Raw genomic sequence first — 56,558 nt, 5'->3', positions numbered from 1 at the left:
TCGAAGGAAAGCGGCATGTGCACGGTCGCCGTGGTGATCGGCTTCAGGAGATAGGTGCCGCTGCCCTTCCGGCTCTCGATGACGCCGAGCGCCTGGAAATGCCGGATCGCCTCTCGGATGGTCGAGCGGCCGACGGCGAGCGCCGCCATCAGCTCGCGCTCCGCAGGAAGCCGATCGCCGGCTTTCAGGTTCGCACGGTCGATATAGGAGGCGACGGCCTCCGTCACCTGCCGCGCCCGGTCGATGGGCGGCAACGGCTCGATCTGCGGCCTTTCGCTCGTCTGCGCCGGCATATCGCCAATTCCCCTGCTTATGTCAGTTTCTCAAATTGGTCTGACATCTTAGCATTGTGCGGAAGGACGCGCCTGTCAAGACCACGACAGCGATCCTTTGGCGCCGCGACTGCCTGTTGCGCCTTCAGCGCTCAACAGTATGAAGGGCCGATTCCAGCTGCGAACGGGTTTGCCCGAGACGGAAAGCCTCGCGGCCAGCGAGATTCCTTTCAGCGGTCACGCGGATTGCCGTTCAGCGGGCTTCCGCCGATCCGAGGGCAAACCGGTCCAACAAGAACGTCGGGCGGGCCTTATATTCGCGCGCGAGTGCGTCCAATTGCTCTTCCGAATGCCGGCTCAGGATGCCGGTTCTGACGAGGCAGGAGGCAAGGCCGGCATTCGCGGCGCCCGCTATGTCATGCTCGATGCTGTCTCCGATGCACAGGATGCGGCCGGCCGGAGTGCCCTTGAGCTGCGAGCGGGCGTACCGGTAGATTTCAGGATAAGGCTTTCCGAACCAGCGCACGCGTCCGCCGAGATCCTCATAGGCGAGCGCGATGCTGCCGGCCCCCGGTGCGGTGATACCGCCCTTCGTCAGCTTGTGGCGGTCGGGATTGGTGCAGTAGCAGGGAACGCCGCGCCGTGCCGCCGGCTCCAGCCGCGCGCGGTAGGCCGAGAGCGGAATCCTCTCGGCCTCGCTCCCCGAGATGATCACGATGTCCGCAAGCGCGGCGTCCTCGACGCTTTCGAAGCCGAGGGAATCGGCAAGGTTCCGGTCGCCGCCGCTCGAGATCGTCAGGCAGCGCGTTGCCCTTTTGCCGGCCGTTTCCCGGGCGAGGATATCGTGGGCGACGTCGCCGGAGGTCAGGAAACGATCGAAGCCCGCGCGATCGAAGCCGAGCTTCACCAGGCGTTCGGCATTGTAGTTACCGCTTCGTCCGGAGTTGGAGAGGAGGACGACGGTTTTGCCCAGCGCCTTCAGCCGGAGCAGGGCCTCGTTGGCGCCGGAATAGGCCCGCTCGTCGTCCCGCAGCACACCGAACTGGTCGACGAGAAAGGCGTCGTAGCGCTCGGCGAGGGCAGCAAGGGTCGTCCATGGGGCGAGGCTCATGACCAACGGGCCTTTCCGGCAAGAACCAGCGAGGCCGTGCCGACGGCCGCTTCGGCTGACCGGGCGGCAAGGAATGGAACACCGAGCGCGTTTTCCCGCATCCTCGTCCAGGCCGGATTGGCAGCGCCGCCGCCGACCGTGCGCACGGACGCCACCTTCGGCCCGCCCAGTTCCGCCAGCCGGTCGTAGCCCGATTTCTCGATGGCGGCGATGCCTTCGAGGATCGCCTGGAAGAACACGATGTCATCGGCCGGGCGCGGTTCCAGCCGCGGCGGATAGGCGGGATCGTTGACGGGGAAGCGCTCGCCGGGCTTTGCGAGCGGATAATAGGCAAGGCCGGTCGGCACGTCCGGGCGCAGATGCGGCGTCATGGCCCGCAGTTGCTCGCCATCGAAGAAGCTGCGGATGACCGCGCCGCCGGAATTGGAGGCACCGCCCGCCAGCCAGATGTCGAGGATGCGGTGCGAATAGATGCCGTACTCGGCGGCTTCGATCCGCCGGGCCGAGGCCAGCTTGACGACCAGCGTCGAGCCTAGGGCGGTAACGCCGTCGCCTATCGCCGAGGCGCCCGTCGCCAGGAAGGACGCGCAGCCGTCCGTCGTGCCCGCATGGTAGCGGCAGCCGGCCGGCAGGCCCAGCGCCCGGCCCGCCGGCCCCACATCCGATAAAGGCACGCCGGCGCGCTCAATCGCCGGCAGGAGGGCGATGTCCATGCCGCAGGCTTCCAGCCAGTCCGGCCAGCGCTCGGTGGAAAGGTCATAGCCGGTCTTGAGCGCGTTGTTCTCGTCGCTCGCCGGCGAGGCAAGGCCGAGTTTCATCAGGACCCAATCGGCCTGATGCACGATCCTGCGCACCCCGTGCCGGCGCGACAGGTGGATGGCGCGGGCGAGCGCGGACGTTGCCCCGCGCGCCGGGCTGTCGGCGGGTGCGTGCGCGGCGATGCGCTCGACGATCGCGGGATCGGGGCAAGGGTCGTTGTACATCAGCACGCCGCCGACGGGAGCGCCGTCTGCATCGACCGCGAGCACCGTACCGGACGTGCCGTCGACCGCCACGCCCTCGACGGCGTCAAAGGACAGGCGTGCGGCAAGTTCGGCAAGGCAGGACTGCACCCCGGCCCACCAGACGGCGGGCGACCGGCCGGCGGCCGCGTCGGAAAAGGAAAAGGCCGCCATGTCGATGGGCGTGCCGTCGGCGGCAAGGGCTGCGATACGCACTCCCGACGTGCCGAGATCGATGCCAAGGGCGGTTGCGGGCTTCACCGTCCCGCTCATGCCCGCCGACTCGCCTTGCGGTCGAGCGCCTGCCGATATTGCTCGGCCTCCCAATGGGTCAGCTCATATTCCTGGCCCGGGTCGAGATAGACGACCGAGGCGCCCGCCGGAATGCGGGAGACGACCTCCGCGAGACACCGCGCCATGACACGTCCGCCGTCCGTGAGTTCATTGGCGAGCAGCACACCGTGGCCCGGGGCAAGCAGCATTTTCGGAACCGCAAGGTTTCGCGACCGACGCTCGTCGGCATAGGCCCTTGCCGTCTCGCCGTCGGAGAGCACGCCGATTTCGGTTCCCAGGAAGATGACGTGATCGGGATAGAGCGAGCCGCCGGTAGCGGCGGCGAGGCTTGCCGGACTGAGCGCGGTCCTGTGGCTTTCGACGTCCTCGGCGACATGGAAGTCCGAGCCTTCCGCCAGGGCCGCGAGCACGGCCGGATCGGCCGGCGGCGCCGCGCGCTCCTCCACCGAAAGCGCCGCGGTGACCCGGGCGATACGCCCACGCACCTCCTCCGCCGTCTCGCCAGCGACGACGATGCCGTGATTGTAGAGGATCAGCACGTCCGGCCGCCTCTCGGCAACGCGGTCGATCTCGTGGGCGAGCGGCGTACCGGGGCGGCGGTAGGGAATGGCCGCCCAGGCGAGATCCGGCAGTTTCGCCATGCGCTCGGCGATGACCGCGTCCCGCTCCGTCAGCACCGAGAGCGCGATGGCGTTGACGCAGTGGTAGTGCGCCACGACCGCCTGGGGCAGAACGGCGTGGAAGCTCGTCTCGATCGATGGGCGCAGCCCGGACGCGTTCAACTCGGCGACGATGAAATCGGTCGCTTTTTCCGCGCTCGGCTCGCCTAGACGCAGCGCCTCCACCAGCGGCGCCACCCTCACCGGCACCATGATGTCGCGCGCGCCGGCATGGGCGAGCCATGTGCCGGACGCCTTCACCCACATCACGCCGTCATGCTTGAAGGAGGTGTTGCCGCCGGCACCCTGGGTTTTCAGGATGTCGTCGCCGATCTCCTTCGACAGCGCGAGAAATGCCTCGAAGGCCGCTGCGTCCTTCGCCCGAATGTCCGAAGCCATGAGGCCTCCTCCTCTAGACCGCCATGCCGCCGCCATGCCCGATCCGCATCGCGTGGTGAGCAAACTTTTTTGTGAATGGTATTTCTATGATCGCATATCGTCAACAGTGAAGATTTTTCGTCACATACCTTGATCGCTTCCCCTTGTTGTGATTATCTTCATTCATCGGCGAGGGAGACGCCGGGAGGAAGATCCGTGAACGACACCGAGCGCCACAAGGCCATCATCGATCTCTTGCGCGAGACGCCCTTTGCCTCGGTGCGGGATCTGCAGGAACGTCTCGGCGTATCTCCCGCCACCATCCGCAGGGACATCGACAAGCTTCACGAGCTCGGCCGGGCGCGGAAGGTCTACGGCGGCATTTCCGCCGGCGAGGCCGTCAACGGCGCGCGTCTGTCCGCCAGGCCGTATGACGAGAACCGGGACATTGCCGTCGAGGCGAAGCGCGCGATCGCCGCCACAGCGGCCGGTCTGGTGCGGGACGGGGATTGCGTCATCGTGCATGCCGGCTCGACCTGCTACCAGCTCGGCATCCTGCTCGCGCGGCGCAATCTGCGCATGTGGACGAATTCCATGCCTCTTGCCGCCTATCTAGGCGAGCACGGCACCTGCCAGCTGTCGATCGCCGGCGGCGAGCTCTACCGCGAGCCGGGCATCATCCACGACGCGGCGGCCGGTTCGCCCGGCTTCTTCGCCTCGCGCTTCTTCGTGGGGACGCAGGGCATCAGCAGCAAGGGCCTGCTCGAATCCCATCCGCTGCTCGTCAAGGTGATCGGCGAGCTTGCCGCCTGCGCGGACGAGATCGTGCTGCTTGCCGACAGCCGCAAATTCTCCATCCAGCCGCGCAACGTGGCGCTGCCGCTCTCGCGGGTCGGCACGATCATCACCGATGACGGCCTTACCGATACGGCCGCCAAGATAATGGAGGATGCCGGCGTCACCATCATGATCGCAACCGTGGGAGGGGAGAATTGAGTAAGGCTCCCGTCGCCGTCTTCGATCTCGGCAAGACCAACTCCAAGCTCTTCGTGGTCTCGGCGCAGGGCAAGGTGATCGACGAAGCGCGCACGCGCCCGCTCTGGCGGCAGGAGGCGGATATCCGCGTTCTCGACGACGCCGCGCTCTTTGCATGGATGAAGGGCGAACTTGCCCGCGTGGTCGCGGCACATGGTGTCGACCGCGTCATCTTTTCCGGCCACGGCTGCACCTTCGCGCTCGTGGCCGGCGACGATCTCGTCCATCCGATCCTCGACTATGAGCAGGAGCCACCCGTCGACACCGGCGCCCGCATCGATGCGATGGTCCCGGACTTCCGGGAGACCTTTTCGCCGCCGCTGCCGCTCGGCTTCAACTACGGCCGGCACCTCCTCTGGCTGAACGAGCGCGATCCGGACCTGATCGGCCGGGCCGACGCGATCCTTGCCTATCCCCAGTTCTGGAGCTGGAAATTCTTCGGGCGCAAGGTCTCCGAGGTGTCGTACCTCGGCTGCCATTCCCATCTCTGGGCGCCGCTCAAGGACGATTTCAGCAGCCTCGTCGACCGCATGGGCTGGCGCAGCAAGATGCCGGAATTCGCAAGGGCCGGCTCCGTGATCGGCACGCACGTAGTGACGCTTGAAGACGGGCGGAGCGTGGATGTCGCGGTCCACAACGGCGTGCACGACAGCAACTCGGCGCTCTATTTCTATCGCTCGCTCGGCTTTTCCGATTTCACGCTGGTCTCCACCGGCACCTGGGTGATCGTCTTCAACCCGGCAAGCCCGCTGGAGAGGCTCGATCCCGCCCGCGACATGCTGGCCAACGTGACGGTGGACCGCCAGCCGGTCGCGACCGCCCGCTTCATGGGCGGCCGGGAGTACGATGTCGCAAGCGGCAGCTGGACGAGGCCCGTCACCGCGGAGGCCATTGCCTCGGCCATCGCCAAGCAGGCCTTCGCGCTGCCCTCCTTTGCGGCGGGCGGCCCGATGCCGGGCCACGAAGGCCGCTTCGTCGGCCCCGCGGTCGAAGGCGAGGAACGTGCAGCCGCCGCCCTGCTCTATGTCGCGCTGATGACCGACCTATCGCTCGACCTCATCGGATCGGAAAACGAGATCGTCATCGACGGCGGCCTGGTGAAGACCGGGCATTATGCCGCCGTGCTGGCGGCGCTGCGTCCCGGCCAGACCGTGCATACCAGCGCCAATCCGGAAGGCAGCGCCTTCGGCGCAGCGGCGCTGGTCTTCGATGCGGACGGCCGCAACCCCTTCGTCAACGATTGCGCAGTCGCCGAACCGGCCCTCCTTCCCGGCCTTCGGGACTACCGGCGGGAATGGCGGCGGCAAGTGGCACGCGCCCACGGAGAGGCCGGCGGACGAAAGGAGAGACGCGCATGACCGCACAGCCCACTCCCCGCGCGCTTTTGGAGATGCGTTCCATCAGCAAGACGTTCGGCGCCTCGAAGGCGCTGTCGAACGTGAGCCTGACGGTCCATTCCGGCGAGGTGCACGCGCTGATGGGCGAGAACGGCGCGGGCAAGTCGACGTTGATGAAGATCCTGTCGGGCGCCTACACGGCCGATCCGGGCGGCGAAGTGCTGATCGACGGCGCTCCCGTCACGCTCGGCGACCCTCTGAAGGCCAAGGCCTACGGCATCGCCGTCATCTACCAGGAGCTGTCGCTCGCGCCGAACCTGACGGTCGCGCAGAACATGTTCCTCGGCAACGAGCCGTCGCGCTTCGGCCTTGCCGACCGTGCCGAGATGCGCCGGCGTGCGGATCCGATCCTCAAGCAGCTCGGCATCGGTTTTGCGTCCTCGCGCCGCGTTTCGGAGCTGTCGCTCGGCGAGCGGCAGATGGTGGAGATCGCCCGGGCGCTGACAACGAATGCGCGGATCATCGTCATGGACGAGCCGACGACCTCGCTGACGACCCGCGAGACCGACAGGCTTTTCGACGTCATTGCCCGCCTCAAGGCCGAGGGCATCGCGATCATCTATATCAGCCACCGCATGGAGGAGATCTACCAGCTCTCCGACCGGGTGAGCGTTCTGCGCGACGGCGCCTATGTGGGCACGCTGGAGCGCGCCGACCTGTCGGCGAACAAGCTCGTCTCGATGATGGTCGGCCGCGATCTCTCCTCCTTCTACAAGAAGGAGCACCGACAGGTGACGGGCGAGCGTGCCGCCGTGCTCTCGGTGAAGAATGTCGGCGATGGCGTCAGGGTGCACGATTGCTTCTTTGAGGTGCGGGCGGGCGAAGTGCTGGGCATTGCCGGCCTCGTCGGCTCGGGCCGCACGGAGCTTGCCCGCCTCGTCTATGGCGCCGACCGGAAAACCTCGGGCGAGATCGCGGTGAACGGCAAGCCCCTTCCCATAGCCTCCCCGCGCGATGCGCTCGATGCAGGCATCGCCTACCTTACGGAAGACCGCAAGACGCTCGGCCTCTTCCTCGACATGTCGATCAGCGACAACATCAATATCGGCGTCATCGCCAGCGATGCGAAAGTGGGCGGCGTGCTCAACTTCGCCAAGGCAAGGGAGCGGGCGGCGCGGGCGGTGAAGTCGCTGTCGATCCGCGCTCCCGGCACGCAGATCAATGTCGGCGCGCTTTCGGGCGGCAACCAGCAGAAGGCGCTGCTCGCGCGCCTCCTGGAGACGAAACCCAAGGCCCTCATCCTCGACGAGCCGACGCGCGGCGTCGATGTCGGCGCGAAGTCGGAAATCTACCGAATCATCGACGAGCTCGCCCAGAACGGCATCGCGATCGTCGTCATCTCCAGCGACCTGCCGGAAATCCTCGGCATCGCCGACCGCGTGCTGGTCATGCGCGAAGGGCGCATCGCCGGCGAGGTCACGGGCTCGGCCGAGGAACCGATCGGGCAGGAAGCGATCATGGTGCTGGCAACCGGCACCGCCGGCCACGCGGCCTGACAAACGGCAACGGAAGAAGACGGAACGGAACCATGAGCGCAAGTGAAACCGAACAGGCCCGGATGGAAAAGCTGAAGCTGCGCTCGACGCTGACGGCGCTCGGAATGCTGCCGATCCTCGTGCTGCTGGCGATCGGCTTCCATCTGCTGAGCGGCCGCTTCCTCTCGGTCAACAACCTGTCGATCGTCATGCAGCAAGCCTCGATCAACACAGTGTTGGCCGCCGGCATGACCTTCGTCATCCTGACGGGCGGCATCGACCTTTCGGTCGGCTCGATCCTGGCGGCCTCCGCCATGGTCGCCGTCATCGTCTCGCTGGTGCCGGATCTGGGCATGCTCGGCGTGCCGGCGGCGATCGCCGTCGGCCTTGCCTGCGGCTTCCTCAACGGCGCGGTCATCGCCTGGCTGAAACTGCCGCCCTTCATCGTCACGCTCGGCTCGCTGACCGCCATCCGCGGTGTCGCGCGCCTGCTCGGCAACGACACGACCGTCTTCAACCCCGACCTGCCGTTCGACTTCATCGGCAACGGAACGCTGTTCGGCGTGCCGTGGCTCGCCGTCATCGCGATCGCCACGATCCTCGCCTCCTGGTTCATCCTCAAGCGCACCGTGCTCGGCACCTGGATCTACGCGGTCGGCGGCAATTCCGAGGCCGCGCGGCTGACCGGCATCAAGGTGCCGCTGGTCCTGCTCTTCGTCTATTCGATGTCCGGCCTGCTCTCCGGCCTCGGCGGCGCGATGTCCGCCGCCCGCCTCTACGCGGCCAACGGCCTGCAGCTCGGCCAGGCCTACGAACTCGATGCCATCGCCGCCGTCATCCTCGGCGGCACCAGCTTCGTCGGCGGCGTCGGCTCGATCTGGGGCACGCTGATCGGCGCGCTCATCATCGCCGTGCTCTCCAACGGCCTCATCCTCGTCGGGGTATCGGACATCTGGCAGTACATCATCAAGGGCCTCGTCATCATCGTCGCCGTCGGTCTCGATCGGTACAGGCTCAAAAGGCTTGGCCGGACGTGAGGTCTGGCTGAACGAACCGGTCGGCGACCGGAAACAACGGCGCCAAACGCGCCACAATGGAGGAAAACATGCGTCTTATGCCCAAGTTGCTCGTCGGCACCGCCATGGCCGCCGCTCTCTGCATGCCTGCAGCCGCCAAGGACCTCAACAAGATCGGCATCTCCGTCGGCCTGCTCGGCAACCCGTTCTTCGTCGCCACCATCAAGGGCATCGAGGACCGCGCCAAGGAAATCAACCCGAACGTGGAGGTCATCTCCGTTTCGGCCGACTACGACCTCAACAAGCAGGTCTCGCAGGTCGACAGCTTCATCGCCGCCGGCGTCGACATCATCATGCTGAACGCCGTCGACGCGAAGGCGATCGCCCCGGCCGTGAAGAAGGCGCAGGCTGCCGGCGTCGTCGTCGCCGCCTTCGACGTCTCCGCGCCGGGCGCCGACGTCACCGTCATGACCAACAACGTCAAGGCCGGCGAGGAGGCCTGCAACTACATCGCCGAACAGCTCGGCGGCAAGGGCGACGTCGTCATCATCAACGGCCCGGCTTCCTCCTCCATCCTCGAGCGGGTGCAGGGCTGCAAGGAAACGCTCGCCAAGCATCCGGACATCAATATCCTTTCGGACGACCAGAACGGCCAGGGCTCGCGCGACGGTGGCCTCGCCGTGATGCAGGGCCTGCTCACCCGCTTCGACAAGATCGATGCCGTCTTCGCGATCAACGATCCGACCGCGATCGGCGCCGAGCTTGCCGCCAAGCAGTTGAACCGCAGCGAGTTCTTCCTGACCGCCGTCGACGGCGCGCCGGACATCGAGAAAGCGCTCGCCAGCGGCAACTCGATGATCAAGGCTTCCGCCTCGCAGGACCCCTACGTCATGGCCGGCCAGGCGCTCCAGCTCGGCGTCGAGGTGCTGAAGGGCAACAAGCCGGCCGAGCCGGTCGTGCTGCTCGACCCGCAGCTTATCACGGCCGAGAACGTCAAGGACTACAAGGGCTGGACCGCAGCCCGCTGAATGCTTCTCCTGGGGAGCCCGGGCACTTCGCTTCGGCGGGGTGCCCGGTCGGTCCCGTTCAACCCGATTTAGAAAGTGGCCGGGATATGTCGAAGATTGGTGTCCATTCCTTTGTCTGGAGCGCGGGCTCCTCGCGCGGCGAGCTTGAAAAGGCGCTCGAGAACACGCACAAGCTCGGCTACAAGCTCATCGAATTCTCGTATCTCGACCCCGGCCAAGTCGATGTCGCCTGGCTTGCCGGCCGCATCCGCGAGCTCGGCCTCGACGTGGCGATCAGCATGGGGCTGCCGCCGGAGGGCGACATCTCCAGCGATGATCCGTCCGTCGTCGCCAAGGGGGTGGACATTCTCGACAGGGCCGTGGCGCTGGTACGCGACCTCGGCGGCACGAAGCTTGCCGGCATTTTGAGCTCCGCCCATGGCAAGCAGGAGCGGGCCTTGACGAAAAAGGCCTGGGACACCAGCGTTTCCGCTCTTTCGAAAGTGGCCGACCGGGCCAAGTCAGCGGGCGTTACGCTCAATCTCGAAATCGTCAACCGCTTCGAGAGCAACATGCTGAACACGGCGGCGCAGGGCATGGCCTATATCCGCGATACCGGCGCCTCGAATGTCCTGCTGCATCTGGACACTTTCCACATGAACATCGAGGAGGCCGATGTCGGCCTCGCCATTCGCCATGCCGCCGACAAGATCGGCTATATCCATATCGGCGAGAGCCATCGCGGCTACCTCGGCACCGGCACGATCGACTTCCCGGCGATCTTCGACGCGCTGGTTGCCATCGGCTGGAACGACTACGTGACGTTCGAATCCTTCTCCACGACGATCGTCGACAAGGACCTCTCTCTGAAGACTGCGATCTGGCGCAATCTCTGGGACGACAACATCGCGCTCGCCCGCCACGCGCACCGCTTCATCGAACTCGGCCTCGAGACGGCGCAACTCAAGGAAGAACTCGTCCGGCAGGCCCATCTGCCGGTATAGCCTGACGTCTCCCAGGTCCGCGTGCCCGATGACGGAAAGCACCGCAGCGTATCAGAGGTGGCGATCGCCGACGAGGCGTTGAGCCGCACGAAGGAGTGGCCTGCGCTGAGCCAGCATTATCCCGCTATCGGCGGGTTAAGCCGCGCAAAGCCCTCCTGCCGGCGATAGGGGAAATGGGGATAGGGCGCGGTGACGGTGCTGGCTGCATCCAGCTTTTTGACCTGCCCTGCCGTCAGGCTCCAGCCGACCGCGCCGAGGTTCTGGCGAAGCTGTTCCTCGTTGCGCGCGCCGACGATGACCGAGGAAACGGTGGGGCGTTGCAGCAGCCAGTTCAGCGCGATCTGCGGGACCGTCTTGCCAGTTTCCTCTGCTATAGCGTCCAGCGCGTCGACAACGCGAAAGAGGTGTTCGTCGTCCACGGGTGGGCCGAAGCTGGCGGTCTCGTGCAGGCGGCTGCCCTCTGGCAGCGGCCTGCCACGCCGGATTTTCCCGGTCAGCCGACCCCAGCCGAGCGGGCTCCACACCATCGCGCCGAGGCCCTGGTCCTGCCCCAGCGGCATCAGGTCCCATTCGTAGTCGCGCCCCACCAGCGAGTAATAGACCTGATTGGCGACATAGCGCGGCCAGCCGTAGCGGTCGGCGACGGCCAGCGATTTCATGATCTGCCAGCCGGAGAAGTTGGAGACGCCGACATAGCGGACCTTGCCGGCGCGCACGAGGGTGTCGAGCGTCGAAAGCACTTCCTCGACCGGCGTGCCGGCGTCGAAGGCGTGCAGCTGCAGGAGGTCGATATAGTCGGTCCGGAGACGGCGCAGCGCATCCTCGACGGCCTGGATCAGCCGGATGCGCGAGGAACCTGCGTCATTGGGTCCGTCGCCCATCGGCAGGCCGGTCTTGGTCGAGATCAGCACCGCATCGCGCCGGCCCTTGATGGCCTCGCCAAGCACTTCCTCCGAAGCGCCGTTGGAATAGACGTCGGCCGTGTCGAACAGGTTGACGCCGGCTTCCAGGCAGATGTCCACGAGGCGACGGGCTTCCGTGGCGTCGGAATTGCCCCAATTGCCGAACAGCGGGCCGGAGCCGCCGAAGGTGCCGGCGCCGAAGCTGAGGACCGGCACCTTGAGGCCGGATTTGCCGAGGGGTCGATAGTCCATGAGAATGCTCCTTAGTGAACGGGGTTGCATGAAGGCGCGAGCGTCGCGTTCCTGCTCGCCTTGACGGCGACCAGCGCGGTGGCGATGGCAAGAAGCGGGAACAGCGCGGCCGCGAGCGGCACCGCCGCAAGGCCCGGTCCCTGGTCGATGACCATGCCGCCCGCCCATGCGCCGATGGCGTTGCCGAGGTTGAATGCGCCGATGTTGAAGCTGGAGGCGAGGCTCCGGCCTGCTCCTTCCGCCCTGGACAGCACCCACATCTGCAAGGGCGCGACGGTGGCGAAACCTGCCGCGCCGATGAGGCCGGTGAAGACGATGGCGGCAATCCGGCTGTCGAGGGCGAAGGTCATCGCCGCCAGAACGATGGCGAGCGCGGCCAAGGTGCCAAGGATGGCGCGGATCAGGTTGCGGTCGGCCAGCCTGCCGCCCATGAGGTTGCCCGCGACCAGGCCACCGCCGAAGACCAGCAGGATCGGCGAGACGGCGCCGTCGTCAAAGCCGCCGATCTCCGTCAACAGCGGCGCGATATAGGTGAAGACGGCGAAGACGCCGGCATAGCCGAGCACGGTCGTCAGCAGGCCGAGCAGCACGGGACGGCGGGCGATGGCACGCAGGTCGGCCCGCCAGTCGGAGGCTTCGGGCTTCGTCCGGTCCTGCGGCACCAGTGTGGCGAGGACGGCGAGCGCGGCCAGCCCCACCAGCGTCACCGCCCAGAAGGTCGCGCGCCACCCATACTGCTGGCCGAACCATGTGCCGAGGGGCACGCCGAGCACGGTCGCGACCGTCAGGCCGGTGAACATGATGGAAATGGCCGAGGCGCGCCTGTCCTCCGCGACAAGGCCGGTCGCCACCACTGCCCCGACGCCGAAGAAGGTGCCGTGGGTCAGCGCCGTCAGCACGCGCGCGGCCATGAGCCAGCCATAGGTCGGCGCAAGCGCGCAGGCGGCATTGCCGATGACGAAGATGCCCATCAATCCGACCAGCACATGCTTGCGCGGCCAGCGGGCGGTGAGTGCCGTCAGGATCGGCGCGCCGACGGTGACGCCGAGCGCGTAGCCGGAGATCAGCAATCCTGCGGCGGCGATGGTGACGTTGAGTTCCCGGCTGACCTCCAGGAGGAGGCCCATGATGACGAATTCGGTGACGCCGATGCCGAAGGCCCCGGCCGTCAGGGCGTAGAGCGCCAGCGGCATGATGCAGTCTCTCAATCTTCATTCGGAACAATTTCCTCAAAGATAGACGCCCGATCCTGGATGAAATAGACTGCGCCAAGTAATATCACCTGTGAGATGAAGTCATCATGGCGCGACTTGAGGTCAACCGCTCCGGCGAGATGGAGGTGTTCGTTCGCGTGGTCGAGCTCGGGGGCTTCTCGCCCGCCGCGCGCGCCGCGCGGATGACGCCCTCGGCGGTCAGCAAGCTGATCGCCCGGCTGGAAACGCGTCTCAGCGCAAGGCTGCTCAACCGCTCGACACGACAGCTCCAGCTCACGCCGGAAGGCTGCGCCTTCTACGAACGGGCGACGCGCATCCTCGCCGATCTGGAGGACGCCGAGCGGGCCGCCGGCGCCGGCGAGCAGGCGGCAGGCCGCGTTCGCCTCAACACCAGCGCATCCTACTTCAACCATATCCTCGCGCCGGCGCTGCCCGAGTTCCTGACGCTCCATCCGGGCGTCACGCTCGACATCGTGCAAACCGACGCGGTGGTCGATCTCCTGGCGGAACGGACCGATGTCGCGGTGCGGGCGGGCCCGCTGAAAAGCTCCAGCCTCGTCGCGCGCAAGCTGGGCGAAACGGCGCTGATGATCGTCGCCGCGCCGGCCTATCTGGAGCGCTGCGGCGCGCCGGGCAGCATCGCCGATCTGGAAGGGCACAATCGCCTCGGCTTCGGTTACGCGCGTGCGGTCGATGGCTGGCCGCTGCGAGAGAACGGGGAAACCATCGTCGTCCCCGCGACGGGCCGCGTGCAGGCAAGCGATGGGGAGGGCCTGCGGCATCTGGCTCTGGCTGGCGCCGGTCTCGCCCGGCTTGCCGCTTTCACCGTTCGCGACGACATTGCCGCCGGCCGACTCGTGCCGGTCCTCGACGATCTCGGCACGGGCGAGAAGGAAGCCTTCCATGCCGTCTATGTCGGCCAGGGCGGTCCGCTGCCCTCCCGCGTCCGGGCGCTGCTCGATTTCCTTGCCGAGAAAGGCAGGGTGTCATGAAGTTATGCTGCAGCGCGGGTAACGGCATCGTCGCGACCGCAATGAGCGTGATAGCTTCTGATGGTCACAGGATGGCTGAATAGAATTCCGTGAGCTCACGGCAGGGATTGGCCGGCCCGTTTCGCTTGCGCGTGCAGGCAGGTTTCGATTTAGAAGCGCACGGAAGCGGCCACGCCTGAGCGCAAATACTCACGAGGCGCCATGCCGAGCAGGCGGACGAACATTGCCGTGAACGATGCCGGGTTTTCGTATCCGAGGTCGAGCGCGACGCTCGTTACGGCTTCGCCCTGCGCCAAACGCGGCAACGCCGACATGAGGCAGGCCTGCTGGCGCCAAGCCACGAAGCTCAGGCCGGTCTGGTTCTTGAAGCGGCGCGTGAATGTGCGCCTGCTCATGGCAGCCTTCTCGACCCAGTCTTCGATCGTGTCGCGGGACGTCGGATGCAGAAGGAAGCCGCGGCACAGCTCCGAAAGCCGTTTGTCGGTCGGAAGCGGCAATGTCAGCGGGATGGGCGTCAGGCGCTGAAGCTCGTGCAGGATAAGGCTCATGACCGCGCCGTCGCGGCCGCTTTCGTCATAAAGCCGGGGCAGCGTCGCGGCCTCCATCAGGAGCTGGTTCATCAGCCCTGAAATGCTGACGACCTGGCAACGGTCGAAAAGCGCGGTCGATGCGCTTGGTTCGATGTAGATGCTTCGCATCGCCACCGCACCCAGCATCTTCACTTCGTGCTCGACACCGGGCGGAATCCACATGCCGCGATGGGGCGGCATCATCCATGCACCGCGCTCCGTCGTCAGCATCAGCACGCCGGACGTGCCGTAGAGCAACTGCCCCCGCCGATGGCGGTGCCTTTCCTCGATATATCCGTCAGGATACGTAATGCCCAAGGCCACAATATCCCGAGGAATCGCATCGTCAAATGTCGAGAAGTCGAAACCGTCCATAGTGGCCCACTAGCATAAATACATGCCCGTTCTCCGGTGGCAGGTCTATGGCGTACGGCTAATCTGGATGGATCGCAACTCTTTTCGGGGCGATCCGATGTGCTCAGCGGACATCCTCAAACACCCTGGCGCCATGCCGACCAACGGTTCCGCCGGAGGGCGAGAGCCGGAATCAGAGAGGCCTTCCTCAAGAAGCCCGGACAGGAGCGCCGGCATTGGCCGCTGGCTGGCATTGCCCGGACAGATCGCCCGCACCGCGGCGGCAATCGACCGCTGGCTGCAAAAACGCAAACAGATCCGCGACCTGCGTGAACTCACGGACGAGCAGTTGAACGATATAGGGTTGAGCAGAAAGGACGTGCACCAGGCTAGCGCAGGAAGCTTCTGGGATTGATGGAATGAGCAAGGCGATCGCGCGGCGAAAACTTCAGGAAGGAAGGCCTATCCCTTCAGGTAGTTGATCACCGCATCGGCGATCATGCCCTTGTGCCGGGTCATCGTTCCGGGCTCGGAAAGGTCGCGGCGGAAAATGGTGCCGAAGGTATAGCGGTTGGACACGCGGAAGAAGCAGAAGGCGCTGATCAGCATGTGGACGTCGATCGGGTCGGCCTGACGCTTGAACACGCCCTCGGCAAGCCCGCGCTCCAGGATGCCGGCGATCGTCTCGATGACCGAGACGTTGAGGTCGCGGATGGCCTCCGAACGCAGCATGTGCGCCGCATGATGGATGTTCTCGATGCTGACGAGGCGCACGAAATCGGGATTGGCCTCGTCGTGGTCGAAGGTGCTGGAGATCAGCGTGCGCAGCGCTTCTTCCGGAGCAAGGCTCGCCAGCTTGAGATCCTCCTCCAGCGTGCGGATCTTGCGGTAGGCGCGCTCCAGAACGGAAAGATAGAGCCCCTCCTTGCCGCCGAAATAATAGTAGATCATCCGTTTGGAGGTGCGTGTGCGCTCCGCGATGGCATCGACGCGCGCGCCGGCAAGCCCATGAGTCGAGAACTCCTCGGTGGCGACGACGAGGATATCCTCTTTCGTCCTCTCCGGATCGTTTTTCCGACTCTTTTCGCCCCGTCCCACCATTCCTCCGTCGCGCCTTGCGCAATCATATTGATTTTCATCAGAAAATCGAACGCCGGCAGATGTGCGGGCGGCACCCGCTCGCCGCTCCCCAGGCAAGTCATATTGGGGTTGCCGGGGTCTTTCAAGAGAGAACGCTTGACATACGTACTAGTTCGTACATTTTTGATGGACCGTGACGGCCGGGAGGAAGACCGTCATGGTACCGCGCTCCTGACGCTCCGACCGGACCTCGCCAGGAACGAACGGGCCGCATGGCGCGGCAATCGCTTTGGGAGGAGCGCAATGGTTCGCATCATCGATTTCTGTTTCCTGGTGCTGAAGGCCGCGATCGCCGCGCTGCTTGCCGGCATGGTCGTGCTGGTCTTCGGCAACGTCGTCCTGCGCTACGCCTTCAACACCGGCATCACCTATTCGGAAGAGCTCTCGCGCATCTTCTTCCTCTGGCTGACCTTTCTCGGCGCGGTCGTGGCGATGCGCGAGCACGGGCATCTCGGCGTCGACACGCTGCTGCGCCGCCTGCCGCCGGCCGGCGCGAGGATCGCGGTGCTTGTCGGCCAGGCGCTGATGCTGTGGGCCACCTGGCTGATGATCAGCGGAAGCTGGACGCAGACGCTGATCAATCTCCATGTCTCCGCGCCGGCCACGGGCATTTCGATGGGCTTCTTCTATGGCGCGGGCCTCGCCTTCGGCGTGCCGGCCCTGCTGCTGATCCTGTCCGACATGGTCGGTGTCGTCACGGGACGCATCGACGTCGCCACGACCGAGTTCGTCAAGGACAGCGAGGACGAGCTGGCGCTGGAGCACCAGCCCGAACCGTCACTCGCCGCTCCCCCGGCCAAGCGATGAGGCCGCGCCGATGACCGTCTCGATCTTTCTCGGCGCCCTTCTCGTTCCCATGGCGCTCGGCGTGCCGATCGCCTTCGCCCTGATCATCAGCGGCGTCGCCCTGATGATGTATCTCGGCCTGTTCGATGCGCAGATCGTCGCGCAGAACGTGCTCAACGGCGCCGACAGCTTTCCGCTGATGGCCGTGCCGTTCTTCCTGCTTGCCGGCGAGGTGATGAACACCGGGGGCCTGTCGCGCCGCATCGTCGACCTCGCCATGGCGCTGGTCGGCCACATCCGCGGCGGGCTCGGCTTCGTCGCCATCTTCGCGGCCTGCATCCTGTCGAGCCTGTCCGGTTCGGCGGTGGCCGACGCGGCGGCGCTCGGCGCCCTGCTCTATCCGATGATGGTGAAATCCGGCCACGACCCGGCGCGCACGGGCGGCCTGCTGGCCTCCGCCTCGATCATCGGGCCGATCATCCCGCCGTCGATCGGCTTCATCCTCTATGGCGTCATCGGCGGGGTCTCGATCACCAAGCTCTTCCTCGCCGGCATCTTTCCCGGCCTGATGATCGCGGCGGCGCTGTGCATCACCTGGATGATCGTCGCCCGCAAGGAGCAGTTCGCCCTGCCGCCGCGCCAGGGCGGGGCCGTGCGCCTCAAGGCCTTCATCGACAGCATCTGGGCGCTGATGCTGCCGCTCATCATCATCTTCGGCCTGAAATTCGGCGTGTTCACGCCGACGGAGGCGGGTGTCGTCGCGGCGGTCTATTCGCTCTTCGTCTCGATGGTCGTCTACCGCGAGCTGCCGCCGGAAAGGCTCTTCGGCGTCTTCGTCTCGGCGGCGAAGATCACCGCGGTCGTCATGTTCCTCGTCGCCTGCGCGGCGGTCTCCGCCTGGCTGGTCACCGTCGCCGACGTTCCCGGCGAGCTGGCATCCCTGCTCGAACCCCTGATGGACAACCAGACCCTGCTTCTGCTCGCCATCATGGCGCTCATCATCGTGGTGGGAACCGCCATGGACATGACGCCGACCATCCTGATCATGACGCCGGTCCTGATGCCCGTGATCAAGGAGGCCGGCATCGACCCGGTCTATTTCGGCGTCCTCTTCATCATCAACAACTCCATCGGCCTGATCACGCCGCCGGTCGGCACCGTGCTCAACGTCATCTGCGGCGTCGCCAAGCTGAACATGGAACAGCTGATGAAGGGCGTGATGCCCTTCCTCATCGCCGAGCTCATCGTGCTTCTGCTGCTCGTCCTGTTCCCCCAGCTCGTCACGGTTCCCGTGGCGCTGATGGGGCATTGAGCGGCAGGAATTCAACCGGCCAAGCGCGAAGCGCGGCCAAACCTGGGAGGAAAACATGCTCGACACACTGAAGAAACTGGCGCTCGGGACCATCGTGCCGCTGGCGCTGCTTGCCGCGCTTCCGGCCTCGGCCGAAATCCGCGAACACCAGCTCAAATTCGCATCCGCCAACAACAAGGGCCACCCGCAGGTGACCGGCATGGAGAAATTCGCCGAGCTCATCAAGGAGAAGAGCGGCGGCAAGATCGATGTGAAGCTCTTTCCGGGCGGCGTGCTCGGCGGCGACGTGCAGACCGTCTCGGCGCTGCAGGGCGGCGTCATCGAGATGACCGTGCTGAACGCCGGCATCCTCGCCAGCAACGTCAAGCAGTTCGGCGCCGTCGACCTGCCCTTCCTCTTCAACAGCGGCGAGGAGGCCGACAAGGTGATGGACGGCCCCTTCGGCACGAGCCTGATGGAGCTCCTGCCCGATACCGGCCTCGTCGGCCTTGCCTACTGGGAGCTCGGCTTCCGCAACCTCACCAACAACCGCCGCCCGATCACCAGGCTGGAGGACATCAACGGACTGAAGATCCGCACGATCCAGTCGCCGATCCCGATCGAGCTCTTCAACAGCCTCGGCGCCAATGCCGTGCCGCTGCCCTATACGGAGCTCTACACCGCGCTCGAGACCGGCACCGTCGACGGCCAGGAAAATCCGGCCGCCAACATTCTCAACGCCAAGTTCTACGAGGTGCAGAAATACATGACGGTGACCCGCCACCAGTACAATCCGCAGATCGTGCTGATCAGCAAGAAGACCTGGGACGGCCTCAACGACGAGGAGAAGGCTATCTTCCAGTCCGCGGCGGCGGAAGCGCGCGACTACCAGCGCAAGGTCTCGCGCGAGGTGGATGCCAAGGCGATCGAGGACATCAAGGCGACCGGCATGGAGGTCGGCGAGCTGTCGCCGGAGGAAACCCAGAAGCTGCGCGAGGCCGTAAAGCCGCTGATCGACAAGTTCGGCGCCGAGATCGGTCCGGAGACAGTCGCCGCCCTCTTCAAGGAACTGGAGGCGATCCGCGGCAAGTAAGCCGCCGCACCGGCCCGCCGGCAGCGGCGGGCCGCCCCTCAATCCACGGACCCCTTCGAGATGATCGAGACGCTGCTCAAACCGATGAAGGCCGGGCTTATCGGTTCCGGCATCCAGGCATCGCTGACCCCGGCCATGCACGTGCGCGAGGGCGAAGCGCAGGGCCTGTCCTACGAATACGAGCTGATCGACCTCAGCCAGATCGGCGCCGCGCCGGAGGACCTTCCGCGCCTGCTCGACGAAGCCGAAGCGCGCGGGCTCGTCGGGCTCAACATCACCCATCCCTGCAAGCAGAGCGTCATCCCCTATCTCGACACGCTTTCGCAGCAGGCCCGCGACCTCGGCGCGGTCAACACGATCGTCCTGCGCGAGGGCAAGCGCGCCGGCCACAACACCGACTGGTGGGGCTTTGCCGAAAGCTTCCGCCGCGGCTTGCCGCAGACCGACCTTTCCTCGGCCCTGCAACTCGGCGCCGGCGGCGCGGGCGCGGCCACCGCCTATGCCCTGCTCTCCCTCGGCGTGGAAAAACTCCTGGTCTTCGACCGGGAGGCCGAACGCGCGCAGGCGCTTGCGACCGCGATGGAGGCCCTCTTTCCTCGCGCCACCGTCGCGGTCGCCGGGACGCTCGACGATGCCATGCCCGAAGTGGCCGGCCTCGTCCATGCGACGCCGACCGGCATGGCGAAATATCCCGGCCTGCCCCTGCCGGCCGATCTTCTCGAACGTCGGCACTGGGTGGCGGAGGTCGTCTATTTCCCGCTCGAAACCGAGCTCCTGCGCGAGGCCCGGCGCCGCGGCTGCCGGACGCTCGACGGCGGCGGCATGGCGGTCTTCCAGGCGGTCGGCGCATTCCGGCTGTTCACGGGCCGCGAACCGGTCGCGAACCGCATGCTCGCGCACTTCAACACCCTTGCACGCTGACAACCGGAGGAGGGTGCCATGAAGACCTCGATCGCAACCGTCTCGCTCAGCGGCGACCTGCGCGAGAAGCTCGGGGCCATCGCCAAGGCCGGCTTCGACGGCGTCGAGATCTTCGAGAACGATTTCCTCGTCTTCGACGAAAGCCCGCGCCAGCTTGGCCGCATGGTGCGCGACTTCGGCCTGGAGATCACCCTCTTCCAGCCCTTCCGCGATTTCGAAGGCATGCCCGAGCCGCTGCGCAGCCGCACCTTCGACCGCGCCGAGCGCAAGTTCGACCTCATGCAGGAGATGGGGACGGACCTCGTCCTCGTCTGCTCCAACGTCTCCAGCGCCGCCCTCGGAGGGCTCGACCGCGCCGCCGCCGACTTCCACGAGCTCGGCGAGCGCGCCGCAAGACGCAGCCTCAAGGTGGGTTACGAGGCGCTCGCCTGGGGGCGGCACATCAACGACCACCGCGACGCTTGGGAGATCGTGCGCCGGGCCGATCATCCCAATATCGGCCTCATCCTCGACAGCTTCCACACCCTGGCGCGGAAGATAGACGTCAACTCGATCCGCTCGATCCCGAAGGAGAAGATCTTCATCATCCAGCTCGCCGACGCGCCGAAGATCGACATGGACCTTCTCTACTGGAGCCGGCACTTCCGCAACATGCCGGGCGAAGGAGAACTGCCGGTCGAGGATTTCCTGGCTGCGGTGGCCGAGACCGGCTATGACGGCTACCTCTCGCTGGAGATCTTCAACGACCAGTTCCGCGGCGGCTCGCCAGGCGCGATCGCGGCCGACGGGCATCGCTCGCTGCTCTATCTCGGCGACCGGGTTCGCCGCGCCAATCCCGGCCTGTCCCTGAAGGTGCCGGACATGCCCGCGCGCAGCCGCGTGGAGGGTGTCGCCTTCGTCGAGTTCGCGGTGGACGAGGCGGAAGCGCCCGAGCTGGAGGCGATGATCGCGACGCTCGGCTTCCGGCGCGAGGCGCGGCACAAGACGAAGAACGTCACGCTCTTCCGGCAGGGCGACATAAGGCTGGTCGTCAACACGGAGGACCGGGGTTTCGCCGGCTCCTCCTATCTCGTGCACGGCACGTGCGCCTATGCGATGGGCTTTATCGTCGAGGATGCCTGGGCGGCCCGCAAACGCGCCGTCGCGCTTGGCGCGGAAGCCTTCGAGCAACCGCTCGATCCCGGCGAGATCGAGATGCCGGCCGTGCGCGGCGTCGGCGGCGGCATCGTCTACTTCCTCGACGGGAAGACCGACCTCGCCCGCATCTGGGACATCGAGTTCGCCCCTCTGGAGGAGGCGCCGGGATCGCGTGACGCAGGTCTCGGAACGATCGACCACGTCGCCCAGACCATGCCCTATGACGAGCTCCTGACCTGGCTGCTCTTCTACACCTCGATCTTCGAGGCGGAGAAGACGCCGATGGTCGACATCGTCGATCCGTCCGGCCTGGTGCGCAGCCAGGTGGTCGAGAACGGCGAAGGTTCGCTGCGGATCACCATGAACGGGGCGGAGAACCGCAACACGGTCGCCGGCCGTTTCATCACGGAGACCTTCGGCTCCGGCATCCAGCACCTCGCCTTCACCACGAACGACATCTTCGCCACGGCCGAGGCGCTGGCCGCCAACGGCTTCGTCGCCCTTGAGATTTCACGGAACTACTACGACGATCTCGAGGCGCGCTTCGGCCTCGATCCCGCCCTCGCCGAGCGGCTCCAGACGAACAACATCCTTTACGACCGCGACGAGCACGGCGAATATTTCCAGCTCTACAGCCCCACCTACCACGAGGGCTTCTTCTTCGAGATCGTCGAGCGCAAAGGCTATCGCGGCTACGGCGCGGCCAACGCGATCTTCCGCATCGCGGCCTTACGCCGGCACCTGCGTCCCATGGGCATGCCCCGCGCCTGAAGCCGGGCGACCGGTCCGGACGCGGAACGCGGCTTTCGGCGCCCGTGTGATCCTTCGGTGACCTGCCCGGCCGATCCCGCAAAGATGCTCAATGCTCAAGCTCGTCCGCGTGGGAAAGCTCGTCCTCCGTCCTGCCCTTGCGCCAATAGGAGACGATGAGATTTTCGTCCTTCTTCAGCCCGCGCTCCCTGCGGAGGTAACCGCGGATCGCCTTGAAGGCGTCGAACTCGCAGCCGGCCCATGCGAAGACCGATGCGCCGTCGACGGGAAACGCAACCTCGCGCACGGCGTCGGCCAGCAGCGTCGTGCTGCCGGGAGCCGCTCCGTTGCGGTGCAGCCAGCGGATTTCGACACCCGATCCCGTGGCGATCGCCTGTTCCTCCGCCTTGTCGGCCACCTCGATCAGCGCCACGCCGCGGGCCGTCTCCGGCAGCGCCTCCAGCATGCGGCCGATGGCGGGCAAGGCGGTTTCGTCACCGGCAAACAGATACCAGTCGGCAGGCCGCAGGCCGCCGCCGCCGGGCCCTACGATGCCGGCCTGCTCGCCGGCCGTCACCCGTTCGGCCCATGCCGACCCCGGCCCCGCGTCCGGATGGATGACGAAGTCGATGTCCATCGTCCCCGCAGCCGCATCGACGGAACGGACCGTATATTTGCGAAGATGAGGGCGGTGGCTGCCCTCCGGCCAACGCACGAGGCCGTTGCTGCCCACCGACGGCCATTGCGGCACGCGCGAATCGGGATGCTGGATGATGACACGCAGATGCAGCGCTTCCAGCGTGTCGAACCGAGCGAGGTTTTCACCCCGCAGCGTGATGCGGCGCATATGCGGCGTGACATTGCGCACGGCGGCAACGTCCATGATCTGGAAGTTGGGAGGCGCCGCAAGCTCCCTGCCGTCGCCCGTCCAGGAGATTTCGACCGTTTCGTCGCCTGCAAATTCCATGAGATGCGAAGCAATGCCCATCTTGACGAGGTAGAGGGATTGCAGGTCCCTCGCCTCGGCGCGCACGACGAGCGCGTCGTTCTCGCGCCAGAAGCGGCTGGTCGCCATGTCCATCGCCACCACATAGGCGCCGTCCTCGCGGGTGATCTCCGCGCCGTGCTCCTTCAGGTGCTCGCAGACCGGGCCGATCAAGGCTTCGGGATCAGGCAACGCGATGCGCGCCTCCGCAACAAATCCGCTCATCAGGCCACTCCTTTGTGTCCGCTCATTTCGAAGGATGCCGCGGGAAGCCGGAGACAGTCGTCGATCTCGATGCAGAGATGTCCCGAGGCGGTCGCCTCCACACGCGCCGCAACGCCATAGACCTCTGCGAGCATGGCAGGCGTGAGCACCTCCTGAGGCGTGCCTGCCGAATGCAGGCGCCCCTGATCCAGCACGATCAACCGATCCGCCCATCGGGCGGCGGCGGCCAGATCGTGCAGGACGATCATGGCGATGCGCCCGCCACGAGCATAGTCCTTGACAAGCCGCAGGATCTGGAACTGCCGGGCCGGATCGAGCGCGCTGGTCGGCTCGTCGAGGATGAGGATGGGCGGTTCCCCGGAAACGGCCTGCGCCAGGCTGGCCAACTGGCGCTGGCCGCCCGAAAGCCTGTCCAGGCGCTGCATGGCAAGGTCGGCAATGCCGAGACGCGCGAGAACGTCGAAGGCTTCCTCGATCATGTCCCGGCCTTTGCTGCCATTGCGCGTCGCACGCAGCGCAACGATAACGCCCTCGACGACTGTCAGTCCGACGCCGCCGGGCAAGCCCTGCGGCATGAAGCCGATGAGCCTGGCTCTTTCATGGGGATCGAGGCGCGCAAGGTCGCGGTCGCCGAATGTCACCGTGCCGTTTCCCGGCACCAGGTTGGCGAGCGTGTGCAGGAGCGTGGACTTGCCGGCCGCGTTGGGGCCGACCAGTACGGCGAGTTCCCCCGGCACGAGCGGCGGCAGCGTGAGCCTGTGCAGCACCGCACGCCCCCGATAGCCGGCCGTAAGGCCGCGCACGGCCAGTGCTTGCGGACGTTCCGGCGTCACGCTGCCACCCGCCCGCGTCTTACGATGAGCAGGATGAAAACCGGCAGGCCCACAAGAGCCGTGACGATACCGATCGGCAGCAGCACACCCGGGATCAGGACCTTGCCGAGGATCGACGCGATCGACATCAGCAGCGCCCCGATAAGGAGGCTCGACGGAAGCAGGAAACGGTGATCCTCGCCCACCAGCATGCGGGCGATATGCGGGCCGACCAGGCCGACGAAGCCGATGATGCCCACGAAGGCCACCGCCGAGGCCGCCAAGAGGCCGATGCGCACCAGCGAGGCGAGACGCAGGCGCCGGACATCGATGCCGAAGCTGCGCGCCCGGTCCGCGCCGAGGCGTAAAGCCGTAAGGCGCCATGCCGAGGCGAGCGAAAAGGGTGCGGCCGCCAACAACACGATCAGCATGATGCCGCAGGTCTGCCAGTCGACGCGCGCCAGGCTGCCCATGCTCCAGAAAGCGAGCTGCTGCAACGCATCAGCCGATGCGATGAACTGTATCAGAGACAGCACTGCACCGGCGCTGAAGCCAAGGGCGATGCCGAACAGGACCAGCGTTTCGGGGCCGGCGCCGCTGAGGCGTGCCAGACCTTGCACGACGAGCAGCGCGCCGATGGCGAACACAAAGGCATTGCCCGAGACGATCCACGCCGGAGGAATGCCGGGCAGGCCGATGCTGAGGACGATGGCGAGGGCCGCCCCCAACGCCGCCGCCGACGAGACGCCCAGCGTGAACGGCTCCGCAAGCGGATTGGCAAGCACGGTCTGCATCTCGACGCCGGCGAGCGCCAGAGCGGCACCGACCAGAAGGGTCATCAGCGCCATGGGCAGACGCACCTGCCAGACGATGGCGGAGGCAGCATGATCGGCATCCTGCGCCGCCAGGAGCGCGGCGACGACCTCGCCGAGGGAAAGCCCCGCCGGCCCGGTGGCTAGATCGATGAGAAAGGAAAGGACGCATAGGGCGGCAAGCCCGGACACGAGCAGGCTGCGCTGCCACACGCGCCTCCGATAGGCGGCAATCCCCGTGGCGCGGTCGACGGCGAGGCTCACTTCACGCCCTCCGGGCGATCGCCCCGCGGATGCAGGCTGACCCAGTAGGCGCCGTCGATCGGCAGGGCCGAGAACCGCCGGTTGATCTCCCGGAGCGTCGATGCCGGGTCGATGTCGCCGAACAGCTCCGGGTGGATCCAGCGGGCGAAGGCATCGATGACGACGATGTTCAGCGCCCCGGTGAGCGGCATCCAGATGCCATGCGCCCGCTTGTCGGCGACCGCCCGAAGCTGCGAGACGATCGGCCGCCGCGTGACGGCAAGAAGGGTTTCCGCCGCCTGCTCCTGCGACCGTCCGGTGCCAAGCACGAGGCCGCCGCGCGCCTCGAGATAGGCGCCCCCGGTGCCGATGTAGACGTCCGGATCGGCCTTCAGGACGTATTCGGCGCTGAGCTCTCCGATCGTGCCGGGTATGACGTCCGAACCGATATTGTGACCGCCGGCGAATTCGATGAGATCGCCGATGCCGACGCCGCGCCCGGTCGAGGCGCAACATGCATCCTTGCCCGTATGGGCTTCCAGAAGGACCCTGGGCCGCACAGCCGGACCGGCCTGCGCGAGACGCGAGCGAATCCTTTCGACATGGCCGTGGTAGAAGGCAGCGAAACGATGCGCCTGGTCCCGATTGCCGGTCAGCTCGGCAAGCAGCTTCAATCCCTGCAGCGGGTCCGACGCCCGTATCTGCGGCGTTATATCGATGATCGCAGCCGTAACGCCCGCCGCCTCCAGCTTGCCGATCACGGATGCGTCGCCGGCATAGTAGGGGTGCAGGAGGACCAGGTCGGGCTTCAGGGCGATTATCTGCTCGACCGGGAACCCGCCGAGCCAGCCGCCCTGCAGAACATGGATGTCGTCGATGGCCGGATCGGTCGAGCGGAATGCCGCCATCGTTTCGGCATCGATGCGGGTCGGGTTCCAGGCGATCACCTTTGCCGCCGGTTTCGGATCGATCAGGGCCAGCCCGATCATGTCCGAGCCTTCGGACAACACGATGCGCTGTGCCGGCTCTTCGAGCGTAACCACACGGCCGGCCTGATCGGTGACCCTCACCTCCGCAGCCGCAAAGGAGGCCGCCGAGCAGACCAGGAGCGCCGCGGCGACGACGTGGCGGAACTGCATGGCGCTCACCACCTGTATTTGAGCGTGGCGAGCGCGGAGCGCCCTTCGCCGTAGACGCAGGACCCGTAGCCATTGCAGGCCGCCACATACTTCTCGTCGAAGACGTTGTTGACCTTGACGTCGAGCCGCAGTCCTGCAAGCGACGGATCGCGCTTGCCGAAATCGTAACCGAGCGCGAGGTCGACCAGGGTATATCCCGGCACCTTGGAGGGCGCGCGCTCGTATCCGGGCGCGTGCGCACCCCACAGATTGGTATCGGTGCCGTAGGACGATCCGACGTAGCGGACGCCGCCGCCGAGCGTCAGGCCCTCGAGCGCGCCCTCCCCGAACGTGTAGGACGCCCAAAGCGAGGCCATGTGCTCCGGAACGCCGACCGGCCGCTTGCCGATGAAGGCCGCGGTGTCGCTCTTCACGACCTCCACGTCGGTAAAGCTGTAAGCGGCGATCAGGTCCAGCCCGTCGAGGACGCTTGCCCGGATTTCGGCTTCAAAACCCTTCGATGCGACCTCGCCGTTCTGCGTCACGCACCGGTTCTGCGGCAATCCGGGGCAGACATGGGTCGGATCGGGATCGGTGGCCGTCACGTTGTTTTTCGTGATGTGAAACGCCGACAGCGTGACCGAAGCGTCATAGCCCTCGGGCTCGAACTTCAGTCCGGCCTCGACCTGTTCGCCGGTCATCGGCTTCAGCGCGTTGTGATGGTAGTCCATCCCGAGCGCCGGCTCGAAGGAGGTTGAATAACTCACATAGGGCGCCAACCCGTTGTCGAAGAGATAGAGAAGGCCGATCCTGCCGGTGAACGCGCTGCTTTCGGCCTCCGACGTCCCGCCGTTCGCTCCCGTGATCATGTTGGTGATCTGCGAGCGGGATTCCGCCCAGTCGTGCCGCCCGCTCAGCCACAGGCGCCAGTTGCCGTAGGATATCTGATCCTGGGCGTAGATGCCGAGCTGGTCGAAGGGTTCCTTGCGATCGAACGTCAGCCTGACGGGTGTGATCGGTATTCCATAGACCGGGTTCGTCCAGTCGATAGGCCCCGCCAGCCCCTGACCGTAGTTGAACCTGTTGCGGTATCGCTGGTAGTCGAGACCGGCGAGGAAGGTATGGTCGGCTCCCCCGGTGCTGAATTCGGCCTGGATCTGATTGTCCACCGAGAAGCTGTAATCCTTGTGCACGGAGTAGGAGGCGTTGCGGTTGATGGTCCTGCCGTCCGCCGCCAGGCTCTGGAAGTTCACGCTCTTGATGTCGTCTTCCATGTATCCGAAGCGAAGGTTCTGCCGGAACTTCCATGTCTCGTCGAACCTGTGCTCGAACTGGTAGCCGATGGAGGCCTGGCTGCGCTCGAAGTGGTTGTAGTTCGGATCACCCTGGAAGAAGTCGCGCGGGATATAGCCGTAAGGTCCCGGCAGGACCGTGCCGATCGGCGGCAGAAAGCCTGCGTCGGAGGTGCGCGGATCGCGCTGATACATCGCCTGGATGATCAGGGTGGTGTCCGCCTCGGGCGTCCAGGTCAGAGAGGGGGCGATCATCGCCCGCTCGTCGTTTTGATAGTCGACCTGCGTCTCGCCCAGCCTGCCGAGGCCGATCAGGCGGTAGAGGAGCGTGCCCTCTTCGTTGAGCGGGCCGGTAGAGTCGAAGCCGCCCTCGACACGTCCGTAGCTGCCGACCGAGGTATAGACTTCGTGGCTGCCGACATCCGATGGCCGTTTGGAGACCATGTTGACGAACCCGCCGGGCGTGGCCTGCCCGTAGAGGACGGAAGACGGACCGCGGAAGGTTTCCACGCGTTCGAGGAGATAGGAGTCTATCTGGATCGACGTCCGGGGGCCATGGTGCCACTTGAGGCCGTCCAGATATTGCGCATAGGTCGCGGCGGCGGAGAAGCCGCCGAAGCCGCGGACGAAAACCGGGTCGAACCGGCGGCTTTGGAGGCCCGCCGTACCCGTCAGCACGCCCGGGGTATAGCGCAGGGACTCCGAGACCGTCCGCGCGCTCTGCTGGTCGATCTGGTCGCGGGAGACCACCGAAATGGATTGCGGCGTTTCGATCAGCGCCGCATCCGTCTTCGATGCCGTTCCCGAGCGCCTGGCGACGATGCCCTCCACCGGCCCCCAGGCGCTCTCTCCCCTGCCTTCGACCGTGATCGTCTCCAGCACCGTCGCCCCGTCGGCCGCGATAGCGCCGGCCGCCGGGCCTGCCACGAGGGCCGCGGTAAAGGGGCCTGAAATCCGCACGCTGACGCCCGTGCCGGCAAGCAAGGTGCGCAATGCCTGCGCCGGCGCCATGGCGCCAGTGACCGGCGCCGAGCGCTTTCCCGCAACGGCCTGCGAGGTGAAGCCGACCTCCCAGCCGGTCTTGCGGACAAAGGCTGCGATCGCCGAGGAGAGCGGCTGTGCCGGGATGTTGAAACGCACCGCCTGGCCGGCGGATTGCTGCTGCGCGTTGGCGATGACCGGAGCGAAGGGTCCCATGCTGCCGAGGATCGTCGACGCGATCAGAAGAGAGGCCAGACGTCGCTTGCCGCGGCTTGCGCCCGTCCTGCCTGCTTTCCCCCTTGTGTCAGCGCACGCCTTCGGCTCCATCGACAATCCCTCTCGCCTGAATTCGAGGGCCGGTTCGCACCGTGGTTTTCCGGCCCCTACACACCTGACAATCGGGCGGGGCAAATCTCACAAAAAAAGTTGAGTGCTTATCGCAGGATTAGGAGTCCGCCCGGGATGCGGGTGACGGAGGCGCCTGCGGCCGTTGCCAAGGAGCGGATGACGCGCTCCGGATCATCAACGCGATAGCTGCCATTTATCCTGATCCCGCGAAGCGCGCCGTTCGCGACGATGACCGGCTGGCCGTAGTATCGTCCAACCTCGCCGATAACCCGGCCGAAGGGCTGGTCCTCGAAGACCAGCCGTCCCTGTAGCCAGGCAAGGGACGCCGCCGTGTCCGTCTTCCTGACGGCGGAGAGGGTCTCCGCCGAGGCGGTGATGCTCTCTCCCGCTTCGAGCGAAGCCGTGTCCTTCCGTTCGGGAAGCCGGGCGACGTCGACATGCCCCCTCTCAAGCACGACGGTATCCGCGTCGCTGTCGGTCCGAACGGAGAATGCCGTTCCCTTGACCTCCACCTCGGAGAATGCCGCCGCCACTGTGAACGGCCGCGCCGGATCGTGCGCCACATCGAAATAGGCTTCCCCCTGAAGCAGGGCGATCGACCGCTTCGTTCCCTCGAAATCCACCGAGACTGCCGACGCGGTGTTCAACGTCATGCGCGAGCCATCCGGCAGCGTGATCTCGTCGCGAACGCCGGTCGCGGTCACGTAGTCGGCCTGCCATTGCACCATCAACAGGGGATATCGCTGTATCCCTATGGCCAGGATGACAGCTGCCGCGGCGGCCAGGGCAACCCTTGCCGCAATATTGCGCTTCGGACGCCGGTAGCGCACAACGGGCGCGTCGCCGGCATGGGTCGTATATCCGATGCGCGAAGCGATCGTCCTGGCGACCGTGTCCATCTCGGGAAGGTCCCACGCCCCGGCCACGGCGGCGAAGGTCCTCGCATGGGCGGGATCGGCACCGTGCCACGTCTCGAACGCCGCCCGCAGCGCCGCATCCTGCGGATCGGCCTGGAGCAGGAACAGCCAATTCAGCGCAGCATCCATCACCGGGTCCGGATGTACGAAACCCTCTTCTTCATCGCTACGCTCCGGCTTATCGCGTTCCACTCAGGTCAACCCGGTCTGGCAGCCCCATGAGAGAGCGGCCTCATACCTGAGACACTTGGCAGGCAGGAATCTCACAAAAAACCTCTCCTTCGGAGACGATTGCCATCAATAGAATTGCCCCGCTCGTCATGACCTCGAGGCGGAGGAATGCTCAGCCGCGATCGATCTTCGCCAAGGCATCAAGGCAGTGGGCGTGCGCAAGCTTGAGGTCGTTGAATACCGTATTGGGCGAGACGCCGAGATGCTCGGCGATCTTCGGATAAGGCCATTTTTCCATCCGGCTCAGAAGCCAGACGGTCTGCGCACGCTGCGGAAGCCTCGCCACGGCCTCGTTGAGGCATTGAAGCCTCTGGCGCTGGATGAGGTCGGTTTCCTGCGAAGGTGCGGACGAGGCGACATTCTCCAGATCGGCCTCGGACACATCGTCGCGCTCGATCCGGCCGCGCATGTCCTGGCGCCGCTTGTAGTTGATCGCGAGATTGCGCGCCGTCTGATAGAGGAACGCTTCGACGTGCTCGATCGGTCCGTTGTCGATCGCCCTGCGCGCGCGGACGTAGGTCTCCTGCGCGACATCCTCCGCCGCCTGCGGATCGCGCACGATCCGCATCACGCTCCACATGATGGATTTCCGGTTGCTGAGGAAGATGTCGGCGAGGGTCGCGCTCACATTCCTACCCTTTCGCCACAGCCCCGACACGGGAAGGCCAGAGAGCATGCGTGGCCGGCCGGCCGCGCAAGGAGCGCTCTGTCGTCACGGCTGCGAATGTCTCGGTTCGGTCGGTTCCCAAGGTTGACGCACATCCATGTTTCTGCAGGAGGCCTCATCGAAGAACGGGTCGCCATTCACTAGCAGACGGAAAATTCCGCGCAACCATGGTGAATTGGAACGCATCCAGGGAATGTGCAGCAGGCGGAGGGAGATGCATGCCTGCACATCCATCCGCAGGAACTAATATTTTGATTTTATTTATATACTCCGCGATTCACCGCTTGCCGAGGCATTCGCGCTTCTCATGGAATTTCGCAAGGACGTGGCAGATCCGCAACATCCTATCCGTGAGCAAGGCGGCAGGGTGATGGTCTCGCCAGGCCGGCGCGCCTGCGATCGGCGATCGTGAGCGCTCCCGCGCACCGCTCGATGATTCCGGCCAGCATCCCGACGGAGGACCAACGCCTCCGTTAAGGGATCTTGCTGCGCATTGATGGTTCGCCTCTCCGCTTGGTGATGAGTACGAAGAGCAGCGGCACGAAGAAGATGCCAAGTACGGTTGCAGCGATCATGCCGCCCATCACGCCGATGCCGATGGCATTCTGCGCGGCGGAACTGGCTCCGGTCGCGAAGGCGAGCGGCAGAACGCCGAGGATGAAGGCAAGCGATGTCATGACGATGGGCCTGAGGCGCATGCGGGCGGCTTCCAGCACGGCGTCGACGACGCTGCGGCCCTGATCGCGCAGGTCCTTGGCGAACTCGACGATCAGGATGGCGTTCTTCGCGGTCAGACCGATCGTCGTCAGCAGGCCGACCTTGAAATAGACGTCGTTCGACTGGCCGAAGATCCATGCGGCGACGAGCGCGCCCAAAACGCCGACCGGCACCGCGAGGATGACCGACAGAGGAATGGACCAGCTTTCGTAGAGCGCGGCAAGGCAGAGGAAGACGACGAGGAGCGAGACGGCATAGAGCATCGCCTCCTGCGAACCGGCGAGCCGTTCCTGATAGGAAAGGCCGGACCAGGCCGCGCTGTAGCCGCCGTCGAGGTCGGCCACGAGCGCCTCCATCCGGTCCATGGCATCGCCGGAGCTTGCGCCGGCCTGCGCCGCGCCGTTCATGGAAATGGCCGCCGTTCCGTTGAAGCGGGCAAGGGAGGGCGAACCCTGGATCCATTTCGTCGTGGCGAAGGCTGAGAACGGCACCATCTCGCCGTTGCCGTTGCGGGCATACCAGCGATTGACGTCCTCCGGCTGCATGCGGAAGGGCGCGTCCGCCTGTACATAGACGGGCTTGATCTCGCCGTTATAGACGAAGTCGTTGACGTTGCTGCCGGCAAAGGCGGTGGAGATCAGCCCGTTGATGCCGCTGATGTCGACGCCGAGGGCGCCCGCCTTCTCCTGGTCGATCTCGATCTTCAGCTGGCTTTCCAGCGTGCGGGTATTGCCGCGCACGTTGCCGACCGTGTCGTCCCCTTGAGCAAGGTCGGCAAGCCGGTTGCTGGCCGCCGTCAGCGCGTCGCGGCCGAGATTGCCGGTGTCTTCGAGATACATGGAGAAGCCGTTGCTCTGCCCCAGCCCCTGAATGGCGGGCGGCGCGAGCACGAAGACCTCCGCGTCGCGGATCCTGCGGAAATGAGCCGAGGCGCGCTGCGAGACGGCAGACGCGGAGAGCGACGCATCCGTGCGCGCATCGAAATCCTTGAGGCGCACGAAGGCCATCGCCGCGTTCTCGCCGCTTCCCCCGAAACCGAAGCCGAGCGTCATGAAGACGCTCTGCACCGCGTCCTTTTCCTCGGTGAGGAAATAGTCCTCGACCATGTCGATGACCGCCTGCGTGCGGGCGGCGTTCGCGCCGGCCGGCAGGGTGATCTGCGTCATCAGCACGCCCTGGTCCTCCTCCGGCAGGAACGAGGTCGGCAGCTGCGTATAGACCCACCAGGCCCCGCCGAGCAGCGCGGCGAAGAGCACGAGCATGCGCAGCGGCCGCAAAAGCATGCCGCCGACGGCGCTGACATAGCCGCGCGTCGTTTTCTCGAAGCCGCGGTTGAAGCCGCCGAAGATGCGCGCCGCCAGCCCGCCATGCGTGGGCTTCAGCAGCATGGCGCAGAGCGCCGGCGTCAGGATGACCGCCACGAGCACGGAGAGCAGCATGGCGCTGGCGATGGTGACGGAGAACTGCCGGTAGATCACGCCGACCGAGCCGGAAAAGAAAGCCATGGGGATGAAGACGGCGGTGAGGACGAGCGCGACGCCGATGAGCGCGCCGGTGATCTCGCCCATCGATTTCTCCGTCGCCTCGCGGGCGGAGAGCCCCTCCTCCGACATGACGCGCTCGACATTCTCCACCACGACGATCGCGTCGTCGACGAGAAGGCCGATGGCAAGCACCATGGCGAACATGGTGAGCATGTTGATGGAGTAGCCGAGCGCCGCCAGCACGCCGAAGGTGCCGAGCAGCACGACGGGTACTGCGATCATCGGAATGAGCGTCGCGCGCAGGTTCTGCAGGAAGAGCAGCAGCACGAGGAAGACGAGCACGATCGCCTCGATCAGCGTCTCGACGACCTTCTCGATCGACAGTTCGACGAAAGGCGTCGTCTCGTAGGAATAGGCGATCTCGACGCCTTCGGGCAGCGAGCCTGCGAGACTGTCGAGTTCGGCATGCACCGCCTCGGCCGTCGTGATGGCATTCGCGCCGCTCGCCAGCTGCACGCCGAAGCCGGCGGCCGGCATGCCGTTGAAGGTCGAGCTCTGGCCGTAGCTTTCAAGGCCGACCTCGACGCGCGCGACGTCGCCGAGGCGCACGACGGAGCCGTCCGTCGCCGTCTTGAGGATGATCTTCTTGAACTCGTCGGCCGAGGTCATCTGCGTTTGCGCGACGATGCTCGCCTTCAGCTGCTGGCCGCGCACGACGGGCGTCGCGCCGATCGAGCCGGCGGCGACCTGGGCGTTCTGCGCCTGGATGGCCGTGGTGACGTCGGAGGGGACCAGTTGGTACTTCTGCATCTGGTCGGGATCGAGCCAGATGCGCATGGCATAGCCGCTGCCGAAGGACTGCACGGAACCGACGCCGTCGAGCCGTTCGATACGTTCCTCGATGCTGCTCGACATGATGTCCGAAAGCTCCGAGGAGGTGTAGCGGCCGTCGCGCGAGATGATGTTGCCGATCATCAGGATGCCGGAGGGCGAGCGGGAGACGCTGACGCCGGCGTCCTGCACAGCCTCGGGAAGCTGGGACTCCACGCGCGCCAGCTTGTTCTGCACCTCGACCTGGGCCAGTTCCGGATCCGTGCCGCTGGCGAAGGTGAGCGAAATGGAGGCGGATCCTGTGTTCGACGTGGCCTCCATGTAGAGCAGGCCGTCGAGGCCGGTCATCGCGCTTTCGATCTTCGTCGTGACCGAATTTTCCACCGCTTCCGCGGTCGCGCCGGAATAGCTCGCGCTGATGCGCACCGTGACGGGCGCGACGTCGGGATATTGCGAGATCGAGAGCGAGTAGATGCCCATGATGCCGGCCAGCAGGGTCGCGATGGCAAGCACGATGGCAAAGACGGGGCGGGCGATGAAAAAGCTCGCCAAGGCATTGCGCCGGAAGCCGTCGGTCATTGCTCCGCCCCCGAGGCACCGCCGGCATCGGCCGGGGCGGCAAGCGACTGCTTGACGACGCCATCCTCATCGATCGTCGCTTCCACCGGCGTCACGCTGGCGCCCGCGGAAATCTTCTGGAAGCCGTCGACGATCAGGCGCTCGCCCTCCTTCAACCCTTCCGTAACGATCCAGCTATTGCCGCTCGTGCCTTCGGTCGAAAGCGTCCGCTGCTCCACCTTGCTGTCGGCGGAAACGACGTAGGCGATGGGCTCGCCCGTGCCGCTGCGCTGGACGGCGCGCTGCGGCACCAGGAAGGCGTTCGGCATTACGCCGAGATCGACGGAGGCGCGCACGAACATGCCCGGCAGCAAGATGCGGTCGGGATTCGGAAAACTTGCCCTGAGGGTGAAGGTGCCGGTGCTCTCGCTGACATTCACCGTCGCCAGCGAGATCGTACCGGCCTGCTCGTAGTCCGCACCGTTTTCGAGCGTCAGCCTGACGCTCGGCGCTCCCTCGCCTTCGCGGCCGAGGCGTCCCGCTTCGACATCCTGCCGGATCCTCAAGAGGTTGGCGCTGGTATCGACGAGGTCGACGTTGACGGGGTCGATCTGGCGGATCGTCGCCAGCGCATCGGTCTGGTTCTGCGTGACGAGCGAGCCTACGCTGACGCTGGCCGTGCCGATGATGCCCGATATGGGCGCCTTGATCGTCGTGTTGTCGAGATCGATGCGCGCCGTCTGCAGGCTCGCCCTGGCCGATTCCACGTCGGCCTTCGCCTGGAGCAGCGCCGCCCTCGCCTCGTCCAGCGACTGCTGGCTCACCGCGTTCTGCGTTTGCAGCCGCTCGTTCCGGTCGAAGGCCGCCTGCGCGGACTGCTCGGTCGCCTCGGCGCGCGACAGCGCGGCGGCCGCTGCCGCATAGGCCGCGCCGAACTTCGCATCGCGCACCTTGAAGAGGATGTCGCCGGCCTTGACCTGCCGCCCCTCGCGAAAATCGATGCTCTCGATGATGCCGTCGATCTGCGGACGGATTTCCGCCGTGGCATGCGCCACCACACGGCCGGAAAGCTGCGCATGGCGCGGCACGGACTGCGCCTTCAGCACCACGAACCCCACCTCGACGGGAGGCGCACCGCCGCCGGGCGGAGCGGCTTCTCCGCCCTGATCCGAGCAAGACGTCAGAAGGAGACCAGCGGCCACAAGGCCGATCCGCAGGGTTTTTGCGCGCATCAGGCACCTTTTCCCGGTAGCGGCAGCTTGTTCCGCACGCACGCCACATTTACAAAACTCATTGGTACCAATAATATCCCTGTATCGACATTGTCAATGGCTCCGCCTCTTCCGGAAATCGCCATGCCCCAGGCACCTGCCCCAGCCCTTCCGGCCAAGCACAAAAAACGCGGCCGCCCGAAACGCATAACGCCTGCCGAACGGAGGGCGAAGATCGTCGAGGCGACGCGCAAGCTGTTCCTGGCTCGTGGCTACGGCGGGACGACGATGAGCGAGGTTGCCGCCCGCTGCCATATCTCCAAGCGCACGCTTTACGAACTCTTCCCGTCCAAGACCGATCTGCTCGGCGCGATCATCGAGCAGCACCGCACCAGCATGCTGGCGCTTCCCGGCGACTATGCGGGCCTGAGCCTTTCCGAGGCCCTCGAACGCATCTTCCGGATCGATATCGGCGCGGAGGAAGATGACGAGCGGGCAGCCTTCCTCAATCTCACGATCGTCGAAGCCGCGCGCTATCCCGAGGTTGGCGCGATGATGAAACGGCTCGGCGGCCAGCGGGCCCACGCGCTGCTTGCCGAATGGATGGAGGAGGAAAAGCAGGCCGGCCGCCTCTTCGTCGACGACACGACGAGCGCCGCGACCATCCTCATGGACATGATGTTCGGCGCCGTCGTCACGAAATCGGGCACGGGCGCCGAGTGGCCGGGCCTCGACGCGCGCAAGGACTACATGCGGCGTTGCATCCGCATCTTCGTCCACGGCACCGGCAAGCCACCGGCGCCCGAACGCTGATCAGACGTGAATTCCCCGTGTACCCAAGGAATAGTCGTGCACCGCTGCCGATGCCGCCGGCGGACTGCACCGACCACGCGTTTTCTACCATAGCGAGAGTGGATGGGAGTCGGATAAAAGGGATCGAGCCAGCAAGGTGGTCATAGGATAATTTTCTACTATTTCTATGGAAAAAGAACGACCTGTCTTTCTCCACACCACTCCGCTCCCTACGCTTCCCCCACGGCTCGGCAAGGCAGCAGGACGCTTCCTCGGGCTCGAGTGTTTCACCTGGGCTCAAACAGCAGGAAGCGACCATGTCCAACGAACTCCCCAAAGCCCGCAGTGCCACCGGAATTGGCGCGGCATTTCTCCTGACGCTCGCACTTGCCGTCGGGCTTCCGGCACCCGTCAAGGCCGACGACCGTCAGACGGTGACGATCACCGACGAGCTCGGCCGCCAGGTGACGCTGCCGATTCCGGTGAAGGCGGTCTATCCGGACCTCTGGTACCAGACCGAGATCGTCCGGGCGATCGGCGCCGGCAAGACGATCGTCGCGGTCGACCAGACCGCCGACCCACGCAAGAACGAGGCGAACAAGGACTATTTCGCGGAATTCGGCGACCTGCCGGACGCTGGCCACTTTGACGGTCCGAACTGGGAGACGATTGCGACTTCAGGCGCTGAAGTGTTCTTTGCCCGCCGCAATTCGCCCTGGCAGGATGCAGAGGAAAAGCTGAAGCCGTTCGGTATCCAGGTCGTCGTCGTCAGCACCTGGGACCCGAAGGTGCTGCGCGCGCAACTGCCCAATGTCGGCAAGATCTTCGGCGCAGCAAAGGGCGCGGCCGACCTCGCGCAGCTCTACGACGACATCGAGACGGTGCTGACCGAGAAGCTGAAGGGTGTCGAGCCCAAGACGGTCTATTTCGAAAACAACGCCGACTTCGTGACGTCCCTGCCCGGCTCCGGCTGGCATGACACGATCGTTCTCGGCGGCGGCAGGAACATCTTCGGCGACATCAAGATCGCGAACACGGGCAGCGCGTCGGTCCATACCTATACGGTCGACCCCGTCGAAATCATCAACCGCAACCCCGACGTGATCATCCATAACGGCGTCGACGGCCTCGCATCCGGCTACGAGCCCTGGGACCAGAAACTCCTGGCCGAGCAGTCCGAACGCATCGCCGGCCGCGCCGGCTGGAACGCCGTCAAGGCGATCCAGGACAAGAATGTCTTCGTCTTCAGCAACTTCTTCTTCTCCTCGCTCGGCAAGCAGATCGGCGCGCTCGCTGTCGCCAAATGGCTCCATCCGGATCGCTTCGCCGATGTCGATGTCGATGCCTACTTCGCCCGCTGGCTGGAAGCGCAGGGCGTGAAGCCGCGGCCGGTCTCGGACTACGTCCACAAGCTCGGCAGCTAACCCCCTTCCCACAAGCATCGCACAATCGACGAGGACAAGCCGTGAGCTCCATACAGACCGATCCCTATCTTCCCCGCGCTCCCCAGGGCGCCGGGAAGACGCGGCGCCCGCGTGACCGCTATGCGTTCCAGAACGCCGCCATCGCGGTCGGCCTTGTCGCCGTGCTTGTGGCCGCCATCATCGGTATCCAGATCGGCACGTCGGGGGCCACGCTCGGCGACGTCCTGCAGACGTTCTGGGCGAAGATCGCAGGCACCGTACCGGAAGACCGTGCGACGCTGCAGATCCAGACCGTCATCTGGGAGCTGCGCGTGCCGCGCATCACGCTCGCCATCCTCGGCGGCGCAGCGCTTGCGCTCGCCGGCACGCTCTTCCAGGGCCTGCTGCGCAATCCGCTCGTCAGCCCCTATACGCTCGGCATCGCGCCGGCGGCGGCCTTCGGCGCGTCGCTCGCCATCGTCGTCTTCGGCGCGACGGCGGGCAGCGCGGCGCTTTCCCTCGTCGTCGGAGCCCTGCTGTTCTCCTTCCTCAACACCGCGCTGGTGCTGACGCTCGCCTCCACGCGCAACCTCAATCCCACGTCGCTGATCCTGGTCGGTATTGCCCTGTCGCAGCTCTTCGGCGCGCTCACGGCCTGCATCCAGTATTTCGCCGAGGACGAAATCCTCGCGGCCATCGTCCGCTGGACCTGGGGCTCGGTCAACAACTCCGCCTGGTATCAGGTGCTGGTGCTGCTGGCCCTGCTCGGCTTCTCGTTTCCCTACATCCGCTACCGCAGCGGCGCGCTGAACGCCATCGCCTTTGCCGGCGACGATTCCGCCAAGAGCCTCGGCGTGGCCGTCTCGCGGGTGAGGCTGGAAACCATCGCGATCGCCGCCACGCTGACCGCCGTCACGATCGCCTTCACCGGCATCATCGGCTTCGTCGGCCTGGTCGCGCCGCATATCGCGCGGCTCGTCGTCGGTGCCAACCACCGCTTCCTCACGACCTTCTCGGCCATCATCGGCGCGCTGCTGCTCGTCGTTTCCGATGCCGTCGGCCGGCTCGTCATTTCGCCGGGCGTCATTCCGGTCGGCATCATCGATGCCTTGGTCGGCGCACCCATCTTCCTCTACCTCATCCTCACTCGGCAAAAGGCGATCGAATGACCCTCAACATTGACTCCCTCGTCGTGGGCTATGGAAAGAGACAGGTCGTCAAAGGCGCGACCCTTCAGGTCAGGAAAGGCGAACTGGTGGGGCTGCTCGGCTCCAACGGCTCCGGCAAGTCCACGCTGATCAAGACGATCGCCGGCATCAACCGCCATACGAGCGGTTCGATCACCTGGGACGGCGGCACGGACCTTGCGGCGCTGCCCCGTCGGGAACTGGCGAAGATCGTGGCCTATGTTCCGCAATCCATCGGCCTGTCCTTTGCGCTCGACATCAAGGAAGCGGTGCTGCTCGGGCGCACGCCCTATTTCGGCACCCGCCCGCGGGACGAGGACTGGGACCATGTGGAAGCGGCGATGCGGCTGCTCGGCCTCGACGAACTCGGCGACCGCGCGGTGACCGAACTCTCCGGCGGCCAAGGCCAGCGCGTGCTGATCGCCCGGGCGCTGGCGCAGGATCCGGACATCCTTCTCCTCGACGAGCCGACCAGCGCGCTCGACATCCGCTACCAGTGGCAGACGCTGGGCGTCGCGCGCGAGGTCACCCGCAAGAACAATGTCGCCGGCGTCATCGCCATCCACGATCTGAACCAGGCGGCCCGGTTCACCGACCGCGTCGTGTTCCTGCACGACGGCGAGGTCATCGCCGACGGCCCGCCGGCCGACGTCTATTCGCCGGAGCTCATCAAGCGGGTCTACGGCGTCGATGTCGAACTTTCCGCCTACAAGGGTTTCGTGCAGGTCCATCCGCTCTCCGAGCACGCGGACCATCACCGGCCGACGCCCTTCGCACCGGCCTACTCGCCGCCGCCCGTCGAAGGCAGGCTGGAACTCCAGGCCTGACAACCGGCACCATTTCAAAGGACGACCACGATGACGAACAAATGGGGAGGCCGGCGGAGCGAGCGCGGCCAGGGACTGGTACTGGGCCTGCTCCTCGGCGGCACCGGCCAGACGAAGAAGCCCGGAACAGAGGGGGCGACCGACAATCTGCTCGATATCGATGCCTATATCGAGCAGGCCCAGCAGGCCGAGCGCGGCAAGATCCACACGATCTTCCTGGCCGATGCGCTCGCCACTAGCGACACGGCGCCGAAGCCGGGACTGGAGCCGGTCACGCTGCTCAGCGCGCTTGCCGCGCGCACATCGCGGATCGGCCTCATCGGCTCGATTTCCACCTCTTTTACCGAACCTTACAATCTCGCTCGCCAGGTCCTCTCGCTCGACCACATTTCCGGAGGACGCGCGGGCTGGAACCTCGTCACCTCCTCGGCGGGGGAGAAGAATTTCGGCAAGGCCCTGCCCGCCCATGACGACCGGTATGCCATCGCGGAAGAGTTTGCCGGCGTCGTCCAGGCGCTCTGGGAAAGCTGGGAGCCCGACGCCGTCACCTATGACGACCGTGGGCGCCAGCGGGTCGATCCCAGGAAGGTCCACCGGATCGACTGGAGCAGCCGGCACTTCTCCGTGCAGGGGCCGCTCAACGTCTCGCGCAGCCCCCAGGACAAGCCCATCCTCGCGCAGGCGGGCTCCTCCACGGAAGGCCGGCAGCTCGGCGCGCGCATCGCCGACGTCATCTTCACGACCGGCCTCACCGAAACCGAGCCGTCCATCGAGATCTACAGGGATTTCAAGCAGCGCGCCTCGGCCTTCGGCCGCTCGCCCGATGCCGTCAAGATCCTGCCCGGCGTCGCGCCCGTCATCGGCTCGACGGATGAGGAAGCCAGGCGCTTCTGGCGCGACGTCATCGACGACATCGATTTCGAGGAAGGCCGCAAGTCGCTTGCCAGCCAGTTCGGCGGCATTGATTTCGAAGGTCTCGATCTCGACGCGCCGATCCCCCTCGCCGAGCTGCCGCAGACGGCAAACATCCAAGGACGGCGCTCGCGTTTCGGCGTCTTCCGCGATCTCATCGAGAGCGGCAAGGTGCGCACCGTGCGCGACCTCATCATCTACCATTCCAGCGGCGCGGGACATTGGTTCCCGATCGGCTCCGTCGAAAACATCGCCGATCAGCTTCAGGACCGGTACGAACGGGGCGCGACCGACGGCTTCAACTTCCTGGCCTTCACGCTGAAATACGAGCTCGGCCTCAGCGCGCTGACGGAGCACCTCATTCCCGAACTGCAGCGCCGCGGCATCTTCCACCACGACTACCAGCACGAGACCCTGCGGCAGAACCTCGGGATCTGAGCCCGTCCATCATGACGGAGAGGAGACAAACATGACGCGATACATCATCATCGGCGCTGGCGCCGTCGGCGCGAGCCTTGCCGCGCAGTTCGAACTGTCCGGCGTGACGTATGCGCTTGTCGGCAGAGGGGCGCAGATCCGCCACATCATCGAACACGGCCTCACCTATCGGCGGCCATCGGGCACGCGCCGGATCAGGCTCAATGCCTTCGATACCGCGAACCCGCCGGCCGTGCGCCAAGGCGATATCCTGCTCCTCACCGTGAAGACGCAGGACGCGGCGGAGGCCGTGGGCGACTGGGCCTGGCGTCCGGCCGAGGACACCGACGGCGGGACGGCGTCCGGGCTGCCGATCGTGACCTTCCAGAACGGCCTTGCGGCGGAATCCATCGCGCTCCGAAATTTCGCCAACGTCTATGGCGCCAGCATTCTCACCCCTGCCCGCTTCACCGAGACGGGCACGGTGGTTGTGGGCGGCCATCCGCAGGTCGCGGCCGTCACGGTCGGCCGATATCCGCATGGCGCGGACGATACCGCGGCCCGGATCGTCGCCGACCTGGCACGGTCCGACTATATCGCCGAGACCTCGACGGACATCCGCCGCTGGAAGACGGCCAAATTGCTCCATAACGTGCGCAACGTGCTGGAGCTGTTCGATGGACCGGACAAGGAGCGCGCCGCGATCTCCGACGCCCTCGTGGAGGAAGCGCGCACGGCGCTCACGGCCGCCCGCTACAACCCGGCCTCCCCCTCCGAACGCACGATCAGCATCGCCCAATGGGGAACGGCGGCAAACAGCGGCATCGAACCGGGCCAGCAATCGACCTGGCAGAGCTTCAAGCGCGGCGCATCGAGCGAAGTCGACTACCTCAATGGCGAGATCGTCCTTCTCGGGCGTCTCTCCGGCACCCCGACGCCCTACAACGAAGCTACCCAGCAACTCGCCGGCCTTGCCGCCCGCCAGTCCGGCTTCGAACGGCTGCTGCCGCTGGAAAGGCTTCGAACGCTTGCCGGAAACCTCGGCGCGTCAGGCGTCAACGCGCCGCATGCCGCCTGACGGCGGCAGCGGCAACAGCCATCACACGCGGACACAGCCGATGAGAATACCGCTATCAGACCAGATCCTGGCCGTCGCCGGCGCGCTCTTCTACACCGAGGGCATCCGTGCCGTCGGCATCGACCGGATCGTCGACGAGGCGAAGATCGCCAAGGCGACGCTCTACAGGCATTTTCCTTCCAAGGATCATCTGGTTGCGGCCTATCTCAGCCAGCGGCATGAGCGCGTGCTCCGGTCGCTGCTCGACGTCACGACCACCGCCCTGCCGCCGCGGGACCAGATCGCCCTCATCTTCGAGCGGCTGTTCGAGAAGGCGGACAGTCCCGAATTTCGCGGCTGCGCCTTTGCGCTTGCGGTTGCCGAACACGGCGATTCCGAGCGTGTGGTCACCGTCGCGCGCCGGCACAAGAGCGCCGTGCGCGACATCTTCAGGACCATCATCGCACGCGCCGAGGTGCCGGCGGACCAGCCCGCCACGCATCTTTCCCTGCTCTACGAAAGGGCGCTCGCCACGGTCGCCGTCGGCCGCGACCCGCAAGCCGTCCTCGTTGCGCGCGACTGCGCGCTTGCCGTCTTCGACCTTGCCCTCGGCAACATCCACCATGTGAGAGAAACAACGCAATGACCCGCACCATCGACTACTTCTTCGGCATCGGTTCACCCTGGGCCTATATCGGCCTTGATCCGTTTCTCGATCTCGCGCGCCGCTTCGGTGCGGAGGTCCGGCCCTATCTCATCCCGCTCATCACGGAAAACGGCGGCATCTATTCGCGCGACCGGCCCGACGCGCGCCGCGCCTACTGGCTGAAGGACCTGCAGCGCTGGGCGGCGCTGCGCGGCAAGGTCGTCGATTTTTCGAACCGGGCCAACCTTTCCGATCCGACGCCGGCGGGCTTCCTGATCCTCGCGGCCCAGCTCGAAGGCGCGGACTGGATCGGCCTGACACGGGCGTTGCAGGCCCCGTACTGGAGCCGCAAGGCCGATATCGGCGACATCGCGGTGCGCCGGCCGATCGTCGAGGCCGCCGGCTTCGATGCGGACGCCCTGGAGGCCCGCGCGGCACAGGACGATGTCGCCGCCCTCTGGCGATCGAACCGGGAAGTCGCGAAGGAGGCGGGCGTCTTCGGCCTGCCGACCTTCCGTTATGAAGGCGAGCTCTACTGGGGCCAGGACAGCCTGCCCTTCCTGGAACGCCATCTCGAAGGCGAGCGGCTCATCGCCTGAGCGAGCTGCATCCTGGATGCCCACGCGGAGACAAGACATGCCCGTTCCCCTTCCCGGCCCCCTCGTCACGACGTCACGGCCTGCCGCCGAGGACTTCGCTGCCGCCGGCTTTGCCGGACTGGTCGGCGAAGCATGAGCGAACTGCCCCAAGATCTCGTCGCACAGCTAACGGCACGATTCGCCGGCCGCTTCACCACGAATGCCTCGGTGGTGGAGCAGCACGGCCGTGGCGAATCCCACCATGCCGCCGCCCTTCCGGACGGTGTCGTCTTCGCCGAAAGCACGGAGGAGATCGCCGAAGTCGTGAGGCTCTGTGCGAAACACCGCGTTCCCGTCATTCCCTATGGCGCGGGCACATCGCTGGAGGGGCACCTCGCGGCCGTCAAGGGCGGCATCTCGCTCGACCTTTCGCGCATGACCGGGATCCTGCGCATCGGCCAGGAGGATCTCGACTGCACCGTCGAGGCCGGCGTCACCCGCGAGCAGCTGAACACGTGGCTGCGCGACAAGGGCCTGTTCTTCCCCATCGATCCCGGCGCGAATGCCTCGATCGGCGGCATGGTCTCCACCCGCGCTTCAGGCACCAATGCCGTGCGCTACGGCACGATGCGCGAGAACGTATTGTCGCTGAAGGTGGTGCTGCCGAACGGCGAGATCATCCAGACGGGCGGCCGCGCGCGCAAATCGTCCGCCGGTTACGACCTGACGCGGCTCTTCATCGGTGCCGAGGGGACGCTCGGCATCGTCACGGAGGTCACGCTGCGGCTCTACGGCATTCCTGAACACACCGCTGCCGCGCTCTGCTCCTTCCCGAGCGTCGAGCAGGCCATCAACACGGCCATCGCCGTTGTCCAGCTTGGCATTCCCGTCGCACGCATGGAGTTCATGGATCGTGGGCTGATCGCCGCGGTGAACGCCTATTCGGGCCTCTCCCTGAAGCTGGAGGATACGCTTGCCTTTGAATTCCACGGCCCCGTGGGCGCTGTCGAAGAGCAGGTCGCGCTCGTCGCGTCGCTGGTGCAGGACAATGGCGGCAAAGACTTCGAGTGGGCGACGTCGCCCGAAGAGCGCAGCCGGCTGTGGAAAGCCCGTCACAGCGCCTTCTACGCCGTCGTTTCGCAACGGCCGAATGCCAGGGGCTGGTCGTCCGATGTCTGCGTCCCGGTCTCGGAGCTTACCGGCTGCGTCCTTTATACCCGCGAACTGCTCGAGGGCTTTCCCGTCCCGGCCGCCATCCTCGGCCATGTCGGCGACGGCAATTACCACGTCGTCTTCGCCGTCGACCCAATGAGCGAAAGCGAGCTGGCCGCCGTCGCCGCCATCAACAAGAAGATGGTCGAAAAAGCGCTTTCGGTCGGCGGCACATCGACGGGCGAGCACGGAGTCGGAACCGGAAAGATCGCCTATCTCAGGCAGGAGCACGGCAACGCCGTCGACCTCATGGCCGTCATCAAGAACGCGCTCGATCCGCTCGGCATCATGAACCCCGGGAAGATTCTACCAACACCATAAAGGCAGTCATCCTGAATGCCGGAAATGCACCATAAAACATGGAACGGAAGGATATTGGAACGACCTGTCTTTCTCTTCATCGATGGATGGCCTAGAACTCCATTCGCCTCGCGCTGAGCGATCTCTGCCGTCTGAGGATGCATAGACGAGATACTCCAATCAGAAGTAGCCCCATGAAAGAGTCCATTTCAGACCAGATCGTTGCCGCCGCCGGCGCGCTTTTCTACAGCGAAGGCATCCGCGCTGTCGGCATAGACCGCATCATCGAAGAAGCGAACGTTGCCAAGGCCACGCTCTATCGCCACTTCCCATCGAAAGACCATCTCGTCGCCGCCTATCTTCAGGATCGCCACGAACGCGTGATCCGTGCCCTTCACGACGCTTTGGAAGTGGAGGCGGCCCCGCGAGATCAGATCAGGCTGATTTTCGAACGCCTGCACGACAAGGCCGACACGCCTGAGTTTCGCGGCTGCGCCTTCGCGCTCGCTGTCGCCGAGCACGGCGATTCCGAGCGGATCGTGACCGTCGCACGAATGCACAAGAAGATGGTCGCGGACATTTTCCGAGACATCATGTCGAAAGCCGGTGTCGGCGGTGAACAGGCAGGGGCTCACCTTTCCCTGCTTTACGAGGGGGCGCTTGCAACGGTCGCCGTCGGGCGCGATCCCGAGGCTGTTCTCGTCGCACGCGACTGTGCTCTTTCCATGTTCGACGCGAGCGCCGGCTCGGCAAAACTCCTTTCTTGATCGCCATCCGACTGCGGTATCTCCGGATTCTCTCGGGCGTTGCGAGGAATATTTTCTACCATTTCACTAGAAAGAGAAAGACCTGTCTTCCTCATCACGGCGCCTCGCCTTAACGTACCTCATCGTCGGTAAAAGATTGGAGCTCCCATGGCCGCGGAATTCATCAGCGTTAGCTTCCCGAACGCCTCGAACGACCTGACCCCCCTTCCCGACGCGCCGGTGGATCCGCTTTTCCTGGAGCGTTATGCCCGCGCCCTCGACGATTACGGGTTCAACTATACCCTGCTCCCCTATTCCTCTTCGTCTTTCGATCCGTTCACGCTCGGCGCCACGGTTCTCGCCCACACCAGGAACATCAAGATCATCGTCGCGCTCCGCCCCAATACCGTCTATCCGACGGTTGCGGCCAAGGCGCTTGCGACGCTCGATCAGCTGAGCGGCGGGCGGGTCGTCGTGCACTTCATTGCCGGCGGCAATGATGAGGAGCAGGCCCGGGAAGGCGATTTCCTCAACAAGGAGGAGCGCTACGAGCGGCAGGAGGAATACATTCGCATCCTGCGCCTTGCCTGGACATCGAAGGAGCCCTTCGACTTCGACGGAAAATACTACCGCTTCAAGCAGTTCCGCAGCGCGGTGCGCCCCACGCACGGGCTGATCCCGATTTCGCTCGGCGGCTCCTCGGATGCGGCCTACCGCATCGGCGGTTCGCTCTGCGACATCTTCGGCCTCTGGGGCGAGCCGCTGGCGGAGACGAAACAGCAGATCGACCGGATCTACGCGGAAGCCGCAAAGGCCGGCCGGACCGACCGCCCGCGCATCTGGGTCACCTTCCGCCCGATCGTCGCCGAAACCGACGAACTCGCCTGGGAAAAGGCGCACCGGGTCCTGGAGCGGCTGAACGACAACCGCCAGAAGGGCCTCGCACGCTCGCCCCTTTCCGCCCCGCGCCCCGCCAATGTCGGGTCCCAGCGTCTGCTCGACATCGCGGCGCGCGGCGACGTGCACGACCGGGCCCTGTGGTATCCGACGGTCACCGCGACGAATGCCAGCGGCGGCGCCACGGCGCTGGTGGGATCGCCGCGCACGATCGCCGATTCCATCCTCGACTATATCGATCTCGGCGCCGATCTCATTTCGATCCGCGGCTACGACAATTTCAACGATGCCGTCGACTACGGGCGTTACGTCCTGCCGCTCGTGCGCGAAGGCATCCGCCAGCGGGAAGACGCCAAGAAGACGGCCGCCGCCTGATGACGGCGCTATTGCTGAACCAGCCGGAAAGCCCGGGAGTCACCTCCTACGATACGGACGTGCTGAACGCCACGGCACGCGCACTCGCCGAAGCGGCACCGGATGCCGATCGCACCGGAGCGTTCCCCTGGCCGGGCATCCGTGCCGTTCACGAGAGCGGCCTTCTGGAAAGCACCGTGGCCGTCCGCCATGGCGGACGGGGCGCTTCCCTCTATGATGCCGCCCACATTCTGGCGGCGCTCGGCCGGGGCGACCCGTCGGTGGCGCTCATAAGCGCCATGACGATCTTCAACCATCTCGGCCAGGCGGTGAAGAGCCATTGGCCGGAGGATCTCTACAGGCGCCTGCTGGCGGAGGCGAAGCAGCGCCCGCTCCTGCTCAACGCCGCCCGCGTCGAACCGGACCTCGGCTCGCCGGCGCGCGGCGGGCTGCCGGCAACGCTTGCCCGGCGCACGGCGACCGGCTGGTCGATCACGGGCCGCAAGCGCTTCGTGACCGGCGCGCACGGCCTCACGCATTTCCTGGTGTGGGCGCATACGGACGAGACGCCGGCGCGCGTCGGAACCTTCGTCGTGCCGAACGGCCTGCCAGGCATCCGCGTCATCGAAAACTGGAAGAGCCTCGGCATGCGCGCCACCGGCTCGCATGACGTGGAATATACCGACGTCGTCATTCCCGCAGAAAACGTGCTGGAGCTCGTCGATCCTTCCGTGGCGCAACAGGACAATCGCGCGCACGCCGCGATGAACCTGGCCCTGACCGCCATCTACCTCGGCGTGGCGGAAGCCGCGCAAGCGGCCTTCATCCGTTTCGCGCACGAGCGTGTCCCCACCAATCTCGGCCATCCCATCGCCCGCACGGAGCGGTTCGTGACGCTTTCGGGCGAAATCGACCTTCTCGTCTCCGGTGCCCGCCAGATCATCTTCGATGCGCTCGGGGCCGGGAAGAGCGACCCGGAGCGGCTGATCAGGGCCCGTATCCTTGCCGGCCGGCAATTGCGCGAAGCGGTCCAGATCGCGGTGCGCGGCATCGGCAATCCGGGCCTCGGCGCCGACCTCGGCCTCGAACGGCATTTCCGGGACATTCAGTCCGTACTCGTCCATGCGCCGCAGGAGGATACGTCCATCTCGATGTTGGGCCGCTCTGCCTTCGAACGGTGGAAGCAGACGGAGGCCGGCCCGTCGAGCCATCCGGCGAGAGCATCCGTTCTCAAGACGGCATGACGGAAAAGGGCGTCCGTCCGCCCCTATAACGTAAGGGAATTTGCATGAGCAACAATCTGATCGTCGGCTTCTCGGGCAATATCTCCCGTCCGTCGAGCACGAGGGGTTTCGTGGAAAGCGTGACCGAGGCGCTGGCCAAAAAGACCGGCCGGCAGCACGCGGTCTTCGACGTCGAGGACTTCGGACCATCTCTGGCGGCCGCACGGTCGGTCGCGGGCCTCGATCCGGAAGCTCGCACGGTGGTCCGGACGATTGTCGAGGCCGATGCACTCGTCGTCGGGTCTCCGACCTACAAGGGAAGCTATACGGGGCTGTTCAAGCATGTCATCGATCTGCTCGATCCCTCCGACCTGCGCGGCAAACCGGTCGTGTTGGCGGCAACCGGCGGCGGAGAACGGCATTCCCTCGTCGTCGAGCACCAATTGCGTCCGCTCTTCGCATTCTTCGAGGCTTTTGTCACGCCGACGGCGATCTATGCCTCGGGCCGTGATTTCATCAACGGCCTCCCGACGCCTGCCATACTTGGCCGCGTGAACCAGGCGCTCACGGAAGCCTCCCTGCTTATCAGCGCGCGCTCGACCTCGACGGCGATAGCGGCGGAGTAGACGCCATCGGCGCCGAAACGGCGCAGCGCGCAACCGGCCGCATTCAGGCCGAGGTTTCGCGCATGCGGGCCGGCGTCGTGTCGTGAATCCGGTTCCAGGCCCTATGGAACTGCCGCGTCGAGGAGAAACCCGCCCGCTCCGCCACGCTGTCCATGTCGAACCGCGACCCGACGACCAGTTCCCGCGCCAACGCGACCCGAATGCGGTTCACATAGTCGCTGACGCTCATGCCGACATGCTCGTTGAACAGGCGCGAGAGGTTGCGCGGGCTGGTCGCAGCGACGCTCGCCAGCGAAGCGACAGACCATGCGCGGGCGGGATCGGCGGCGACGGCATCCTGCGCGCGATGGATCGCAGGATGGATATGGTTGCGCCCCTCGAGCCACGGTGAAAGCTGCGGATCCGCTCCGGCCCGCCGGAGATAGACGACCAGATTGCGCGCGGCGGCGAGCGCCGTGCCGTGACCGGCCTCGCGCGCCACGATCGCCAGCATCAGGTCGATGCCGGATGTCACTCCGGCACTGGTCAATCGCTCGCCGTCCTCGACATACAGCCGGTTGTCCCGCACGCGCGCCGTCGGGGCAAGGCGGACAAGCTCCGACAGCGTCGAGTGATGGGTCGTGCATTCGTAGCCTTCGAGCAGGCCGGCGCGGGCGGCGAGCAATGCGCCCGAGCAGATCGTCGCAAGCCGTATTCCGGGGCGGATGCTGCGCTTCAGCCATTCGACGATCCCGGCCTCGAACGCCCTGTCCGCGGTTCGCGTACCGGCCGCCAGACCGAGCGGTTCGTCGACCGCACCGGAGACGACGACGAGGGCATGTTCCGGCAGGTGCCCGGGCAGCGGCTCGATACCGGAAAGCGCAAGGCCGACCGAGCTGAGAACATGAGAGGACGGTCCGACATACGTGACGGCGAACCGAACCGCCGCCTGCGCCAGATTGGCCTGGCGCAGCACTTCCATCGGACCCGCGATGTCCAGCAACAGGGCGCGCGGCGGGACAACCAGAAAGACCGGGATCTCCCGGCGCCTTTCCTCCTTCATCATGCCGCGGCAGCTTCGGGCGCGCCGGCCAACGCATCCTCGACGGTCGCGATGCGCGCAAAGCGGCCCGCCAGAACGAGCTCCGTGCGGGCGCGGATTTCCGCCGCGCTCCATTCACGGCCCGATGCATCCACCATGGGGAACGTCAATGTGGCCTCGCCGACATAATCGACGGCATAGCCGAGGTCGGATGCATGGCGCGTCGTGGTTTCGCAGCATTGCTCCGTGCGGATGCCCGATACGATGACGCGGCGGATCCCCTGCTCGGTCAGCCAGACATCGAGCCCGCTCCCGACGAGCGCACTGTGACGGCGCTTGCGGAAAACCACGTCCGGCTGGATCTCAAGCGGCGCGATCGGCTTCACCAGCCCGGAGGCCTCGCTGAAAACACCCGCCTCCTCGACGTGAAAGATCTGGACGACAGGGATGCCCCGCGCCTTCGCGCCGTCGATCAGAGCCTGCTGGCGTGCGATATAGGGACCCAGTTCCTGGTTGCGGAAATAATCCCGGTGGCGAAAGGATTCCTGGGCGTCGATTACAAGGAGCGCGGTCGGCTGGGACATGTTGTGACCTCCATGATTGATGAGGAAACTCTACAGGCCAATGCCCCGCGCAAAAGACCGGCCATGGACGAATAAGAGACAAATCATGCCAATCGTGCCTTTCGGAATGTCCACCAGGCCAACCTGCAACCATTCGATTGCCGCCACCTGGCGCCTGTCTACCGCTGCATGCCCCAGCGCCGGACCGTAAACGTCTCGATGACGCGGAAGATCACGCCTTCCACCAGAAGCCCGATGATGATGACCATGGCAAGGCCGGCGAAGACCTTGTCGGTGAAGAGCTCGTTGCGGTTGCGGAAGATGAACCAGCCCAGCCCGCCGGAACTGGAGCTGACGCCGAAGACGAGCTCGGCGGCGATCAGGGTGCGCCAAGCGAAGGCCCAGCCGATCTTGAGGCCGTAAAGGATGGAGGGAAGAGCCGCCGGGATGAGGATGCGCAGGATATAGAACGGGCCCTTGAGCCCATAGTTGCGGCCAACCATGCGCTGCGTTTCGGGGACGCTGTCGAAGCCGGTGAGCGCGGCGAGCGCGAAGGGCCAGAGCACCGCATGGGTCAGCACGACGAGCAGGCTTTTTTCGCCCAGCCCGAACCACAGCATGGAGAGCGGCAGGAGCGCGATCGCCGGAAGAGGGTTGAACATGGCGATCAGCGTCTGCAGCGCCTCGCGCGCCAGCGTGTTCGCCACGGCGACCGACACGACGACGAGCGCCAGCGCGACCGCGATGACATAGCCCTTGACGAGCACCGAGATCGAGCCCCAGGAGGAGCCGAGAAGGTTTTCCTCGACGATCGCCTCCCAGAGCGCGGACATCGCTGCGGTGAAGGTGGGAAACAGGATGGGCTTGCCGTGGAAAAGCGCGGCCGCCTGCCAGATTGCGGCAAGCGCGGCGAGCACGACCAGCTTGCGCGCGAAGGCCGACTTCCACGCCGCCTTGAGCAGGCGGCGGACGGCCGGGGTTCCGGCCTGCAGGGACGGCGCGGAGGATAGAGAGGTCATGGGGGTCTCAGACATGCGCCGGCTCCTTTGCCTTCGGCCGGGAGAAGAGGAGGTCGTGGACCTCGCGCGAGACCTCCTCGAAGCGCCTGCCGCCGACCTCGGAAAGTCCGAACGCAGCCGTATCGAAGCTCGCGATGGTGCGCCCCGGATGGGCGGAGAGGAGGTGGAGCTTGGTGCCGACCAGGATCGCCTCCTCGATCGAATGGGTGACGAAGAGCAGCGTAAAGCGAAGATCCTCGGCGAGCGCCAGGAGGTCCTCCTGCAATTGCCGGCGCGTCAGCGCATCGAGGGCGGCGAAGGGCTCGTCCATCAGCAGCACGTCGGCATCCGTTACGAGCGCGCGGGCGATCGCCGCGCGCTGCTTCATGCCGCCGGAAAGCGTGTGGGGATAGGAGTCGAGCACGCGTTCGAGCCCGACCTTGCGCAGCGCCGCCTCCGCCTTGCCGCGGATTTCCGCGCGCGGAAGCTTGCGGGCGACGCGCAGGGGGAACTCGACGTTCTGCCGCACGGTCTTCCAGGGAAGCAGCTGGTCGAATTCCTGGAAGACGACGATGCGGTCCGGTCCGGGACCTGCCACGTCGCGGCCCCTCACCCTTATCCTTCCGGACGTCGGCCGGATGAAGCCCGCGACCGCTTTCAGGATCGATGACTTGCCGCAGCCCGAAGGGCCGAGGAGGACGAGGCGTTCACCCTCCCGGACGCTGAGCGAGACGTTCTCCACCGCGCGAACCGCGCCCGCGTCGGTGTCGTAGTCGAGGGTCAGTTCGACCGCTTCGAAGACCGGCGTGCCGGCGCCGGCTATGGGGCCGTGCGCGCCCACCGGTCAGCTTCCGTTCTCGCCGTGCAGCTCCTCGAAGGTGTAATCCTTCCAGCTTTCGGCCTTCTTCTTGATCGCGCCGGTGCGGTGCAGGAAGTCGGCGAACTTGTAGGAGGCGGACGGCACGAGCGTATACTTCGACTCGGGCGATTCGAGCAGCGACTGGACGAACTCCGGATCGAGCTTGGAATTCTCGATCTTGACGTAGGTCTCGGCCGCCTCCTTCTTGTTGGCCTCGATCCAGGCCGAGGCTTCCTTGAAGGCTTCGAAGAAGGCCTGGTAGGTCTTCGGGTTCTTCTCGCGGAAGTCGAGCGTCGAATAGACGTAGGTCGGCGTCACCGGCCCGCCGAGGACGTCGTAGGAGGAGAAGACCTTGTGGATGGCGGGGTCCTTCAGCGCCTGCTCCTGGAACGGCGTGTTGGAAAGGTGCGAATTGATCTCCGTCGAGCCGGAGAGAAGGGCGGCGGTTGCGTCCGGATGGGGCAGCGTGACGGTGATGTTGTCGAGCTTGCCGTGGTTGCCCTCGCCGAATTCCTTCTCCGCCGCGATCTGCAGGATGCGCGCCTGCACCGAGACGCCGACGGCGGGCAGCGCGATCTTGTCCGCCTCGGTGAAGTCCTTCAGCGACTTCACGTCCGGGTTTCGGGTGATGAGGTAGTTCGGCTGGTTGGAAAGGCCGCCGACGATCTTCACCGCGCCGTCGGTGCGGTCCCACAGCGTCAGGAACGGGCCGATGCCGGCGGCCGCGATGTCGATCGAGCCGGAGAGCAGCGCGTCGTTGACGGCCGCGCCGCCGGAAATCTTCGCCCATTCCACCGTGACCTCGTCGAGCCCGAGCGCCTTGGCGTGCTTCTGGATGAGGTCCTGGTCGCGGATGACGTGGAGCGGCAGGTAGATGGTGCCGAACTGCTCGGAAATGCGGATCGTGCCCTCCGCGAACGCGGCCCTGACCGGCATCAGGGCGGAAACGGCAAGAGCCGTCGCCGCGAGAAGTTTGAGAAGGCTGCTCATGAAAATTCCTTTCGAGTGCGCGATTGAAACGGAGAGGGTCCGGTCAGCTTTCGGCGGCGGCGAGCTTCGAGCCGCCGTACGCTCCGACCGAGAATTCGTTGGCGATGGCGTCGCGCACGCCGAGGCGGTTACCGGCAAGCCCGAGCTCCGGGAAGAGGAGTTCGGCGACCCGGTAGGCCTCCTCCAGGTGCGGATAGCCGGAGCCGATGATCGTATCGATGCCGACGGCCTGGTATTCACGCAGCCGCTCGGCGATCTGCTTCGGCGTGCCGACGAGCGCGGTGCCGACGCCGACGCGCACCAGCCCGACGCCCGCCCACAGGTTGGGCGCGACGACGAGCTTGTCGCGCCGCCCGCCGTGGAGTGCCGCCTGCCGCCGCTGGCCGACCGAATCCATCTCCTCGTTGAAGCGCTTCCAGGCACGCTCGATCTGCTCGTCGGAAATGTGGCTGATGAGCCTGTCGGCCGCGGCCCAGGCCTCTTCTTCCGTCTCGCGCACGATGAAGTGGAGGCGCATGCCGTAGCTGAGCGTGCGGCCGAAGGCGGCGGCGCGGCGGCGGGCGGACGCCACCTTCTCGGCGACCTGGTCGAGCGGTTCGCCCCAGGTGAGATACGTGTCGACGGTGGCGCCGGCGAGACCCTGGCCGGCCTCCGACGAGCCGCCGAAATAGAGCGGCGGATGCGGCTTCTGCACCGGCGGGAAATCGACGCGGGCACCCTTGAGCCTGTAGTATTCGCCGTCGAAGTCGACGGTCTGGCCGGAGACCATGCGCTTCCAGATGTCGAGGAATTCGCCGGCCTGCCGATAGCGCTCGTCATGGGCGAGGAAGATGCCGTCGCCGCCAAGCTCCGTCGGGTTGCCGCCGACGACGACATTGAGGAGGAGACGTCCCTCGCTGATCCGGTCGAGCGCCACCGTCTGGCGCGCGGCGAAAGCGGGCGAGGTAACGCCGGGCCTGAGCGCGACCAGGAACTTCAACCGCTCCGTGGCGGTCGCGAGCGCGGTCGCGGTGATCCAGGAATCCTCGCAGCTCTGCCCGGTCGGCAGCAGCACGCCCTGAAAGCCGAGCGCATCGGCGGCGATCGCGACCTGCTTGAAATAGCGGAATTCGGGCGGACGCGAGAGCCTGTCGCTGCCAAGGTAGCTGCCGTCGCCATGCGTCGGTATGAACCAGAAGAAATTCAGCGGTTTGCTCTCCGCCGGTTTGTGCGCGGCATGCCGCAATGTATCCGTCATGGTGGGCCTCCATGACAGGCATCCTAAATCGATGAATTCCACAGGAAAGGTAGATTATTCTAATTGCGCGGCGATCCTGCGCAAAGGAGATGCTTCGCCCATTTCAATAGCTTGCGGAATTGCGCGGAACCCGGCGAAAGCCGAGATGGAGCGGGTAGCGGGAATCGAACCCGCGCGTTCAGCTTGGGAAGCTTGTAGAACATTCAATAAAAACAGGGCGGCGTGTCACTACCAATCGACCACGTTTCATATAGATTTCGATCCGTGTCACGGATTGTTCTGGTTTTGCGGAGGGGAAAATGAAGCTGGCGCCTGAGATCGAGAACGCCCTGGACCGCTTTGCCGAGGAGCAGGGCATTAAGCGCGAGGAAGCGCTTTCGGTTATCACCCGAGACTGGTTGATCGGGCTGGGATATCTCCGCGCCGAGTGTGGCGAAGAGGAAGAGAGATCGGCTCAAATCTGAGCCGATTGATAAACGCGTTTTCCAGGGAGCAGCTTTTCAAATTTTCGCCCAACCGTACCGAAATCGCGAAATCAGACCTTCCCTCTAGTAGACCAAAGTCGTAGATGACGGAGGCTCCTCCCCGGAGCTCCCGCGACGTTGAGCCAAGGACGTCGCTTGCCTTGCCCCGCCTTAGTGCGGGGTCTTTTCATGGCCGCCTATCGTGCACTTCCTGAAAGCGGGAATGACGATTTGATCGTGCTCTTTCGCTCTGCCCCAGGAGTTCACCCCGATATGCGACGCCCTTCTTCGTGAGGCGGAACGTCCATGCGGGGGCGTTTCCTGTCCATTCGACCAGGCCAAGCCGCCTTGCCTCGATCGCCGTCTTGAGGCCTGTCCCCTTCGGGCATCCCCTAAACTCTTCTGATGACATTGCGATGATGAATACGCGAAGACGCTCTGCAGCTCCCAAGCCCATGCTACCCTCCTTGTATCGGCGGTAATCGGTAGGTAGTGCAATTGATCCGGCAGGCAAGGGCATGGTAAGGCCGGTAGCAGCTCACCTTGCCACACGCCCCGCCATCTACAAGGTGCGCTCCAGCCTCGCAATGACCTTAATTGAATCGTTGCTAAATTGGCGATGGAGGCGCATTGTCAGCGCTTCGGCAGCCATCGACACGGGCGCTGCTGTTTGAGGGCTAGCTACCCTGGCCCCAACAAAGGAGGACGCCATGTCTTCCCTATTTGATCGTCGCCAAGACAGGTACTTCATAGCCACGATGACCTCTCATGTCATCGTCGCAGCCAGCATGATTATGATCATCTCCGTCCTGACCGAGGGATGGCTATGGTGATCTTGACCTTCCGCGCGCCGCGGACAGCGGCAAGCCTGAAAGAGACCGTTCTTCGCAAGATTCTCGGTGATGCCAACTACGAAACCGAGAAACTTGTCGGAGGTGCCGGCCCCGAGAACGAAGAGGCCCGAAAAGTGGTCCGTCTCATCAAGGCAGCAACTATCGGTGCGGAAAACTATCCGCTCTCCAAGGCCGCTCTGCACCGTGATCGACACGCCGGCATCGACGTCTGGGACAACGAAGGCGGCGCTGCCGAGGGAGGTCCAAGGTGTCCACGCGGATGACGGCCATGCTTCTGCTTGTCCTGTGTTCAGCCGTCATCATATGGGCATATCGTCCCGACCAGAGCAAGTACGACAGACTTCATCCCGAACAGATGCGCCAACCGGCCTCGATAGAATAGGAGCTTGAGATGGCGGATAGAACGACAGAAACAACAATTACTTTTGCTCACCCGTTCAGCCTGTCTTCGCTTGTGACGCCGCTGGAGGCCGGGACGTATCGTCTGGTTGTAGACGAGGAGCTTATCGAGGGGCTGAGCTTCCCCGCCTATCGACGCACCGGCACTCATCTGGAAATCCCAGCTATATCGGTCTTGACCGGGAAGCGGCAGTTTCTTCAAGTAACGAGAGCCGAAATAGAAGCTGCCCTCAGTCGGGATGCCGGTCTATAGAATGACATTCGCGCGCTTCCGAGGACAGTTTGCGAATTGTCCTCCGGCAGACAAAAAGTACGCATATCCCTGAAGCCGAATGATGGCGGTAGGGTATGTCGACTACGGCGGTCCGCCTTTCTGCCCCGCCTCGATCCGCTGCAATATCTCCCTCACGACCTTGATGTCGCCGGCCTGCTGACTGACGAGGTTCTGCAACTCCTTGATTGCGGTCGCCGTCGAGTTGCTGGTCTGCTCCGTCACGGTCAGGCGGTAGTCTAG

At 65.4% G+C, this 56,558-nt stretch carries 52 protein-coding genes (1 of these 52 running past the window's edge); 29 read left to right on the top strand and 23 right to left on the bottom strand.

The window, feature by feature from the left end; translation table 11 throughout:
• The 4 genes from ACIIOY_RS05940 to ACIIOY_RS05925 form a co-directional block, all read right to left on the bottom strand.
• Window positions 1–293, bottom strand: partial view of a FadR/GntR family transcriptional regulator gene (locus ACIIOY_RS05940; RefSeq protein WP_411033713.1) — the beginning only. Its footprint begins 430 nt before the window's first position; the window shows 293 of its 723 coding nt (coding positions 1–293); it begins with the start codon at window positions 291–293; its stop codon lies off the left edge, out of view.
• A 232-nt stretch (window positions 294–525) separates the two neighbouring features.
• Window positions 526–1,383, bottom strand: a complete 858-nt coding sequence (locus tag ACIIOY_RS05935) for a TIGR01459 family HAD-type hydrolase (RefSeq protein ID WP_411033712.1) — start codon at window positions 1,381–1,383, stop codon at window positions 526–528.
• Window positions 1,380–2,657 carry an FGGY-family carbohydrate kinase gene (locus ACIIOY_RS05930; protein ID WP_411033711.1) on the bottom strand — a complete coding sequence of 426 codons (1,278 nt, stop codon included), beginning with the start codon at window positions 2,655–2,657 and terminating at the stop codon, window positions 1,380–1,382. The genes ACIIOY_RS05935 and ACIIOY_RS05930 overlap by 4 nt, the downstream gene beginning before the upstream one ends.
• Window positions 2,654–3,736 carry a class II aldolase/adducin family protein gene (locus tag ACIIOY_RS05925; protein WP_411033710.1) on the bottom strand — a complete coding sequence of 361 codons (1,083 nt, stop codon included), beginning with the start codon at window positions 3,734–3,736 and terminating at the stop codon, window positions 2,654–2,656. Before ACIIOY_RS05925 ends, ACIIOY_RS05930 begins: the two co-directional genes overlap by 4 nt.
• Window positions 3,737–3,931: 195 nt before the next feature.
• Here ACIIOY_RS05925 and ACIIOY_RS05920 point away from each other — a divergent pair, with 195 nt between their 5' ends.
• From ACIIOY_RS05920 to ACIIOY_RS05895, 6 genes are all read left to right on the top strand, one after another.
• Window positions 3,932–4,711: a DeoR/GlpR family DNA-binding transcription regulator gene (locus ACIIOY_RS05920; RefSeq protein ID WP_411033709.1), complete on the top strand. Its 780-nt coding sequence runs from the start codon at window positions 3,932–3,934 to the stop codon at window positions 4,709–4,711.
• Window positions 4,708–6,108 (top strand): FGGY-family carbohydrate kinase, encoded by a 1,401-nt coding sequence (locus tag ACIIOY_RS05915; protein ID WP_411033708.1) that lies wholly within the window; start codon window positions 4,708–4,710, stop codon window positions 6,106–6,108. Before ACIIOY_RS05920 ends, ACIIOY_RS05915 begins: the two co-directional genes overlap by 4 nt.
• Window positions 6,105–7,643, top strand: coding sequence for a sugar ABC transporter ATP-binding protein (locus ACIIOY_RS05910; RefSeq protein ID WP_411033707.1), 1,539 nt, complete (start codon window positions 6,105–6,107; stop codon window positions 7,641–7,643). Before ACIIOY_RS05915 ends, ACIIOY_RS05910 begins: the two co-directional genes overlap by 4 nt.
• A 32-nt stretch (window positions 7,644–7,675) precedes the next feature.
• Window positions 7,676–8,659 (top strand): ABC transporter permease subunit, encoded by a 984-nt coding sequence (locus ACIIOY_RS05905; protein ID WP_411033706.1) that lies wholly within the window; start codon window positions 7,676–7,678, stop codon window positions 8,657–8,659.
• A gap of 68 nt (window positions 8,660–8,727) precedes the next feature.
• A complete protein-coding gene (locus ACIIOY_RS05900; RefSeq protein WP_411033705.1) occupies window positions 8,728–9,666 on the top strand; it encodes an ABC transporter substrate-binding protein in 939 nt (312 codons plus the stop codon).
• 86 nt (window positions 9,667–9,752) lie between these two features.
• Window positions 9,753–10,649: a sugar phosphate isomerase/epimerase family protein gene (locus ACIIOY_RS05895; RefSeq protein WP_411033704.1), complete on the top strand. Its 897-nt coding sequence runs from the start codon at window positions 9,753–9,755 to the stop codon at window positions 10,647–10,649.
• Between the two features lie 116 nt (window positions 10,650–10,765).
• Here the strand turns inward: ACIIOY_RS05895 and ACIIOY_RS05890 are convergent, their stop codons facing one another.
• Both ACIIOY_RS05890 and ACIIOY_RS05885 read right to left on the bottom strand, forming a co-directional pair.
• Complete coding sequence (locus ACIIOY_RS05890; protein ID WP_411033703.1) at window positions 10,766–11,803, bottom strand: aldo/keto reductase; 1,038 nt, start codon at window positions 11,801–11,803, stop codon at window positions 10,766–10,768.
• Between the two features lie 11 nt (window positions 11,804–11,814).
• Window positions 11,815–12,996, bottom strand: a complete 1,182-nt coding sequence (locus ACIIOY_RS05885; protein ID WP_411033981.1) for an MFS transporter — start codon at window positions 12,994–12,996, stop codon at window positions 11,815–11,817.
• 107 nt (window positions 12,997–13,103) lie between these two features.
• On the opposite strand from ACIIOY_RS05885, the gene ACIIOY_RS05880 reads away from it, so the two are divergent.
• Window positions 13,104–14,009 (top strand): LysR family transcriptional regulator, encoded by a 906-nt coding sequence (locus tag ACIIOY_RS05880; RefSeq protein ID WP_411033702.1) that lies wholly within the window; start codon window positions 13,104–13,106, stop codon window positions 14,007–14,009.
• Between the two features lie 149 nt (window positions 14,010–14,158).
• Here ACIIOY_RS05880 and ACIIOY_RS05875 read toward each other — a convergent pair whose 3' ends face one another.
• Complete coding sequence (locus tag ACIIOY_RS05875; protein WP_411033701.1) at window positions 14,159–14,953, bottom strand: AraC family transcriptional regulator; 795 nt, start codon at window positions 14,951–14,953, stop codon at window positions 14,159–14,161.
• A gap of 67 nt (window positions 14,954–15,020) precedes the next feature.
• Here ACIIOY_RS05875 and ACIIOY_RS05870 point away from each other — a divergent pair, with 67 nt between their 5' ends.
• Window positions 15,021–15,347, top strand: a complete 327-nt coding sequence (locus ACIIOY_RS05870) for a DUF1127 domain-containing protein (protein WP_411033700.1) — start codon at window positions 15,021–15,023, stop codon at window positions 15,345–15,347.
• A gap of 47 nt (window positions 15,348–15,394) precedes the next feature.
• On the opposite strand, the gene ACIIOY_RS05865 is transcribed toward ACIIOY_RS05870, so the two are convergent.
• The gene (locus ACIIOY_RS05865; protein ID WP_411033699.1) at window positions 15,395–16,033 is read right to left on the bottom strand and encodes a TetR/AcrR family transcriptional regulator; all 639 of its coding nucleotides are present in this window, start codon (window positions 16,031–16,033) and stop codon (window positions 15,395–15,397) included.
• 282 nt (window positions 16,034–16,315) lie between these two features.
• Here ACIIOY_RS05865 and ACIIOY_RS05860 point away from each other — a divergent pair, with 282 nt between their 5' ends.
• From ACIIOY_RS05860 to ACIIOY_RS05840, 5 genes are read left to right on the top strand one after another with little or no spacing between them, the layout of a single operon-like run.
• A complete protein-coding gene (locus tag ACIIOY_RS05860; protein WP_411033698.1) occupies window positions 16,316–16,879 on the top strand; it encodes a TRAP transporter small permease in 564 nt (187 codons plus the stop codon).
• 10 nt (window positions 16,880–16,889) lie between these two features.
• Complete coding sequence (locus ACIIOY_RS05855; protein ID WP_411033697.1) at window positions 16,890–18,170, top strand: TRAP transporter large permease; 1,281 nt, start codon at window positions 16,890–16,892, stop codon at window positions 18,168–18,170.
• Window positions 18,171–18,225: 55 nt separating this feature from the next.
• A complete protein-coding gene (locus ACIIOY_RS05850) occupies window positions 18,226–19,242 on the top strand; it encodes a TRAP transporter substrate-binding protein (protein ID WP_411033696.1) in 1,017 nt (338 codons plus the stop codon).
• Between the two features lie 60 nt (window positions 19,243–19,302).
• On the top strand, window positions 19,303–20,163 hold the full coding sequence (locus ACIIOY_RS05845; protein ID WP_411033695.1) for a shikimate dehydrogenase: 861 nt from the start codon (window positions 19,303–19,305) through the stop codon (window positions 20,161–20,163).
• A gap of 18 nt (window positions 20,164–20,181) precedes the next feature.
• A complete protein-coding gene (locus ACIIOY_RS05840; protein ID WP_411033694.1) occupies window positions 20,182–22,071 on the top strand; it encodes a bifunctional sugar phosphate isomerase/epimerase/4-hydroxyphenylpyruvate dioxygenase family protein in 1,890 nt (629 codons plus the stop codon).
• Window positions 22,072–22,159: 88 nt separating this feature from the next.
• On the opposite strand, the gene ACIIOY_RS05835 is transcribed toward ACIIOY_RS05840, so the two are convergent.
• The 9 genes from ACIIOY_RS05835 to ACIIOY_RS05795 all read right to left on the bottom strand — a co-directional run bounded on the left by ACIIOY_RS05835 (window position 22,160) and on the right by ACIIOY_RS05795 (window position 35,503).
• On the bottom strand, window positions 22,160–23,260 hold the full coding sequence (locus ACIIOY_RS05835; RefSeq protein ID WP_411033693.1) for a DUF2218 domain-containing protein: 1,101 nt from the start codon (window positions 23,258–23,260) through the stop codon (window positions 22,160–22,162).
• Window positions 23,260–24,093 carry an ABC transporter ATP-binding protein gene (locus ACIIOY_RS05830; protein WP_411033692.1) on the bottom strand — a complete coding sequence of 278 codons (834 nt, stop codon included), beginning with the start codon at window positions 24,091–24,093 and terminating at the stop codon, window positions 23,260–23,262. The genes ACIIOY_RS05835 and ACIIOY_RS05830 overlap by 1 nt, the downstream gene beginning before the upstream one ends.
• Entirely contained in the window at window positions 24,090–25,148 is a 1,059-nt protein-coding gene (locus tag ACIIOY_RS05825) for a FecCD family ABC transporter permease (RefSeq protein ID WP_411033691.1), read from the bottom strand. Before ACIIOY_RS05825 ends, ACIIOY_RS05830 begins: the two co-directional genes overlap by 4 nt.
• Window positions 25,145–26,266 (bottom strand): ABC transporter substrate-binding protein, encoded by a 1,122-nt coding sequence (locus ACIIOY_RS05820; RefSeq protein WP_411033690.1) that lies wholly within the window; start codon window positions 26,264–26,266, stop codon window positions 25,145–25,147. The genes ACIIOY_RS05825 and ACIIOY_RS05820 overlap by 4 nt, the downstream gene beginning before the upstream one ends.
• Before the next feature lie 5 nt (window positions 26,267–26,271).
• Entirely contained in the window at window positions 26,272–28,734 is a 2,463-nt protein-coding gene (locus tag ACIIOY_RS05815; protein WP_411033689.1) for a TonB-dependent siderophore receptor, read from the bottom strand.
• A gap of 218 nt (window positions 28,735–28,952) precedes the next feature.
• Window positions 28,953–29,975, bottom strand: coding sequence for a FecR family protein (locus ACIIOY_RS05810; RefSeq protein WP_411033688.1), 1,023 nt, complete (start codon window positions 29,973–29,975; stop codon window positions 28,953–28,955).
• A 151-nt stretch (window positions 29,976–30,126) separates the two neighbouring features.
• On the bottom strand, window positions 30,127–30,642 hold the full coding sequence (locus ACIIOY_RS05805; RefSeq protein ID WP_411033687.1) for an RNA polymerase sigma factor: 516 nt from the start codon (window positions 30,640–30,642) through the stop codon (window positions 30,127–30,129).
• A 512-nt stretch (window positions 30,643–31,154) separates the two neighbouring features.
• Window positions 31,155–34,265, bottom strand: a complete 3,111-nt coding sequence (locus ACIIOY_RS05800; protein WP_411033980.1) for an efflux RND transporter permease subunit — start codon at window positions 34,263–34,265, stop codon at window positions 31,155–31,157.
• A 23-nt stretch (window positions 34,266–34,288) separates the two neighbouring features.
• Entirely contained in the window at window positions 34,289–35,503 is a 1,215-nt protein-coding gene (locus tag ACIIOY_RS05795) for an efflux RND transporter periplasmic adaptor subunit (protein WP_411033686.1), read from the bottom strand.
• A 123-nt stretch (window positions 35,504–35,626) separates the two neighbouring features.
• Here ACIIOY_RS05795 and ACIIOY_RS05790 point away from each other — a divergent pair, with 123 nt between their 5' ends.
• The 13 genes from ACIIOY_RS05790 to msuE all read left to right on the top strand — a co-directional run bounded on the left by ACIIOY_RS05790 (window position 35,627) and on the right by msuE (window position 48,659).
• Window positions 35,627–36,295, top strand: coding sequence for a TetR/AcrR family transcriptional regulator (locus ACIIOY_RS05790; protein ID WP_411033685.1), 669 nt, complete (start codon window positions 35,627–35,629; stop codon window positions 36,293–36,295).
• Between the two features lie 296 nt (window positions 36,296–36,591).
• The gene (locus ACIIOY_RS05785) at window positions 36,592–37,698 is read left to right on the top strand and encodes an ABC transporter substrate-binding protein (RefSeq protein ID WP_411033684.1); all 1,107 of its coding nucleotides are present in this window, start codon (window positions 36,592–36,594) and stop codon (window positions 37,696–37,698) included.
• Window positions 37,699–37,739: 41 nt separating this feature from the next.
• Window positions 37,740–38,846 (top strand): FecCD family ABC transporter permease, encoded by a 1,107-nt coding sequence (locus ACIIOY_RS05780; protein ID WP_411033683.1) that lies wholly within the window; start codon window positions 37,740–37,742, stop codon window positions 38,844–38,846.
• Window positions 38,843–39,691: an ABC transporter ATP-binding protein gene (locus ACIIOY_RS05775; RefSeq protein WP_411033682.1), complete on the top strand. Its 849-nt coding sequence runs from the start codon at window positions 38,843–38,845 to the stop codon at window positions 39,689–39,691. Before ACIIOY_RS05780 ends, ACIIOY_RS05775 begins: the two co-directional genes overlap by 4 nt.
• A 30-nt stretch (window positions 39,692–39,721) precedes the next feature.
• Window positions 39,722–41,041, top strand: a complete 1,320-nt coding sequence (locus tag ACIIOY_RS05770; RefSeq protein WP_411033681.1) for an NtaA/DmoA family FMN-dependent monooxygenase — start codon at window positions 39,722–39,724, stop codon at window positions 41,039–41,041.
• Window positions 41,042–41,072: 31 nt separating this feature from the next.
• A complete protein-coding gene (locus ACIIOY_RS05765) occupies window positions 41,073–42,098 on the top strand; it encodes a ketopantoate reductase family protein (protein WP_411033680.1) in 1,026 nt (341 codons plus the stop codon).
• A 40-nt stretch (window positions 42,099–42,138) separates the two neighbouring features.
• Window positions 42,139–42,723 (top strand): TetR/AcrR family transcriptional regulator, encoded by a 585-nt coding sequence (locus tag ACIIOY_RS05760; protein WP_411033679.1) that lies wholly within the window; start codon window positions 42,139–42,141, stop codon window positions 42,721–42,723.
• Window positions 42,720–43,322 carry a 2-hydroxychromene-2-carboxylate isomerase gene (locus ACIIOY_RS05755; RefSeq protein WP_411033678.1) on the top strand — a complete coding sequence of 201 codons (603 nt, stop codon included), beginning with the start codon at window positions 42,720–42,722 and terminating at the stop codon, window positions 43,320–43,322. The genes ACIIOY_RS05760 and ACIIOY_RS05755 overlap by 4 nt, the downstream gene beginning before the upstream one ends.
• 132 nt (window positions 43,323–43,454) lie before the next feature.
• The gene (locus tag ACIIOY_RS05750) at window positions 43,455–44,834 is read left to right on the top strand and encodes an FAD-binding oxidoreductase (RefSeq protein WP_411033677.1); all 1,380 of its coding nucleotides are present in this window, start codon (window positions 43,455–43,457) and stop codon (window positions 44,832–44,834) included.
• A 173-nt stretch (window positions 44,835–45,007) separates the two neighbouring features.
• A complete protein-coding gene (locus tag ACIIOY_RS05745; protein ID WP_411033676.1) occupies window positions 45,008–45,580 on the top strand; it encodes a TetR/AcrR family transcriptional regulator in 573 nt (190 codons plus the stop codon).
• Window positions 45,581–45,727: 147 nt separating this feature from the next.
• The gene (locus ACIIOY_RS05740) at window positions 45,728–46,831 is read left to right on the top strand and encodes an LLM class flavin-dependent oxidoreductase (protein WP_411033675.1); all 1,104 of its coding nucleotides are present in this window, start codon (window positions 45,728–45,730) and stop codon (window positions 46,829–46,831) included.
• Window positions 46,831–48,054 (top strand): acyl-CoA dehydrogenase family protein, encoded by a 1,224-nt coding sequence (locus tag ACIIOY_RS05735; RefSeq protein WP_411033674.1) that lies wholly within the window; start codon window positions 46,831–46,833, stop codon window positions 48,052–48,054. The genes ACIIOY_RS05740 and ACIIOY_RS05735 overlap by 1 nt, the downstream gene beginning before the upstream one ends.
• Before the next feature lie 44 nt (window positions 48,055–48,098).
• Complete coding sequence (msuE, locus tag ACIIOY_RS05730) at window positions 48,099–48,659, top strand: FMN reductase (protein WP_411033673.1); 561 nt, start codon at window positions 48,099–48,101, stop codon at window positions 48,657–48,659.
• Between the two features lie 43 nt (window positions 48,660–48,702).
• Here the strand turns inward: msuE and ACIIOY_RS05725 are convergent, their stop codons facing one another.
• The 6 genes from ACIIOY_RS05725 to ssuD form a co-directional block, all read right to left on the bottom strand.
• Window positions 48,703–49,704, bottom strand: coding sequence for a GlxA family transcriptional regulator (locus tag ACIIOY_RS05725; protein ID WP_411033672.1), 1,002 nt, complete (start codon window positions 49,702–49,704; stop codon window positions 48,703–48,705).
• Window positions 49,701–50,264, bottom strand: a complete 564-nt coding sequence (locus ACIIOY_RS05720) for an isochorismatase family protein (RefSeq protein ID WP_411033671.1) — start codon at window positions 50,262–50,264, stop codon at window positions 49,701–49,703. Before ACIIOY_RS05720 ends, ACIIOY_RS05725 begins: the two co-directional genes overlap by 4 nt.
• Before the next feature lie 158 nt (window positions 50,265–50,422).
• Window positions 50,423–51,277, bottom strand: coding sequence for an ABC transporter permease (locus ACIIOY_RS05715; RefSeq protein WP_411033670.1), 855 nt, complete (start codon window positions 51,275–51,277; stop codon window positions 50,423–50,425).
• Window positions 51,270–52,082, bottom strand: a complete 813-nt coding sequence (locus tag ACIIOY_RS05710; RefSeq protein WP_411033669.1) for an ABC transporter ATP-binding protein — start codon at window positions 52,080–52,082, stop codon at window positions 51,270–51,272. The genes ACIIOY_RS05715 and ACIIOY_RS05710 overlap by 8 nt, the downstream gene beginning before the upstream one ends.
• A gap of 3 nt (window positions 52,083–52,085) precedes the next feature.
• Window positions 52,086–53,090, bottom strand: a complete 1,005-nt coding sequence (locus ACIIOY_RS05705; RefSeq protein WP_411033668.1) for an ABC transporter substrate-binding protein — start codon at window positions 53,088–53,090, stop codon at window positions 52,086–52,088.
• 43 nt (window positions 53,091–53,133) lie between these two features.
• On the bottom strand, window positions 53,134–54,327 hold the full coding sequence (gene ssuD / locus ACIIOY_RS05700; RefSeq protein ID WP_411033667.1) for an FMNH2-dependent alkanesulfonate monooxygenase: 1,194 nt from the start codon (window positions 54,325–54,327) through the stop codon (window positions 53,134–53,136).
• 299 nt (window positions 54,328–54,626) lie between these two features.
• On the opposite strand from ssuD, the gene ACIIOY_RS05695 reads away from it, so the two are divergent.
• The 3 genes from ACIIOY_RS05695 to ACIIOY_RS05685 all read left to right on the top strand — a co-directional run bounded on the left by ACIIOY_RS05695 (window position 54,627) and on the right by ACIIOY_RS05685 (window position 56,297).
• Complete coding sequence (locus ACIIOY_RS05695; protein WP_411033666.1) at window positions 54,627–54,791, top strand: hypothetical protein; 165 nt, start codon at window positions 54,627–54,629, stop codon at window positions 54,789–54,791.
• Between the two features lie 826 nt (window positions 54,792–55,617).
• Window positions 55,618–55,908 carry a hypothetical protein gene (locus ACIIOY_RS05690; protein WP_411033665.1) on the top strand — a complete coding sequence of 97 codons (291 nt, stop codon included), beginning with the start codon at window positions 55,618–55,620 and terminating at the stop codon, window positions 55,906–55,908.
• A 128-nt stretch (window positions 55,909–56,036) separates the two neighbouring features.
• Window positions 56,037–56,297, top strand: a complete 261-nt coding sequence (locus tag ACIIOY_RS05685) for a hypothetical protein (RefSeq protein ID WP_411033664.1) — start codon at window positions 56,037–56,039, stop codon at window positions 56,295–56,297.
• The last annotated feature ends 261 nt before the right edge of the window (window positions 56,298–56,558 follow it).

This window comes from Shinella agrisoli, from assembly GCF_046557955.1.
In the GTDB taxonomy this organism is placed as follows: domain Bacteria; phylum Pseudomonadota; class Alphaproteobacteria; order Rhizobiales; family Rhizobiaceae; genus Shinella.
This window is presented reverse-complemented; position numbering and strand designations above follow the sequence as displayed.

Excerpts from the sequence above, each read along its gene's own strand:
- ACIIOY_RS05935 (WP_411033712.1), bottom strand. The coding sequence starts at position 1,383 with ATGAGCCTCGCCCCATGGACGACCCTTGCTGCCCTCGCCGAGCGCTAC.
- ACIIOY_RS05930 (WP_411033711.1), bottom strand. The coding sequence starts at position 2,657 with ATGAGCGGGACGGTGAAGCCCGCAACCGCCCTTGGCATCGATCTCGGC.
- ACIIOY_RS05925 (WP_411033710.1), bottom strand. The coding sequence starts at position 3,736 with ATGGCTTCGGACATTCGGGCGAAGGACGCAGCGGCCTTCGAGGCATTT.
- ACIIOY_RS05910 (WP_411033707.1), top strand. The coding sequence starts at position 6,105 with ATGACCGCACAGCCCACTCCCCGCGCGCTTTTGGAGATGCGTTCCATC.
- ACIIOY_RS05905 (WP_411033706.1), top strand. The coding sequence starts at position 7,676 with ATGAGCGCAAGTGAAACCGAACAGGCCCGGATGGAAAAGCTGAAGCTG.
- ACIIOY_RS05900 (WP_411033705.1), top strand. The coding sequence starts at position 8,728 with ATGCGTCTTATGCCCAAGTTGCTCGTCGGCACCGCCATGGCCGCCGCT.
- ACIIOY_RS05895 (WP_411033704.1), top strand. The coding sequence starts at position 9,753 with ATGTCGAAGATTGGTGTCCATTCCTTTGTCTGGAGCGCGGGCTCCTCG.
- ACIIOY_RS05890 (WP_411033703.1), bottom strand. The coding sequence starts at position 11,803 with ATGGACTATCGACCCCTCGGCAAATCCGGCCTCAAGGTGCCGGTCCTC.
- ACIIOY_RS05885 (WP_411033981.1), bottom strand. The coding sequence starts at position 12,996 with ATGCCGCTGGCGCTCTACGCCCTGACGGCCGGGGCCTTCGGCATCGGC.
- ACIIOY_RS05880 (WP_411033702.1), top strand. The coding sequence starts at position 13,104 with ATGGCGCGACTTGAGGTCAACCGCTCCGGCGAGATGGAGGTGTTCGTT.
- ACIIOY_RS05875 (WP_411033701.1), bottom strand. The coding sequence starts at position 14,953 with ATGGACGGTTTCGACTTCTCGACATTTGACGATGCGATTCCTCGGGAT.
- ACIIOY_RS05870 (WP_411033700.1), top strand. The coding sequence starts at position 15,021 with ATGGATCGCAACTCTTTTCGGGGCGATCCGATGTGCTCAGCGGACATC.
- ACIIOY_RS05865 (WP_411033699.1), bottom strand. The coding sequence starts at position 16,033 with ATGGTGGGACGGGGCGAAAAGAGTCGGAAAAACGATCCGGAGAGGACG.
- ACIIOY_RS05860 (WP_411033698.1), top strand. The coding sequence starts at position 16,316 with ATGGTTCGCATCATCGATTTCTGTTTCCTGGTGCTGAAGGCCGCGATC.
- ACIIOY_RS05855 (WP_411033697.1), top strand. The coding sequence starts at position 16,890 with ATGACCGTCTCGATCTTTCTCGGCGCCCTTCTCGTTCCCATGGCGCTC.
- ACIIOY_RS05850 (WP_411033696.1), top strand. The coding sequence starts at position 18,226 with ATGCTCGACACACTGAAGAAACTGGCGCTCGGGACCATCGTGCCGCTG.
- ACIIOY_RS05845 (WP_411033695.1), top strand. The coding sequence starts at position 19,303 with ATGATCGAGACGCTGCTCAAACCGATGAAGGCCGGGCTTATCGGTTCC.
- ACIIOY_RS05840 (WP_411033694.1), top strand. The coding sequence starts at position 20,182 with ATGAAGACCTCGATCGCAACCGTCTCGCTCAGCGGCGACCTGCGCGAG.
- ACIIOY_RS05835 (WP_411033693.1), bottom strand. The coding sequence starts at position 23,260 with ATGAGCGGATTTGTTGCGGAGGCGCGCATCGCGTTGCCTGATCCCGAA.
- ACIIOY_RS05820 (WP_411033690.1), bottom strand. The coding sequence starts at position 26,266 with ATGCAGTTCCGCCACGTCGTCGCCGCGGCGCTCCTGGTCTGCTCGGCG.
- ACIIOY_RS05815 (WP_411033689.1), bottom strand. The coding sequence starts at position 28,734 with ATGGGACCCTTCGCTCCGGTCATCGCCAACGCGCAGCAGCAATCCGCC.
- ACIIOY_RS05795 (WP_411033686.1), bottom strand. The coding sequence starts at position 35,503 with ATGCGCGCAAAAACCCTGCGGATCGGCCTTGTGGCCGCTGGTCTCCTT.
- ACIIOY_RS05790 (WP_411033685.1), top strand. The coding sequence starts at position 35,627 with ATGCCCCAGGCACCTGCCCCAGCCCTTCCGGCCAAGCACAAAAAACGC.
- ACIIOY_RS05785 (WP_411033684.1), top strand. The coding sequence starts at position 36,592 with ATGTCCAACGAACTCCCCAAAGCCCGCAGTGCCACCGGAATTGGCGCG.
- ACIIOY_RS05775 (WP_411033682.1), top strand. The coding sequence starts at position 38,843 with ATGACCCTCAACATTGACTCCCTCGTCGTGGGCTATGGAAAGAGACAG.
- ACIIOY_RS05770 (WP_411033681.1), top strand. The coding sequence starts at position 39,722 with ATGACGAACAAATGGGGAGGCCGGCGGAGCGAGCGCGGCCAGGGACTG.
- ACIIOY_RS05765 (WP_411033680.1), top strand. The coding sequence starts at position 41,073 with ATGACGCGATACATCATCATCGGCGCTGGCGCCGTCGGCGCGAGCCTT.
- ACIIOY_RS05760 (WP_411033679.1), top strand. The coding sequence starts at position 42,139 with ATGAGAATACCGCTATCAGACCAGATCCTGGCCGTCGCCGGCGCGCTC.
- ACIIOY_RS05755 (WP_411033678.1), top strand. The coding sequence starts at position 42,720 with ATGACCCGCACCATCGACTACTTCTTCGGCATCGGTTCACCCTGGGCC.
- ACIIOY_RS05750 (WP_411033677.1), top strand. The coding sequence starts at position 43,455 with ATGAGCGAACTGCCCCAAGATCTCGTCGCACAGCTAACGGCACGATTC.
- ACIIOY_RS05745 (WP_411033676.1), top strand. The coding sequence starts at position 45,008 with ATGAAAGAGTCCATTTCAGACCAGATCGTTGCCGCCGCCGGCGCGCTT.
- ACIIOY_RS05740 (WP_411033675.1), top strand. The coding sequence starts at position 45,728 with ATGGCCGCGGAATTCATCAGCGTTAGCTTCCCGAACGCCTCGAACGAC.
- ACIIOY_RS05735 (WP_411033674.1), top strand. The coding sequence starts at position 46,831 with ATGACGGCGCTATTGCTGAACCAGCCGGAAAGCCCGGGAGTCACCTCC.
- msuE (WP_411033673.1), top strand. The coding sequence starts at position 48,099 with ATGAGCAACAATCTGATCGTCGGCTTCTCGGGCAATATCTCCCGTCCG.
- ACIIOY_RS05725 (WP_411033672.1), bottom strand. The coding sequence starts at position 49,704 with ATGATGAAGGAGGAAAGGCGCCGGGAGATCCCGGTCTTTCTGGTTGTC.
- ACIIOY_RS05720 (WP_411033671.1), bottom strand. The coding sequence starts at position 50,264 with ATGTCCCAGCCGACCGCGCTCCTTGTAATCGACGCCCAGGAATCCTTT.
- ACIIOY_RS05715 (WP_411033670.1), bottom strand. The coding sequence starts at position 51,277 with ATGTCTGAGACCCCCATGACCTCTCTATCCTCCGCGCCGTCCCTGCAG.
- ACIIOY_RS05705 (WP_411033668.1), bottom strand. The coding sequence starts at position 53,090 with ATGAGCAGCCTTCTCAAACTTCTCGCGGCGACGGCTCTTGCCGTTTCC.
- ssuD (WP_411033667.1), bottom strand. The coding sequence starts at position 54,327 with ATGACGGATACATTGCGGCATGCCGCGCACAAACCGGCGGAGAGCAAA.
- ACIIOY_RS05695 (WP_411033666.1), top strand. The coding sequence starts at position 54,627 with ATGAAGCTGGCGCCTGAGATCGAGAACGCCCTGGACCGCTTTGCCGAG.
- ACIIOY_RS05690 (WP_411033665.1), top strand. The coding sequence starts at position 55,618 with ATGGTGATCTTGACCTTCCGCGCGCCGCGGACAGCGGCAAGCCTGAAA.
- ACIIOY_RS05685 (WP_411033664.1), top strand. The coding sequence starts at position 56,037 with ATGGCGGATAGAACGACAGAAACAACAATTACTTTTGCTCACCCGTTC.